The sequence below is a fragment of the Pyrinomonas sp. genome (assembly GCF_040289685.1).
Lineage (GTDB): Bacteria > Acidobacteriota > Blastocatellia > Pyrinomonadales > Pyrinomonadaceae > Pyrinomonas.
This window is the reverse complement of the sequence record NZ_PSLQ01000009.1, coordinates 1-48,923: the sequence shown is the minus strand read 5'-3', so window position 1 is coordinate 48,923 and position 48,923 is coordinate 1. Positions and strand designations below refer to the sequence as shown.

At 60.7% G+C, this 48,923-nt stretch carries 37 protein-coding genes; 13 read left to right on the top strand and 24 right to left on the bottom strand.

From position 1 onward, the window contains the following. Window positions 1-631 (top strand): ROK family protein (locus tag C4334_RS03810; protein WP_352430755.1); only part of this gene is annotated, 631 nt, incomplete at its 5' end. Window positions 632-774: 143 nt separating this feature from the next. Here the strand turns inward: C4334_RS03810 and C4334_RS03805 are convergent. The 5 genes from C4334_RS03805 to C4334_RS03785 form a co-directional block, all read right to left on the bottom strand. Further along, window positions 775-2,091, bottom strand: coding sequence for a vWA domain-containing protein (locus tag C4334_RS03805; RefSeq protein WP_352430754.1), 1,317 nt, complete (start codon window positions 2,089-2,091; stop codon window positions 775-777). 96 nt (window positions 2,092-2,187) lie between these two features. Further along, a complete protein-coding gene (locus C4334_RS03800; RefSeq protein WP_352430753.1) occupies window positions 2,188-3,657 on the bottom strand; it encodes a magnesium chelatase ATPase subunit I in 1,470 nt (489 codons plus the stop codon). An 11-nt stretch (window positions 3,658-3,668) separates the two neighbouring features. Further along, window positions 3,669-5,966, bottom strand: coding sequence for a PAS domain S-box protein (locus C4334_RS03795; protein ID WP_352430752.1), 2,298 nt, complete (start codon window positions 5,964-5,966; stop codon window positions 3,669-3,671). Window positions 5,967-6,027: 61 nt separating this feature from the next. Next, the gene (locus C4334_RS03790) at window positions 6,028-7,641 is read right to left on the bottom strand and encodes an MBL fold metallo-hydrolase (protein ID WP_352430751.1); all 1,614 of its coding nucleotides are present in this window, start codon (window positions 7,639-7,641) and stop codon (window positions 6,028-6,030) included. Between the two features lie 538 nt (window positions 7,642-8,179). Beyond that, window positions 8,180-9,562, bottom strand: coding sequence for an alkaline phosphatase PhoX (locus C4334_RS03785; RefSeq protein WP_352430750.1), 1,383 nt, complete (start codon window positions 9,560-9,562; stop codon window positions 8,180-8,182). A gap of 425 nt (window positions 9,563-9,987) precedes the next feature. Here C4334_RS03785 and C4334_RS03780 point away from each other — a divergent pair, with 425 nt between their 5' ends. Next, on the top strand, window positions 9,988-10,539 hold the full coding sequence (locus C4334_RS03780) for a PEP-CTERM sorting domain-containing protein (RefSeq protein WP_352430749.1): 552 nt from the start codon (window positions 9,988-9,990) through the stop codon (window positions 10,537-10,539). Between the two features lie 190 nt (window positions 10,540-10,729). Here the strand turns inward: C4334_RS03780 and C4334_RS03775 are convergent, their stop codons facing one another. Genes C4334_RS03775 through C4334_RS03765 form a run of 3 tightly spaced genes read right to left on the bottom strand, consistent with a single transcriptional unit; the run spans window position 10,730 to window position 12,697 of the window. Continuing rightward, window positions 10,730-10,912 carry a hypothetical protein gene (locus C4334_RS03775; protein WP_352430748.1) on the bottom strand — a complete coding sequence of 61 codons (183 nt, stop codon included), beginning with the start codon at window positions 10,910-10,912 and terminating at the stop codon, window positions 10,730-10,732. Window positions 10,913-10,953: 41 nt separating this feature from the next. Further along, on the bottom strand, window positions 10,954-12,198 hold the full coding sequence (locus C4334_RS03770; RefSeq protein WP_352430747.1) for an MFS transporter: 1,245 nt from the start codon (window positions 12,196-12,198) through the stop codon (window positions 10,954-10,956). A gap of 52 nt (window positions 12,199-12,250) precedes the next feature. Further along, window positions 12,251-12,697: a DoxX family protein gene (locus C4334_RS03765; RefSeq protein WP_352430746.1), complete on the bottom strand. Its 447-nt coding sequence runs from the start codon at window positions 12,695-12,697 to the stop codon at window positions 12,251-12,253. A gap of 287 nt (window positions 12,698-12,984) precedes the next feature. On the opposite strand from C4334_RS03765, the gene C4334_RS03760 reads away from it, so the two are divergent. The 3 genes from C4334_RS03760 to C4334_RS03750 all read left to right on the top strand — a co-directional run bounded on the left by C4334_RS03760 (window position 12,985) and on the right by C4334_RS03750 (window position 18,838). Beyond that, window positions 12,985-15,396 (top strand): 3-hydroxyacyl-CoA dehydrogenase/enoyl-CoA hydratase family protein, encoded by a 2,412-nt coding sequence (locus tag C4334_RS03760; RefSeq protein WP_352430777.1) that lies wholly within the window; start codon window positions 12,985-12,987, stop codon window positions 15,394-15,396. 325 nt (window positions 15,397-15,721) lie between these two features. Further along, entirely contained in the window at window positions 15,722-16,903 is a 1,182-nt protein-coding gene (locus C4334_RS03755; RefSeq protein WP_352430745.1) for a thiolase family protein, read from the top strand. Window positions 16,904-17,056: 153 nt separating this feature from the next. Continuing rightward, entirely contained in the window at window positions 17,057-18,838 is a 1,782-nt protein-coding gene (locus tag C4334_RS03750) for an acyl-CoA dehydrogenase FadE (RefSeq protein ID WP_352430744.1), read from the top strand. A 109-nt stretch (window positions 18,839-18,947) separates the two neighbouring features. On the opposite strand, the gene C4334_RS03745 is transcribed toward C4334_RS03750, so the two are convergent. Together C4334_RS03745 and C4334_RS03740 are read right to left on the bottom strand one after the other, a co-directional pair. Beyond that, entirely contained in the window at window positions 18,948-19,241 is a 294-nt protein-coding gene (locus C4334_RS03745) for a hypothetical protein (protein WP_352430743.1), read from the bottom strand. A gap of 213 nt (window positions 19,242-19,454) precedes the next feature. Continuing rightward, window positions 19,455-20,084, bottom strand: a complete 630-nt coding sequence (locus C4334_RS03740) for a class I SAM-dependent methyltransferase (protein WP_352430742.1) — start codon at window positions 20,082-20,084, stop codon at window positions 19,455-19,457. 269 nt (window positions 20,085-20,353) lie between these two features. Here C4334_RS03740 and C4334_RS03735 point away from each other — a divergent pair, with 269 nt between their 5' ends. Then, entirely contained in the window at window positions 20,354-21,205 is an 852-nt protein-coding gene (locus tag C4334_RS03735) for a PDZ domain-containing protein (protein ID WP_352430741.1), read from the top strand. A gap of 112 nt (window positions 21,206-21,317) precedes the next feature. Here C4334_RS03735 and C4334_RS03730 read toward each other — a convergent pair whose 3' ends face one another. The 4 genes from C4334_RS03730 to C4334_RS03715 all read right to left on the bottom strand — a co-directional run bounded on the left by C4334_RS03730 (window position 21,318) and on the right by C4334_RS03715 (window position 25,326). Next, window positions 21,318-21,746, bottom strand: a complete 429-nt coding sequence (locus C4334_RS03730) for a hypothetical protein (protein WP_352430740.1) — start codon at window positions 21,744-21,746, stop codon at window positions 21,318-21,320. Next, window positions 21,743-23,137, bottom strand: a complete 1,395-nt coding sequence (locus C4334_RS03725; RefSeq protein ID WP_352430739.1) for a hypothetical protein — start codon at window positions 23,135-23,137, stop codon at window positions 21,743-21,745. The genes C4334_RS03730 and C4334_RS03725 overlap by 4 nt, the downstream gene beginning before the upstream one ends. A 337-nt stretch (window positions 23,138-23,474) precedes the next feature. After that, a complete protein-coding gene (locus C4334_RS03720; RefSeq protein WP_352430738.1) occupies window positions 23,475-24,251 on the bottom strand; it encodes an SDR family NAD(P)-dependent oxidoreductase in 777 nt (258 codons plus the stop codon). A 28-nt stretch (window positions 24,252-24,279) separates the two neighbouring features. Continuing rightward, a complete protein-coding gene (locus C4334_RS03715) occupies window positions 24,280-25,326 on the bottom strand; it encodes a Gfo/Idh/MocA family protein (protein WP_352430737.1) in 1,047 nt (348 codons plus the stop codon). A gap of 318 nt (window positions 25,327-25,644) precedes the next feature. Here C4334_RS03715 and C4334_RS03710 point away from each other — a divergent pair, with 318 nt between their 5' ends. From C4334_RS03710 to C4334_RS03690, 5 genes are all read left to right on the top strand, one after another. Then, a complete protein-coding gene (locus tag C4334_RS03710) occupies window positions 25,645-26,565 on the top strand; it encodes an FAD:protein FMN transferase (RefSeq protein ID WP_352430736.1) in 921 nt (306 codons plus the stop codon). A 311-nt stretch (window positions 26,566-26,876) separates the two neighbouring features. Further along, window positions 26,877-28,109 carry a Gfo/Idh/MocA family protein gene (locus tag C4334_RS03705; RefSeq protein ID WP_352430735.1) on the top strand — a complete coding sequence of 411 codons (1,233 nt, stop codon included), beginning with the start codon at window positions 26,877-26,879 and terminating at the stop codon, window positions 28,107-28,109. 131 nt (window positions 28,110-28,240) lie between these two features. Continuing rightward, window positions 28,241-29,614 (top strand): Gfo/Idh/MocA family protein, encoded by a 1,374-nt coding sequence (locus C4334_RS03700; RefSeq protein ID WP_352430734.1) that lies wholly within the window; start codon window positions 28,241-28,243, stop codon window positions 29,612-29,614. A gap of 22 nt (window positions 29,615-29,636) precedes the next feature. Continuing rightward, window positions 29,637-30,707 carry a DUF6807 domain-containing protein gene (locus tag C4334_RS03695; protein ID WP_352430733.1) on the top strand — a complete coding sequence of 357 codons (1,071 nt, stop codon included), beginning with the start codon at window positions 29,637-29,639 and terminating at the stop codon, window positions 30,705-30,707. Window positions 30,708-30,772: 65 nt separating this feature from the next. Next, complete coding sequence (locus tag C4334_RS03690) at window positions 30,773-32,116, top strand: MFS transporter (protein ID WP_502943393.1); 1,344 nt, start codon at window positions 30,773-30,775, stop codon at window positions 32,114-32,116. Between the two features lie 176 nt (window positions 32,117-32,292). Here C4334_RS03690 and C4334_RS03685 read toward each other — a convergent pair whose 3' ends face one another. The 5 genes from C4334_RS03685 to C4334_RS03665 form a co-directional block, all read right to left on the bottom strand. Then, the gene (locus tag C4334_RS03685) at window positions 32,293-33,309 is read right to left on the bottom strand and encodes a glycosyltransferase family 2 protein (RefSeq protein WP_352430732.1); all 1,017 of its coding nucleotides are present in this window, start codon (window positions 33,307-33,309) and stop codon (window positions 32,293-32,295) included. A gap of 152 nt (window positions 33,310-33,461) precedes the next feature. Next, complete coding sequence (locus C4334_RS03680) at window positions 33,462-34,439, bottom strand: NAD-dependent epimerase/dehydratase family protein (RefSeq protein ID WP_352430731.1); 978 nt, start codon at window positions 34,437-34,439, stop codon at window positions 33,462-33,464. Window positions 34,440-34,690: 251 nt separating this feature from the next. Next, window positions 34,691-35,143, bottom strand: coding sequence for a YbhB/YbcL family Raf kinase inhibitor-like protein (locus C4334_RS03675; RefSeq protein WP_352430730.1), 453 nt, complete (start codon window positions 35,141-35,143; stop codon window positions 34,691-34,693). Between the two features lie 221 nt (window positions 35,144-35,364). After that, window positions 35,365-36,957 (bottom strand): Gfo/Idh/MocA family protein, encoded by a 1,593-nt coding sequence (locus C4334_RS03670; RefSeq protein WP_352430729.1) that lies wholly within the window; start codon window positions 36,955-36,957, stop codon window positions 35,365-35,367. A 167-nt stretch (window positions 36,958-37,124) separates the two neighbouring features. Next, window positions 37,125-38,366 (bottom strand): glycosyltransferase, encoded by a 1,242-nt coding sequence (locus C4334_RS03665; protein ID WP_352430728.1) that lies wholly within the window; start codon window positions 38,364-38,366, stop codon window positions 37,125-37,127. A 371-nt stretch (window positions 38,367-38,737) separates the two neighbouring features. Here C4334_RS03665 and C4334_RS03660 point away from each other — a divergent pair, with 371 nt between their 5' ends. Further along, window positions 38,738-39,700: a glycosyltransferase gene (locus C4334_RS03660; protein ID WP_352430727.1), complete on the top strand. Its 963-nt coding sequence runs from the start codon at window positions 38,738-38,740 to the stop codon at window positions 39,698-39,700. Then, window positions 39,658-40,482, top strand: coding sequence for an FkbM family methyltransferase (locus C4334_RS03655; protein WP_352430726.1), 825 nt, complete (start codon window positions 39,658-39,660; stop codon window positions 40,480-40,482). The genes C4334_RS03660 and C4334_RS03655 overlap by 43 nt, the downstream gene beginning before the upstream one ends. On the opposite strand, the gene C4334_RS03650 is transcribed toward C4334_RS03655, so the two are convergent. The 5 genes from C4334_RS03650 to C4334_RS03630 all read right to left on the bottom strand — a co-directional run bounded on the left by C4334_RS03650 (window position 40,452) and on the right by C4334_RS03630 (window position 48,794). After that, the gene (locus tag C4334_RS03650) at window positions 40,452-41,828 is read right to left on the bottom strand and encodes an oligosaccharide flippase family protein (protein WP_352430725.1); all 1,377 of its coding nucleotides are present in this window, start codon (window positions 41,826-41,828) and stop codon (window positions 40,452-40,454) included. The genes C4334_RS03655 and C4334_RS03650 overlap by 31 nt on opposite strands. Further along, window positions 41,810-43,735: an asparagine synthase (glutamine-hydrolyzing) gene (asnB, locus tag C4334_RS03645; protein WP_352430724.1), complete on the bottom strand. Its 1,926-nt coding sequence runs from the start codon at window positions 43,733-43,735 to the stop codon at window positions 41,810-41,812. The genes C4334_RS03650 and asnB overlap by 19 nt, the downstream gene beginning before the upstream one ends. A gap of 146 nt (window positions 43,736-43,881) precedes the next feature. After that, window positions 43,882-46,005 carry an alginate lyase family protein gene (locus C4334_RS03640; protein ID WP_352430775.1) on the bottom strand — a complete coding sequence of 708 codons (2,124 nt, stop codon included), beginning with the start codon at window positions 46,003-46,005 and terminating at the stop codon, window positions 43,882-43,884. Window positions 46,006-46,325: 320 nt separating this feature from the next. Then, a complete protein-coding gene (wecB, locus tag C4334_RS03635; RefSeq protein WP_352430723.1) occupies window positions 46,326-47,429 on the bottom strand; it encodes a non-hydrolyzing UDP-N-acetylglucosamine 2-epimerase in 1,104 nt (367 codons plus the stop codon). Window positions 47,430-47,456: 27 nt separating this feature from the next. Continuing rightward, window positions 47,457-48,794 (bottom strand): nucleotide sugar dehydrogenase, encoded by a 1,338-nt coding sequence (locus C4334_RS03630; protein WP_502943392.1) that lies wholly within the window; start codon window positions 48,792-48,794, stop codon window positions 47,457-47,459. Window positions 48,795-48,923: the final 129 nt, after the last annotated feature.

Sequence of the window (48,923 nt, the reverse complement as noted above, 5' to 3'; positions counted from 1 at the left end):
GCCGGGGGTCTCCGCGCCGCCGCAATCTGATGATCGGGCGAGGATCTGGCGAGATTTCATCCTCGTGCGCGCCGGAACGGGCATTGGCATCGGCGTGGTGCGCGATGGCGAGATCTATCGCGGGGCGGGGGCGAGTGGGAATCTTGCTGGCGAGTTTGGGCATATGACCATCGTCGCTGGCGGCAAACTTTGCGTCTGCGGCAATCGCGGTTGTTGGGAACGCTACGCTTCTGCTACCAGCGCCGTCATGCTCTATCTTGGCGATCGCGCCCCAACGAGCGGCGCACCGCCCATCCGCTACGCCGAACTCGTGCGCCGTGCTGAGGCTGGGGAGCTGCGCGCACAAGCGGCGCTTCGGCAGACAGGTGAATATCTCGGCATCGGCATTGCTAACGTCATCAGCGGTCTGGGCATGGATCGCGTGGTCGTTTCAGGGCGCATCGTTCTGGGTTGGCAGTTCATCCGCGAGCCGTTGCAGATGGCTGTGCAGCGCGCTTTGGCCGGGAGATTGGTCGAACCGATCATCGAAGCCGGATTGGTGACGGGGTCCGGCTTGGGAGGCGCGCTTGATGTAGCCGTGGATCACTACTTGACAGAAGCCGCCGAACGAACAAAAGTTGCCGATCGTTGAGGTCGTCAAAACGCAACTAGAGAAGGATGCCGCCGTCAAACCTTTCTTCAAACTTTTCTTGAAAAGGCGGCAAGTTGATGATGGCATCCTTATGAGTTGCGTTTCGTTCGCCTTGGCGCGACTTGCGTTTTTGGCCCGCGCGGTTACTTAACGCGGCTTCTCTTGCGTTTCAAGAAGTCTATCAGGACGAACTGCGAGAGGTTGCCGGGCGTCGCAAAATAAGCCTTGCCGTTGGTCATCGCCGTCATCTGTTTGACGAACTCGACCAAGTAATAATCGCTCGCCAGCATGAAAGTGTTGATCATGATGCCGGCTTTGCGGCAGATCTGCACCTGCTTGAAGGTTTCGGCCATCACGACGGGATCGAAGCCCATAGAGTTTTTGTAGAGCCTGCGCCCGGAAGAGGCATCGCGTTCGCGCCGTGCCGGTGTAAGGTTTGCGGTCTCGACGTAGCACGCGGTCGGTTTTCCGTCTGTGATCATGATGATTTGCCGCATCTCTTTGCGTTGCGCGAGAAGCAGCCGACGCGCAAGGCGCAAACCTTCCGCCGTGTTTGTGTGATGGGGACCGACCTGCGTCGTCGCGAGCTTGGCAAGCGGCAGTTCCTCGGCGGAATCGTGAAAGAGGACGACCTTCAGCGAATCGCCCGGGTACTGTGTGCGGATCAGATGCGCAAGCGCGAGCGCGACCTTTTTTGCCGGCGTGAAACGATCTTCGCCGTAAAGGATCATCGAATGGGAGCAATCGAGCATGACGACGGTGGCGCACGAGGACTGGTAGTCGCACTGATGAACGTAAAGGTCTCCGTATTCGAGATCGAGCGGAACCGTCAGCCCTTGACGCTTGATCGCTGAAAGAAGCGTCGCGTTGACATCCAAGTTGATCGTATCGCCGAATTCATACGGCTTGGAACGCTGTGCCGCTTCCACGCCGGTTGCAAGGTGTTCCGTGTCGTGCCGTCCAATGGATGAACGGCCCAAACTGCCGAGCAACTTCTGCAGGGTCTTGTAGCCGAGAAAATCCAGCCCCTTCTCGGTCACCTCGAACTTGATGTTGCGCGGGAGCGGTTCCTCGAAGCGGCCCCTTTGATCTCTCGGACGCGCTTGCTGATTCGGCGCCGAGGCTTCTTCGCGAAGCGTCAGGTATCCTTCCTCGACGAGCCTTTCGATCAATTGATTGAGCAGCTCTTCGAGCTGCGAACCGCGGAACCGACCATCGTTTTCAGCAAGCATCTGTTCGATGTCCTGCGGCGAGAGCTGGCCCATCTCGATCAAAGCTTGAAGCAGCGCTCGGCGGAGCGCGTCGAGCGAGCGGTCGAGCTGGTGCGGCTTTCTGGACCAGTAGTGATCATCGTCGTAGCCCGAATGGAGAAGCTGATCCTGCAGCGCGTCCATCAGGTCGCCCAGATTAATGCCCGAGACATCGAAACCTCTGAACTTGGAGTACCGAATGAACTTCATCTTGCTTTCTCCCCTCGACTTTTCGAGGCGATCTTTTGAACCCGACGCGCTTCGAAGGGCTCAGGATCGGCGCCTTTCGCTCAGGTCGCGACGGCGTTAGCTGTAACGCCCGGTGCCCGTCAGGTCTTCGTAGATCATGCCGCGACGATCCTTGCGGGCTTTGGTTGCTGCCGCGTAGCCGCCCTCTTCGTTGCGCGAGATCTTGTTCTGCGCGTAAAGCCCTTCGAGCGCGAATTCGCATGCGGCGACGGCCAACGCCGTGTCGTCGCGTTTGAGATCGAACGGGATAAGAGCCGTATCGATCAGTTCCGGTACGTCTTCGAGCAACAGCAGGCATTCTTCGGCAGAGGCCGTGTCGCTCAAGCGCAAGGTGTTTCCTTGATCGAACCACTGCACGGTTTTGGCGAAATCTATGCCGACGAAGTAACCCTCGAAGATCTCGCCCGCAGCTCGTTTGATCAAATCTTTGGCGATCTTCACGGCGCCGATCTGCTCGCCTTCGTATTCGAGTTCCATCTTGCCTGTCATCGATGGGATGGCCGCATAGATGTCGGCGATGCGCGCAGCGACTTCCCGTTCGCCAGTGAGAAGCGCGCGCCGCTCGGCATTGGAGACGACCGATTCCATAACGGTGATCGGCATCCGCTGCGAGACGCCGGAGCGCTTATCGATGCGTTGGTCGTCGCGCGCTTCGAAAGCGATCTGTTCGACCGTTTCGCGGATGAAATCGGGAATGACGATCCGTCCTTCGATCCCTTCGCGTGCGGTCCACGCTTCTTGGCGCGTGATCTCGATGGCCTGTTGCAGCTCTTTCGGGTAGTGGGTCATGATCTCAGCGCCGATGCGATCTTTGAGCGGCGTGATGATCTTGCCGCGCGCCGTATAGTCCTCCGGGTTGGCGCTGAAGACGAGCATCACATCGAGCGGCAAGCGAACCGGATAGCCTTTGATCTGCACGTCGCCTTCCTGCATGATGTTGAACAATCCGACCTGTATCTTGCCTGCCAAATCGGGCAACTCGTTGATGGCGAAAATACCGCGGTTGGCGCGCGGCAGCAGGCCGTAGTGGATCGTCATCTCGTCGCTTAGAACATGCCCGCCCTTGGCCGCTTTGATCGGATCGACATCGCCGATGATGTCGGCGATGGTGACATCGGGCGTGGCGAGTTTTTCAACGAACCGCGCATCGCGCTCGATCCATGCGATCGGGGCGTCGTCGCCTAGCGCTTCGACCAAGCGACGTCCATGAGCGCTGATGGGGCGAAGCGGGTCGTCATTGATTTCGGATCCTTCGATGATCGGGATGCGTTCATCGAGCAGCTCGACGAGCTGGCGGATGATGCGACTTTTAGCTTGCCCGCGCAATCCCAAAAGGATGATGTTGTGTTTGGCCAAGATCGCGTTGACGATTTGCGGGATCACCGTTTCGTCGTAGCCGATGATGCCGGGAAAGATCTTCTCGCCCGCGCGCAATTTGCGCACGAGGTTGGCTCGCAGTTCGTCTTTGACCGAACGCGAGCGGTAACCGCTGCGTTTGAGTTCGCCCAGAGTCTTCGGTAATGCCATGTCTCCCTCTTTCACGAAAAACTAAGCGCGTAATCCCCTTTTTTGATGAGCGAAGCGAGCGCTTCGGCCAAAGTCCTTTGCGTACGCAGACCCTCCAGATCGAGGCGCAGCCCGACGAGCGAGCGTGCCGCTTGCGCTCCGACACCCGCCACCACTGCTTCTGCGCCGAGCAGTTCGATGGCGGAGACAAGCGAGTAAAGATTGGCCACGGCTTGCGAATCAGCGATGCGCGCGCCCGTGATGTCTACGATCAACGCGCGCGCGCCCGTGCGCGCCACCTCGTTGAGCGCCGTTTCGATCGCCTTCTTCATCCGCGCGTTGTCGAGCGGGCCGATGAGCGGCATCACCAACACGCCTTGCCACACGGGGACGACGGGCGTTGAAACCTCTTCGAGCAGCATCTCGCGCTCGCGGTAGAGTCGTGCGAGCTTCTCTTCCGCGCGCTTGCGTTCCGAGATGTCGAGCACGAAAGCGACGGCTTGATCCGGCGACCCCTCGATCAGCGTGAAACCGATGAGCACAGGCAGGCGGCTTCCATCCCGACGAAGGTACTCTTTCTCCCAAGGTTTGCTGCGACCAGTGGCGCGCGCCTCGGCGATCTTCTCCTCATCCAAGGGCAAGTATTCCGGCGGCGTCAACTCACGCCAAGTCAGGCGCCCCTCTTCGATTTCTTGGCGCGTGCGCCCGACCATTTGCAAGAATGCATCGTTGGCATCGAGGATGTTGCCGCGTAGATCAGCGAAGATGATGCCGATGATGTCCGATTCGAACAGCGACCGCAACCGCGCTTCGCTTGCGCGCAGGGCACGCAAAGATTCTTCCTTGAGCCGATTCGCTTCCTGCGTCGCGCTATAGAGCAGCGCGTTGTCGAGCGCGATCGCCGCCCGGCGGGCCAAGTGCTCGGCGACGCGCAGATCATCTTGCGTGTAATAGCGGTTGGATTCCGCCGTCGCGAAGCTGATCGCGCCGAGAACGCGCCCGCGCGCAACGAGCGGCAGGATCATCACCGAGCGCAATCCGAGGCGACGCAAGATCCGCAGCTGCTCTTGATCACGGGCCAGCTTCTGCAAGAGATCGTCGGTGATCGTTTGGTAGATGACAGCGCTCTTGGTGCGCAGCGCTTTCGCTATGCCTTCCTCTTCGCTCAAATCGGTTGGGCAGCGTCGTTCGAGTTCGTGCACCAGCTCGACTTTGGTGCGGTCCATGTGCTCGACGGCCAAGCGCTGAAGGCGACCATCTTGCAGTAAATCTATGACGCACCAATCGGCCAAAGACGGGACGCTCAGCCTCGCAAGGTTGGCCAGCATCTTTTCATAATCGAGCGAGCTTGCCAGCAACGCCGTCGCTTCGGCTAGAAACTGCCATGCACGCTCGGAAGCTTCTGCGCGCGCACGCGCGCGTTCGGCCAAGGCGAAGAGGCGCGCGTTGTCAATGGCGATGGCTGCTTGCGCGGCCAATCCGGCGGCGACGCGTTCATCGCGCTCGGTGAAGCGATTCGCTTGCGGGTGACCCAGAACGAGCACGCCGTTGACCTCGCCAGTGCGGGAGCTGACGGGGACGAGCATCAAGCTGACGATGCGCGAACTTTCGAGCAAACGACCGGCGGTCGAATCTTTAAAAAGCGGGCTTCGACGTGCATCGGCAAGGCGCTCGATCTTGGTCTCGTTCTGTCCGAATAGATCTGCCGCGCGAAAGACCGTGATCTGCTGCACATCTTCGGGCGGAATCCCAACGGTCGCGCGAAAACTTTGCGGCGCGCCGCGCTCGTCGGTGAATTCGTAGGTGAAGATGGCGCTTCTTGCGCCGATGGCTTCAGCCGCTGCGCTGGTCACGTTTTGGATGATTCTCGGCAGGTCTAGATCAGAGACCAAAACTTGCCCGACGCGACTGATGACTTCGAGCGTCTCTTTCTGCTCGCGCAATTCGCGCTCGATTCGCTTCGTTTCCGTCACGTCGCGAAAGGCGACCACAGCGCCAACGATCTCACCGTTGGCGATGATCGGCGAAGAGGTGTAAGCGACGGGAAAAGTCTTGCCGTCACGGCGCACGAAGTGATCTTCGTCGCTCGAACGAGCTTCGCCCGTCTGCAAGACTTCGAGCAACGGGCATTCGTCCACCGGAAAGGGTGTGCCATCGGGGCGCTTGTAGTGGATCACCTCGTGCATGTTCTTGCCGAACAGCTCCTTTTCCGTCCATCCAAGTGTGCGCTGCGCGGCGCGATTGAGGAAGATCAGGTTCCCGTGGCGATCGACGGCATAAACTCCTTCGGCCAAGCTCTCATCGATCGCGCGCAGCAGATCGAACGGCACGCTTGCTCTCGACGCGTTCGTTTGATTCGATGTCGCCATTCGCCTTCTCCTGAACACGACATTAAAGAGCGATGAACTCCGCTTCGGCGCACTGCGCGACGAGACCCTCTTCTTCCAGCTTGCGCAGGTGGGCGAGCGCCGAACGCTGGGCTAGATCGTGCGCTGCTGGTGGGATGTCGGTGTAGACGCGAGCGACGATCTCTGCGGGCGTCTTCGCGCCGGCGCGCACAGCATCGAGAACTTGACGTTCGCGTTCGAGCCGGTGCGCGATGTATTCCGCGATCCGCGCGCGCGCGTCAGCCACTGCCGGTCCATGCGAACTCAGAAGAGCCGTTAACCGCGGCAACTGGATCAGCCGTTCGAGCGAACGCAAATAGTCGCGCATATCTCCTTCATCTGGATCGATGAGCACGGTGCCGACGCCGACGATCTGATCCCCGCTCAGCAAGGCTCCCGAACGCTCGTCGTAAAAGCAGAGGTGGCCGCGCGCATGGCCGGGCGTGTGCAGCGCGCGCAACACGATCTTCGGCTCGCCATCCAGCTCGATCCGTTCCTCGTCCTCGATGAAGCGTTCGATCACGATCTTGCCGCGCAACTCATCGGCCGTCAACCGATGCGCCGCAACCGGTACGCTGCCGCCGAGATGTTCCCTCAACGCTTCAACGCCGCCGATGTGGTCCGGATGATGATGCGTCAGGATGATCTCGCGTGCTCTTGCGCCGCGCGCCGAAAGCATCTCGTCCAAGGCGCGGTGCAGCGCGCGTTGTTCCTCTTCTTCAGGGGAGGCTGGATCGATGATGATTAGCTCGCGTTGGCCGACGATGTAACAGTTCGTGTGCGTCGCGGGCGGTTTAGTTGGTGTGCGCAGCGGGAAGCAGATGATGTTCGGGATGAACTCTATGGCGCGTACTGATTCGCCGTGCGCGTAAGGCACGCTCAGAAACCTTTCGACCAGATCATCCGTGATGCCTTCGGCCAGCGTTTTGAGCGCGTGCAACGTGGGCGGCGCAAGCAACGCTTCGCTCCGGCGCCATCTGGCGACCGCTTCTTCGGCTGCGATCCATTCGCCGAAGACCAGTTCGCCGTCGGGGTTGATGATGCGCGGCTGTTGTTTGCGCGGGCAGCGAACGAGAAAGAACCATGTGTCGAAACGTCGCGGACTGAACGGCGGCGTGACCCATCGTCCGACGAAGAGGAAATCGCGCGCATCCAAGTAAAGTCCGAAGTGTCTGAGCAGTTGCGGAAATGACATGCGCCCGCTGCGAAGCTCATCGAAGAGCGAAGCGAGTTGACCGCGCGTCAGTCGTTCGCTGTTGCGCGCGACAAGCAGGCCGAGCTCCTCGAAGAGTTCCCGCGCCGCGCACGCGATCATGCCGGCCATCTCTGGTGTGGTCGCATGTGCTACCGGCGCTTCTATGTCGGTTGCTTCTCGCTGTCCGCCCGGAAAAGCGTAGAAGCCGCCGAGAAAGGCGAGTCGCGCGTTTCGGCGCGCCCAAAAGACCTCGGCTCGTCCGTCGCGCTCGCGCACGAGGACGACCGCGGCGGCGTCTTTGGGCGTTGCCGCACGTGCGGTGGAAGAAACGAGGTTCGTCGCTGTGTCGTCCAAAAGTTTTGCGCTTTGATCCGGTCCGGTCGACTGCAATTCGGTCGCCCTTGCGTATTCGCTCTGCTTCATTAGAAGCGCACCTTCAAGTATAGCACCTTCGGGACTGATCGGACGACACCTCCTCTTCTAGCTTTCGAAAGGCAGCGCGCTGTTGATCAAAAAGGATCCTCCCGGCACGCGCAGCTGTTGCGAGGAAGACAGCATCATCCACGAAGCGCGCGTTGGATCGTCCCCACACGCGGCCGTCGCCACTGGAGCGTCGCATTGGCAAGCGATGCCAAAGAATCGTCCGTGCGCGCGATGCTGTCGCAAGGGCCAACGTCTAGATCGGCCGTCGAAGCGCAGAGGATAAAGTTTCTTGTTTTCGTAACAGTTGCAAAGCGATCACGCTTTTTTCCGCTGAGTCAGCCGAAAAAAGTCCGGCGCCGCGCTTGTGTTTCTCGAACATGTTTGCGCAAAGGGCGTCTCAAAAGCGAAAAAGAAGGATCGAGAGCCTCGTCACCTCCTTCGTTCAGCTTCGGTCTAAAAAGACTCGAGGGCGAAAAAGAGAGATCGAGAAGGACTCGTCCCCTCTCGATCTTCGGCTCGTCGCGCTTTCGCGGAAACTTTAAAGCGCCCCGTCTTCCCAAGAATAGCCGTCGCGCGGCCAGACGGCGAAAGTTTCTCCTGTGCCTTGGTAGTTGAAGAAGAGCGTTTTACCGTCAGGGCTGAAGGTTGCGCCCGCGGCTTCAACCGTTGAGTTGAGGCGGTAAGCGAAGTCAAAGACTTCGCCTTGTCGTGTTAGTCCGCGAACGTAATCGGTGCCGTTGCCGTCTTCGCAAAGGACGATGCCGCCGCGCGGGCTGATGCAGATGTTATCGGGCGATTCGAGCACAGCGGCATCGGTCGATTCGTAAAGAAGAGCGAGCACTCCTTCGTCTGCGCCTGCTGGCGTGTACTGCCAAATTTGCCCCTTGCCGATATTGCCACCGCTCGTCGAAACGAAAAAGATGCTGCCGTCGCCGTACCAACAACCTTCGAGGCGCGCGAAGATGCAGCCGCCGCGCGCGAGACCTTGATTGAAGACCGACGTAGCTCCGGCTTCAAGGTTCGGATCCGGGTCGGAGATATCGACCCAAACGGTTTGCAATTGTCGTCCCATCGTTTGGCCCGTGCGCGTGTCGTAGCGCGGACTATTTTTGATCGCTAACATCTGCAGCGTTCCGCCAGCGGCAAGCTCTGCCGGACGCCCTGGACCGCCCGGACGGTTTGGAACGAAACGATAGAATCCCGCTGGATTAGCATCCTCCGTCTCGTAAACGATGCCCGTCGCCGGATCGACCGCCAACGCTTCATGCGAGAAGCGTCCCATTGCTTTCAACGGGATGGGGCTGACCTCGGCGTACGATGCCGCCGAGACTTCAAAGGCGTAGCCGTGCTTTTGCGTGAAGGCGTTGGTCTGACTCGGCCCGACGATGGTCTCTTCGCAGCTTATCCATGTGCCCCACGGGGTCGGCCCCCCAGCGCAGTTGCGCACCGTCCCGCTCAAGCTGACGAAATCATAGACGAGCGAGCGCGTTATGGGATCGACGACCAGCGTCGTCGTTCCGCCCGCAGCGCGCGGGTCGTAGGGACGATTACCGATGGCTTGGCTAGTCGGGCTGCCGCCGGTCTGTTCGTGATTGCGGACCAGATGGATCATGCCGTTGACCGAAAACGCGGCCATGCCATCATGAAGTCCTGGCGTCAGGCGTCCATCCGCCATGGGTGTGCCGACGCGCCCGAAGACGTTGTACCGAAATCCTTCGGGAAGGGCGAGCAACGTTTCGCCCGTGTTGTTCGATGGTTTCGGCACGAGCGGCCCGTAGCTGCCGTTGGCTGCGCGCGCAATAGCGCGTCCGATGCCGAAGCGGTCCAACATGCCGCGCGCTCGAAACCCTTCGATCGCCAGAAGAGCGCCGCTGGCCACCGCTGTGCTTCGCAGGAAATTGCGCCGATTCAATCTGTTCATCTAAAGCCTCCTTAAACTTCGGTGATCAAGCGGAAACGCGCGCGTTCGACGCAGCGTCGAACGCTTTTTGGTGTGCGTCCCCTTGTACAAGGGCGCGGTTATCGGAGAGTGAAGCCGGGGTAAACGTTCGGTTAAAAGTGCGAAGCTGGACCAGTTCGGGGCGCTCGCTGGCGTGCCTGAGAAGCAGTCGGTTGTAAACGAAGCCTCGGGGAACACATCGCCGGCACGACCCTTCGCCTCGTCGCTGTGCGTGAGGAAAGTTCAGGGAATCTTCCGATCGCGTTAACAGGAAAGTCTCATCGGGAGGAGATCATGCGACCGACGTTTCGCCTCCCGTCCGTTTCGGAAGAGGCTCTCGGTTACCCTTTCGAGCGAGGGCGGGATCGGACTCGTCAGACAAGACTGAATTTCGAAAGGAGGGTTGAATGTTCTCACGTTTGGGTTTCGTCTTGCTGCTCGCTTTGTTTGCTTTCAGCGAAGCGAAAGCAGATTCGATCATTTTGCTCTCTGCCGAATACAACGGTTCTTTCGTCCCTCCGACGGCCACTTTCCCGCGACCGGAAACGACGATCTGGACCTACAACTACACGGTGCCTACCGGACAGGTTGTGACCGGAGCGACTATTCAGGGTTTTTTCGGTAACTCCACATTCAACACGACGGCGCCGGTGGATCTTTACCTCGATGGCGTGCGGATCGCGCAGTGCGTCGCTGGCGCGCCGTGCGCTGGCGCAAACGGTGCCGCCGGGCCAGTGGCGTTCTCTTTCACGTTCGCCGATTTCGCTGTGTTCGCCGATGGCCGGGCGGTGCTCTCCATCGTCCAGACCGGACCGGGTGCCGTGCGTCTCGGACAGACGTCGTTGACGCTGCAAACCAGTTCAGTGCCCGAACCAGCGACGATGTTTCTTCTCGGGACGGGACTGGCAAGCGTAGCGGCCGTGATTCGCCGTCGCCGCAATCGGCGTCGCGCTTCGTGATTTCTTGAGCGGTGGGCGAAGGCGACATGTAAGCGCCGCTTTCGCCCGCTCCCGCTTTTCGGCGATGGCGCTGTCGTGTTGACCATCGAAGCAGACGAAGAAGGGAGTAAAGACGGTCCGCCGCGGTTCCGAATTTTTCGGAAAGGCGGCGAAGAGAAGCGATGCGCGCGAAGCCCTCTGCGCTTCGCCTTCAAGGTTGTCCGTAGCCGAGCACGCGGCCAGTCAGTTTTCCGGGGCGCGGGTTCTGTCGGAAGAAGCCTCCCAAAACTTCCGTCGTGTAGAGCAGCGGCAGGCTGAAGATGAGGCCGTCGCCGATGCCGCGCGTATTCGCGGAGCGATTTTTCGCTCGGGCGGGAACCGGTTCGTGATGCAACCGCCTTGGTCGCCATGATCGTGCGTCACGCGAAAGGGAATTCACCAATTTGTTGTCAGCGCTTCTGCCCGCTCTTTCTCGACGGCGAAGATGCGCGACAACCGCAGCGCGAGCAATAGGCCGAAGGTGGTGATCACTGCACCACCCCAATAGGTCAAACGCAAGCTGTGATCATCCATCTGCTGCGGAGCGGTCGCGCTATAGAGGAGCCACGACCCGATGATGGGGCCGACAACGCGCGCCAAGCTCGCCACGGATTGCGCGACGCCGAGCACCGCTCCTTGTTCATCGGCGCGCGCCGCCTTGGACGTCAAGCTGTTGAGCGTCGGCATCACCAGCGCGTTGCCGATGGCTTGCACGCTGAGGACGAGCAGCAGCGCCTCCAGCCCACCGTGCTGCGGCCCGACCAACGGGATGAAGAACATGCTTGCCGCAAAGAGCGCTTCGCCGATGATGACCAGTGCCGGTTCACCCACGGCTTTGACCGCTCGGCCGAGCAATGCGCCCTGCACGATCACGCCGAGCGCGCCAGTGAAAGCAAATAGGTATCCGTTGTGTTGCGCATCGAAGCCGAAGCGGTACATCGTGTAGAGCGCAAACGTCGTCGTCAGGATCGAGAATGACGTGATGAAGAGGAAATAGGTGGCGAGCGCTAGGGCCAGCGACGGGCGGCGTAGGTATTCGGTTAACTGGCGCCAACCGCCGCGCGCCGCCCGTTGAGGCGTCGTTTTGCGGCCAACCGTTTCGGGGAGGAGAAAATAGAGGAGCGCGGCGTTGGCGAAAGCAAGCGCTGCGGCGAAGAGGAAGGGAACGCTCGTTCCCCAACGGCTTAACACTCCGCCGATCGCCGGCCCGAAAATGAAGCCGAGACCGAAGGCCGCGCCGATCAGCCCCATGCCCTTGGCGCGTTCTTCCGGCGTGGTCACATCGGCGATGTAGGCTTGCGCCGTGGAGATGTTGCCGCCCGTGATGCCATCGAGAATCCGCCCGACGAAAAGCATCCACAGCGCAGTGGCGCTTCCAAGGATGAGAAAAGCGAAGCCCGTCCCGATGAGGCTGAAAAAGAGCACCGGCTTTCGTCCATAATGGTCCGATAGCCTCCCCAAGATGGGCGAGAAGATGAGCTGCATCAGCGAATAAGAGGCGAAGAGCAGGCCGATGGCAATGGGGCTGGCATGAAAGCGCGGACTCGCCGCATAGATGGGCAACACGGGAATGACGATTCCAAAGCCGATCAGATCGATGAAGACGGTGATGAAAATGATCAGCAAAGGAGAACGTTTCATAACGTGGCGCTTCACGAAGTTTCTTCCTGACGGATTCAGTCGAGGTCTGCGGCTAGCGGCGACGCCCGCGTCCGCGCATCAACGATTCGTCCACGGAGAGCTTCCCACCGCCCGCGATCAGCAATGCGAGCGAAGCGCATAGGAGCGAAAAGGCGTACTCGTATCCGCGATTTTGCAGGAAGAAGCCACCGGGCCAGTGGACGCCGAGGACCGCAACCAGCATGACGATGGCGATCATCGCTGCGCCGACGCGCGTCAGTAGCCCGAGAAGCACGAGCGCCCCACCGAGAAGCTCAAAAAGGGCTGCCGATCCCATCCAGAACCAAGCCGGACGCATGAAAGCGAACGGCGGCGGAGTGGCGAGCCACTTGGTCAGTCCCGGACCGCCCCAGAGGCCAAAGACTTTCTGCGCGCCGTGAGCGATGAAGACCGCGCCGAGCGCGATGCGCAACGGGATGGTCGCCCAAGTCGAATAGGTCGCGATCAAACTTTGAAACATTCCGGTCGCTCCTTGAAATCGTTCGCGCGCGCCAGTTGCGGCTTGCTCAAAACGCCTTCGCTGCGCGCCGAAATCTTCGTGGATCTCGGCTAGTTTTACCACACTGTGGGCGCGAAGAGAACCGGAGGTTTCGTCTTTCGTCGTCCTGCTGATCGCCCGAGCGCGCCTTTCGCCGCCGAAATCATCGCGGCCCCGATTTCTGCTCGTCACGCGGAAGTTGCTGAATGAGCATTCATTCAGTATCATATGGCGCGGTGGTCGAACATCACGTCTGCGAGGTTGGTCTCATGCTCCGCATCGAACGCGCTGCCGTTTTGGGCGCTGGCAACATGGGGGCGCAGTTAGCCGCGCATCTAGCGAACGCGCGCATCCCCGTTCTGCTTCTCGACATCGCGCCGCAGGAATTGACTCCTGAAGAAGAGGCCAGAGGGTTGACTTTGGGTTCGCCCGAAGTGCGCAACCGCATTGCGCGACGCGGGTTGGAAATGGCGCTCAAGGCGAAACCGGCGGCCTTTTTCACGCCCGATCTCGCCGCGCTCGTCACCGTCGGCAACTTCGAAGACGATCTGCCGAAGATCAAGGAGTGCGACTTGATCATCGAGGCGGTGGTCGAAAACCTCGAGATCAAAAGGGCGCTTTATGAGCGCGTCGAGCGTTTTCGCCGGCCCGGCTCGGTCGTCGCCACGAACACGAGCGGCATCCCGATTCGCGCGCTGGCTGATGGCTTTTCGGATGATTTCCGCGCCCATTTTTTGGGGACGCACTTCTTCAATCCGCCGCGCTACCTGCACCTTGTCGAGCTGATTCGCACCGAGTGGACCAAACCGGAGGTCGCCTGCGCGATTCATGGGTTTTTGGACCAGCGATTGGGCAAAGGCGTCGTCGTCGCCAAAGACCGTCCGAACTTCATCGCCAACCGCATCGGAACCTATGGTGCGATGGTGACCATCCGGACGATGCTCGAAGACGGTTACTCGATCGAAGAAGTTGATGCGTTGACGGGCCCAGCCGTCGGTCGTCCCAAGACGGGGACTTTTCGCCTCTTCGATCTGGTCGGCGTCGACGTTCTCGTTTACGTCGCGGATAATCTCTATCGAGCGGTGCCGGAAGATGAAGAGCGTGAGGTCTTTCAAGTGCCGCAATTCCTGCGCGAGATGATGGCGCGCAAGCTTCTCGGCAACAAGGCGGGGGCCGGCTTCTACCGCAAACAGAAGGGCGAAGGCGACAGGGATGAGATTTGGGCGCTTGATCTCGCGTCGCTCGAATATCGCCCGTCGCAGAAAGCTCGTTTCCCCTCGCTCGAGATGGCGAAGAACATCGAGGATGTGCGCGAACGCATTCGGACGCTCGTCTGGGGCAAGGAGCGCGCCGCACAATTCCTCTGGAAGACCCTGTCGCGCACGCTGCGCTACGCGGCCAATCGCATCCCGGAGATCGCCGACACCGTCGTCGAGGTGGATCGCGCGATGCGTTGGGGCTTCAACTGGGAGTTGGGCATCTTCGAGACATGGGATGCGATCGGACTCGAAAAATCGGTCGCGCGCATGCGCGAAGAAGGATTGACCGTTCCTCAAAACGTCGAGCGCATGCTTGATGCGGGCGCGCGCAGTTTCTACAAGACCGAGAAGGGCGAAGATTTCTATTTCGATTTCGCCGCGCTCGGTTACAAGCCCGTGCCGAAGCAGCCCGGCGTCATCATACTGAGATCGCTCAAGGACCAGAACCGCGTCATCAAGAAGAACGCTGGCGCCTCTTTGATCGATCTCGGCGATGGCGTCGCCTGCGTCGAGTTCCACTCGAAGATGAATGCGATCGGCGGCGACACGGTGCAAATGATTCGTCACGCGCTCGACGAAGCGGAGCGGAACTTCGTCGGTCTCGTCATCGGCAATCAGGGGCAAAACTTTTCGGTCGGCGCGAACCTGATGCTGCTGCTTTTAGAAGCGCAGGAGGGCAACTGGGAAGAGATCGATCTGATGGTGCGCGCTTTTCAGCAGACCAACATGCGGCTACGTTATTCGCCGAAGCCGGTCGTCGTCGCGCCGCATCAGATGGCGCTGGGTGGCGGATGCGAAGTGACGCTTCATGCCGACCGCGTGCGTGCCGCGGCGGAGACCTACCTCGGTTTGGTCGAGGTCGGCGTCGGGCTCATCCCGGCGGGCGGCGGAACCAAAGAGATGCTCATCCGCGCGCTCGAGGCGATCCCGAAGGGCGTGGAGGATGCTGATCCCTTCCCGTTCGTCAAACGGGCGTTTGAAACCATCGCGCTCGCCAGAGTGGCGACTTCGGCTGAAGAGGCGCGCCAGATGAATTTTCTCAAGCCCTCCGACGCGATCTCGATGAATCCTGACCGGCTCATCGCCGACGCCAAACAGGAGGTGCTCGCGCTCGCACAAACAGGCTACGTGCCGCCGCAGCCGCGCACGGACATCCTCGCGCTGGGCCAGTCGGCGCTGGCGACGCTCAAAGTCGGCATCCACATGATGCGGCGCGGGGGCTACATCTCTGACCACGATGCTCTGATCGGCGAGAAACTGGCGCGCATCTTGACGGGCGGCGATTTGAACCACGCGACGCGAGTATCCGAGCAATACTTGCTCGACCTTGAACGCGAGGCGTTCTTGAGCTTGTGCGGCGAACGCAAAACGCTGGAGCGCATGGCGCATACTTTGAAGACCGGAAAGCCTTTGCGCAATTGACCGAACACTTCAACGGATGCGGAAGGCGTGAAACGCATCATGGTTGCCGAGGGGCGAACGATGCAAGCGCTATTCTACACGCTGCCGCTAGTGCTGGAGCCGCAATCGGAAGGAGGTTATGCGATCACGTGCCCGCTCTCGCCAAGCTCTAAAGAGAGGTCGGATCAGCTTTGTGCCGAGATGGGAAAGTGGAGCTTTGGAACTCGGAACGGTGTGCGCCATCGTCAAGCAGTTGGGCCTAGACCGAGATGAGTTCGAGCTGGCATGAGATCGTCAAAGAGGACGGTTTGGGCAATAGCTCAAGGTTTTACTCGGAGGCACACTTATGAAAGAAGCGGTGATCGTTTCGGCTGTGCGCACAGCCGTCGGCAGAGCTCCCAAGGGAACGCTCAGGCACACGCGGCCCGATGAGATGGGCGCCGTGGTCATCCGCGAGAGCATCGCGCGCGTGCCCAACCTTCAAGCCTCGGACGTCGAGGATGTGATCATGGGGTGCGCGATGCCGGAAGCTGAACAGGGGATGAACGTCGCGCGCGTGGCGGCGATTCGCGCTGGACTCCCTGTGGAAACGAGCGCGATGACGATCAATCGTTTCTGCTCGTCGGGGCTTCAAGCGATCGCCATCGCCGCCGACCGGATCAGAACGGGACAGGCCGAGTGCATCGTTGCGGGCGGGCTGGAAACGATGTCCATGATCCCGATGGGCGGTCACACGATTCGACCCAATCCCTACTTGGTCGAGCACTACCCTGACTTCTACTTGAACATGGGACTGGCGACGGAAAACGTCGCGCGCAAGTACGAGATCGGGCGCGAGGATCAAGACCGTTTCGCGCTCGGCTCGCACCAAAGGGCCGCGCGCGCGCAAGACGAAGGCAAGTTCAAAGACGAGATCGTGCCGCTCAACGTCACGCTCGAAGAGCTGGATGAACGCGGGAAGAAACAGCGGCGCGAAATCATCTTCGACGCCGACGAGGGCGTAAGGCGCGATACGAATTTAGAAGCTTTGGCGAAATTGAAGCCGGCCTTTCACGCAAACGGCACGATCACGGCGGGCAATTCGTCGCAGATGTCCGACGGTGCAGCGGCCGTGGTCGTCATGTCAGCGGAAAAAGCCGAGCAGATCGGCGCGCGCCCCTTGGCGCGTTTCGTCGCTTATGCGGTCGCCGGTTGCCCGCCCGAAGAGATGGGCATCGGTCCGGTCTTCGCCGTACCGAAGGTCCTGAAGCTGGCCGGGTTGACGCTGGACCAGATCGACCTGATCGAGTTGAACGAGGCTTTCGCCGCGCAGAGTCTGGCCGTCATCAAAATGCTCGAACTCGATCCCGAAAAGGTCAACGTCAACGGCGGCGCCATCGCGCTCGGCCATCCGTTGGGTTGCACCGGAGCGAAGCTGACGGCGACGGTCTTACGCGAACTCGAACGGCGCAACGGGCGCTACGCGATGGTGACGATGTGCGTTGGTGGCGGCATGGGTGCCGCGGGGATTTTCGAAAGGATCGAGTAGGGCAGGCCGTCCGGTTGTGTGCTTGCGCTGAACGCGGAGCGAGACTCCGTTTTCGAGAGGATTGAGCAGAACGACCACGTGAATATCGGGCATCGCCCCGATCGGTGGGGCGAAAAAGATCGAGAACTGAATTACTCTGAAAGGAGCGAGCGTATGGCAGCCACAGTTGATCTGAAAGAGTTGGTGATCGGCGGAAGCTTCTTGATTGAGGAGCGGCACCCGGAAGAGGTTTTGACGCCGGAAGATTTCACCGAAGAGCAACGGATGATCGCCGAGACGACGCGCCAGTTCGTTGACACGGAGGTGCGTCCGGCCATTCCGCAGCTAGAAAAACACGATTGGCATCTGGCGCGCACGCTTTTGCGCAAGGCCGGTGAACTCGGTCTGCTCGGCGCCAACGTGCCGGAAGAATACGGCGGACTCGGACTGGACCAAACGAGCGGCACGTTGATCTCCGAGAACGTCGGGCGGTCGGCTTCGTTCGCCGTCACCTTCGGCGCGCAGACGGGGATCGGCATGCTGCCGATCCTCTATTTCGGCACCGAAGAGGCCAAACGCAAATATCTGCCGCGGTTGGTGACCGGCGAACTCGTCGCCGCTTATGCGCTCACCGAAGCCGGATCGGGTTCGGATGCGCTCGCAGCAAAGGCCACGGCGCGCCTGAGCGCTGATGGGCGCCATTACATCTTGAACGGCGAAAAGATGTGGATCAGCAACGGCGGCTTCGCCGACGTCTTCGTCGTCTTCGCCAAGGTGGATGGAGATAAATTCAGCGGCTTCATCGTCGAGCGCGGACCCGGGCTGACAAACGGCGCTGAAGAGCACAAGATGGGGATTAAAGGCTCTTCGACGACGGCGCTCATCCTTTCGGACGTCAAGACGCCGGTGGAGAATCTGCTCGGCGAAGTGGGCAAAGGGCACAAGATCGCCTTCAATATCTTGAACATCGGGCGTTTCAAACTCGGCGCTTCGTGCTTGGGCGGCATGAAGTTGATGTTGCATGAAGCGGTCCGATACGCCAACGAACGGCATCAATTCGGGCAGCCCATTTCGAGCTTCGGCGCGATCAAAGCGAAGATCGCGGAGATGGCGATTCGCACGTGGGTCGGAGAAGCGACCGTCTATCGCACGGTCGGCTTGATCGAAGAAGCGGTCAGGGCTTCCGCCAAAGATGGCGAAGCGAAGTTGCGCGCCATCGAAGAGTACGCCACCGAGTGCTCGATCATCAAGGTCATGCTTTCGGAATACTGCGACTACGTCGCCGATGAGATGGTCCAGATCTACGGCGGGTACGGCTATTCGGCTGACTATCCGGCGGAAAGAGCCTACCGCGATTCGCGCATCAATCGCATCTTCGAAGGGACCAACGAGATCAATCGCATGCTCATCCCCGGCATGTTGATCAAGCGTGCGATGCAAGGTCGGCTCGCGCTCCTTCCGGCAGCGCAACGTTTGATGGATGAAGTGCTGCAACCATCCGCGCCTTCTTTCGACGAAGAAGAGGGTTTGCTCGCCGCTGAACGGAAGCTCGCCGAGAACGCGAAGAAGGTCGCCCTGATGACGCTCGGCACGGCGGCGCAGAAGTTCATGCAAGCGCTCGAAGATGAGCAAGAGGTATTGATGAGCATCGCCGATCAGATCATGGACGCCTACGCGATGGAATCGGCGATCCTGCGCGCGCGCAAAATCGCCGCGCACAGCGGCGAAGAGGCTGCCGCGCGCTACATCGAGATGACGCGCGTCTTCTGCCACGACGCGATCGAGCGCGTCGAAAAGAGCGCCAAGACGGCGCTCGCCGCCGTAAGCGAAGGCGATGAGCTTCGCACGTTGCTCGCAGCCTTGCGACGTTTCACCAAGCACACGCCGATCAATGCGGTCGCCGCGCGTCGCTCGATCGCCGATGCCTTGATCAAGGCGAACCGTTATATTGACTGAGGCGCTGTTTCCCCTCCCACGATACGCGAGCCTGCCTCTTTGTTGGAGCAGGCTCGCCTGTTTTTCGGCCCGTTTCCCTCAAGGGCGCCTCGTCAGACGAAGGTCCGTGTTAGGGTGAGCTGCTGGCTTCGCGTGCTTTTTCCATCTTTTGGGCCGCGTCGTGCAGAGGCTTGCCCGTTTCGATGAGGGGCCTCATGCGCAGCACGCCGTCATCCATCTCGCTCTTCGGATCGACGCCGAGGATCTCGGCGATGATGTGGCCGATGAGTCCGGCGGGCGGATTGAGAGCGTCGAAAGCGATGGCGCGCGGCCTTCGCCTCGAAGCTCGCGAGGGCTGCACAGTGGCGGCTAACAGCGCGATCATCATCACCAATTCGCCGATCAAAGATCTTTCGCCATTCACACCAAGAAGGTGCCCTACCGCACTTATGCTATCGGCATGCGCGCGGCGCGCGGATCAGTGGCGCAGGCGCTCTTGTGGGACACGCTCACGCCTTACCTCAAAGTGTCCGACGCTTGATCGGGGTCCGCCGTCGGGTCAAGTTGGCATCTGGAGGGTATCGGATGTTGCGCGAAGCTTTCGTTCGCGTCTGTCGAAAGGGCTTGAAGTCGGTTGTCAGTTCGGGCTGCGACGCGCCTTCTTGGGATCAGCGCCCTTCAGGACTTCGAACTCGAAATAGATCGTCTTGCCGCGAATGATGAAGCTCAAGTAGGCCTCCCAGAAGCGACGGATGAAGCGGAGCGAAGGGAAGCGATTGCAACTGTTGACCAGTAACTCGAAGCCGAGCCAGCGCCAGAGCTTCAACAGCGTGACGCGGATCTGTCGCGGTCGAAGACGCACGTCGCTGTAGAAGGCGAATTCGGGCCTTTTCTCCTCGGCGAAATAGATGAAGGATTCGCACGTCAGATGATGACGGTGCGTCGGGTCGCGAAAAGAGCTGACGTCCGTGTAGTGAGGCGTGTCGAGCTTGATGATCGCGCCAGGTTTGGCTATGCGGTAGAGTTCAGCCATGACGGCGAGCACGTCCTCGACGTGCTCGATCACCTGATTGCCGACGATGAGATCAAACTCGTCGTCGGGAAAAGGGTAGGGGAAGACGTTCAAATCGTGAATGATGTCGGCATCTGTTCGTGGATTGACGTCCAACCCGATGGCGCCCGGCGTTTTGTGCGTGCCGCACCCGATGTCCAAAATCTTGGGCTTGCGCTCTTCGCCGCTCGCTTTCGATTTTGCTCCTGCTGTCATCCCCTCTCGGTCCTCGCGCGTCAATGGGACGCGCTCGCCGCTTCGAACAGAGCTTGGAGTTTAGCTTTGACGGCAGGCGCAAGACAAGCGGCACATAGAGAACGCACGTGCGCGTGTCTCGGCTGTCAACGCCGCGCGCCGCTTTCGCCATCGAACTTTCGGATGCTTTTCAGGAACGCGCCCGCTTCATGCGGCGTGTACTACTGATGATAAACGGGTTTTTCTTGTCTGCCCGTTGAATCTTCAAATGGAAGGAGGAAGCTTGCGAGATGAGAAATCTCTCGTTTGCTATGCTGAGCGCGCTCTTATGGGCTGCGGTTGCGAGCGCGCAAGGTCCCGAAATTCGCCTCTCGATATTCGGCGAGCATCTCCTCGGCATCGTCGCGCAGGATATTTCGCGCGAGGAAGCCGCTCGATACGGATTGAAGGAGCCAAAAGGGGCGAAGATCACGCGCGTTTTCGCTAACAGTCCGGCCGAGGCAGCCGGTTTGCGCGAAGGCGACATCATCATCGCCTACGACAGCGAACCGATCACCAACTCGCGCAAGCTCGCGCGCTTGATCGAAGAATCGCCTGCGGGTCATCAGGCCCGCGTGCGCATCTTGCGCGATGGCAAAGAACAAGAGTTGACGGCAACTCTTGCTTCGCGCTCGACGACGGTGCCCAACGAGGTCGCACGCTTGCAGAAGATCATCGCCGACATGGGCCGGAATCGGCGCATCGGCATCACGACGCAGCCCTTGACTCAGCAGTTGGCCGATTACTTCGGCGTTGCCGAGGGGCGCGGTCTTCTCGTCGCATCGGTGGAGGCGAACAGCCCTGCTGCCCGCGCTGGCTTGAAAGCGGGGGACGTGATCGTCGAGGCCGATGGAGAGAAGATTGCGACCGCGTTTGCGCTCGCGCGCGCCCTCAACCGTCGAACGGACGGCGACGTGACGTTGACGGTGGTGCGCGACAGGCGGCGGATCACGCTCAAGGTCACGCCCGAAGCGCGCGATGCTTTTCGCGATGGCTTCGGTCCGATGCTGGAGAACCTTTTGCCGGAAGTGCGTTTAAGGACTCAGCGCTTGGCTCCGCAGATGATCCCACCTGTCGTTCGGTCCGGGGCGCGCATCCTTTAGTTTTTAAGCGGACCACGAGCGCACGCTGGCGCACTCATGCGCGCTCGTTCTCGAACGATGGAGCGCACAACACCGGATTGTCTTTGCAGGCCGAGGTGAAGAGCGCGATCGGTCAGGGCGCCGCGCTCTTCTTCTTGGCTAAAAGGTTGTCCCGCGCCGCAAGCGCCTCTTGGTAAGCTCCGCCGACGACTTGACCCAGCTTGATCGCCGCTTCGAATTCGCGCAGGGCTTCCGCGTCGCGTTCAAGAAACGCAAGGATGCGTCCCATTGCCGTGTGCGCGCGCGATAGCAGTGCCGCGTCCCTTTCCGGCAAAGCGCGCTTCACTGCTGAGCGGTAATTTTCAAGGGCGCGGTTGAGCCGTTCGGCGAGCACCTCTTCATCCGTAGCGTCTTTCGCCGATAAACTCGCCGCCTGCGCCAAGGCGAAGTAGATGCGTGGCTCATCAGGATGTTCTTTCAACATCTGTTTGAGGCGCGCTTCGGCGGCCACATAGTTGCGCAGGCGAAGAAGCTCATCTATCTCGGCGAGGTTCTTGATCAACGTCGCGCGCCGGGCCGTTTCTGTCGTCTCTGCGTCGCTGGCGCGCACCGTCTCGGCGCGGCGTGCGGCGACGCGCTCGCGGCACGGTATTCAGCCGGACGGCGCGCTTCGCGTTGCGGATCGAACGACGCGATCATGTCCGAGAAGAAATTGGCGATGTCGAACCCAGAGGTTTCTATGCCGCGCAAGCGCTCCATGAAGTAGAAGGCGAGCACCGCGCCGCGTTCGTAAGCCTCGGCCAGTTGCATTGTGGTCTCGTCTTCAATGGCGGCGCGCCGTCGCTCGGCCTCTTCGCGGATGGTTTGCTGCTCGGCTACCGTGGCTGCGCGTTTGTAACGCTGGCCCAGCTCCTGTTGGAGCGCGGCGAGTTTGAGCAGCTCGCTCATGCGCGCATCGGCGGCGACGACCAATGAACGGGCGACGGCGAAGAACAGATCAGGTGCCGGCGCGTTGTTCGCGTTGGGGCGCGCGTCGACGAGTTGTTTGAGTGCATCACGGCGTGCGGCGATGTCACGGTTGAAGCGGACCACCAACGGGTCGATCACGAACTGAAGGTAAGCGCGCCGCAATTCCGATGATACGGGATCGGTGTTGTACGGAATGATGGCGTAGTAATCGTCGGCGATCACGCGAAAGTTGATCGTTCCCGGCGCCGCCAGTAGGTCTGGGATGACGTGAAAACGGCGCGGACGCGCGCGCAGCGTGAAGGCTGGCCCAGCCCTTTTATCCTTCTCTTTGCCCTCTTTGCCCGGTTGGGGCGAAACGGGGACGCGCTCGACCGTTTCGGTCACGGGACGGGTGTGAAGGTAGGAGAGGATGAACCGGACCATCTCCGCCGTGGAGGGACGCAGTTGGTCCGCCGCTGCGCGATGAGCGCGCAAGTAGTTCGGCATGTTCTCGGCGATGTTAGAACGCTGATAGAACTCGCGTAGCAGCGGCGCGAAATCCAGAATCTCAAGCACTGCCGCGGGGAGATCTTCGGTTCGTTCCGGCGAATCGAAGCCCGGTGGACCACCGAGCACAAGCGCCAACGACACGTAACGCGCCGCTTGTTCGGCGAGCGTTGCTGGCGACGGCAGTTCGTGCCGTTGGTAGAACCGTCGAAGGCGCGCGCGCAGGTCGGGGTCAAGTCCAGCTAAGTCACGGCGCACGGTCGCGCGAAACGGTGCCGGCGCGTTCGGTTCAGGATCGAATCCGGCGGCTTCCAGCGCAGCCATCATGACGATCAAGCGCGCATCGGGTTCGATGACGACGCCGTATTCGCCAAGGTTGAGCTGTCCGGCCTGCCGCGGCGTCACCGTGCGCGAAGCGTCTGGAGATGTTTGCGCCCCGCTCGCGCCTTGAAAAAGCAACAACGCCGCGCAGAAAAAGTTGAGCCAAAAGCTTGCCATAAAAACAATGAAAATAACGAAAAGACTTGCAAGCAGACAAGGATGCCACACCAACGGCAGAAGATGCCAGCTGCGAGCGCGTCTTTATGCACCCATCTGTGCGCAATGTGCGACGAAGAGCCGCCACGCCAGAAGATGCCGGGCGCGCGCACTGGGGCGAGTTCAGTTGCTCACAGGCGGCTGACGAGTATGCGCCCCGGCGCGCACAAGCGTCATCGGAAGCTCTCCGTGCGGATCTCGTCGAACACTCAAGATAATTCGCCTTCAAGCGCGCGTCGGTGGCCGTTCATCTCGCTGCAAGACGAAGGCGATCGTCAACGGATCTTGTGTTCACGCTTCAGTGATTCACTCCCGAAGCGAGAAAACCGCCATCGACGACGATGATCTCGCCCGTGATGTAACTTGCGCTGTCCGAGGCGAGCAGCACCGCTGCGCCAACCAGCTCCTCGACGTGACCGAACCGGCCCAGCGGCGTGCGCAGCAGGAATTCGCGCCCGCGCTCCGTGTTGTCGAGCAGGTGTTCGTTGAGCGGCGTGCGAAAGACTCCGGGCGCGATGGCGTTCACCGTCACGCCGTACCGCGCCCACTCGATAGCCAGCGATTTGGTCAGGCTTCCAACGGCGGCCTTGCTCGCCGAATAGGCGGCCACTTCGTAGAGCGCGACAAAGGTCGAAAGCGACGCGATGTTGATGATCCGTCCGTAGCGGCGTTCGATCATATGACGCCCGAAGATCTGGCACGCGCGCAAGGTCCCCGTCAGGTTCGTGTCGAGGATAGCGTTCCAATCCTCTTCCGCAAAATCTATGGTGGGCGCGCGTTTGGTGCGTCCGGCGCAGTTGACCAGGATATCCACTTGACCGAAGGCGCTCAATGCATCATCCAAGAGCCTTTGCAACGATGCGCGATCGGTGACATCCGAAGTCGCGCGCAAAGTTCGGCGTCCGCGCGCTTCGATCTCGCGCGCCGCATGCTCGACCTGTTCAACGCGACGCGAAGAAGCGATCACGTCCGCTCCGGCTTCGGCCAACCCGCAAGCGAGCGCTAAGCCGATTCCAGAGGTGCCGCCGATGACGACGGCCAACTTGCCCGTAAGATCCAGTTTGCGGTACACCATGAAGTTCGCTCTCTCTTCCAAACCCGATTCAGCTCGCACTGTGTTGAGCGCTCCTGTCGACGAGCGAAACCGGCTGACCGGTACGCGCAGCAAAATAGAGCGCTTCGACCAATTCCAAGCTGCGGCGTCCTTCGCGCCCGTCGCAACAAGGACGCCCGCCTGTCTCCACCGCGCGCAGGAAGTCTTCCAGAACTCTCCGATGGCCGCTCGCATCAGCAACCACCGGCGACGTCGCGCTCCCTGAACTCAGCTCGTTCGCCGCCCAGCTCTGAGAACCGGCGCGCAGATGCGCAGCGGTGACGCTGCTTTGCTCGATGATCACCGTCCCTTGACTGCCTGTGATCTCGACGCGGCGCGGATAACCCGGATAGACCGACGTCGCCGCTTCCAACGTGCCGAGCGCGCCGGAGGCGAACTCCAGCGTGGCGACCAACGTGTCTTCCACCTCGATGTCATGCAGCAGCGTCGCGTGGCGCGCATATACGCGCGCCACTGGACCGACCAACCACAAAAGCAGATCGACCGTGTGAATCGCTTGGTTGATCAAAGCGCCGCCGCCATCCAGCGCCCAAGTGCCGCGCCAACGCGAGTGTGCGTAGTACTCGGGCGGGCGATACCACTTGACGCGACCCGACGCGAGCAGTAGCCTGCCCAATTCGCCTCGTTCGATCATCTCCTTGAGGCGGCAGAAATCCGGCGTCGCGCGGTCTTGAAAAAAGACGCCGAGTTGAACGCCGTTTCGCTCGCACTCGGCGATGAGTTGATCGGCGCGCGCCGTGCTGATGTCGAGCGGCTTTTCGACGAGAACATGGATGCCGCGGCGCGCCGCTTCGATTCCGTGCGTTGCGTGCAAACCCGATGGGCTGCCGATGAGCACCACGTCGAGCTGTTCGCGATCGAAAAAAGCGTTCAAGTCATTGTAAGCGCGGGCGCCGCAACTCTCCGCCAAACGATGCACGCGCTCGCGCGCCTGCCCGTAAATGGCCGCGACCTGCACGTCCGCAACGGTTTGGGCCGCGCGTACGTGCGTTTCGCTGATGTTGCCTCCGCCGATGATCCCGACGCGGTGGACCATTCCTTTCTTTCTCCCGAATGAAACGTCTTCCGCCGTTCTCTGAACTGCTATTCGCTAACGCGGTGGGCCGCTCTCTTCATTCCCGAACTGGGATTTTAACAGACGGGTGGGCGCGCGCCAAACCGATTTGTTCACAAATGACTCAAAATCGGTCGCTCCTCGGCTGAGCATGCTGTCGAGGTTCGGCTCCGCAGCAGGACCGCTTGATGCCCTGCGCCCGACTGGCGCGAAAACAGACTGAGAAGCCTTTCTTGCGCGTCGCCTCTGGCGCTACAATCGACGGCGTTGCGTTGCCTCGCGCCAAGCGCGAAAGAGACGATGGTTGCCGAACTTTATCACGAGTCACGCCCAGGCATGGGCACGATCTTCGACCTTTACCTTTACGCCGAGAGTTCGAGCCAAGCGCGAGATCTTTTCGAACTCGCTTTCGACGAAATCGAACGGCTCGAGGCGACGTTGAGCAATCGAAAGACGACGAGCGAGATCGCACGGCTCAACCGTGAAGCGCGTGCCGTTTGGGTAGTCACTGATCCTGAGACGTTCGCGCTGCTTCGACGCGCGCGTGAATACGGGCGTTTAACCGACGGCGCTTTCGACATCACGGTTGGACGCTTGATGCAGACGTGGGGCTTTTCCCGGCAACAAGGGCGCCTGCCCTCGGCTGAAGAGATCGCCGCGGCACAGGCCGGTTGGGACCTTCTCTTGCTCGATGAGGAGACGCGCGCCGTTGGTTTCGCTTCGCCCGCCGTCGAACTCGATCTCGGCGGCATCGGCAAGGGTTATGCGCTCGATCAAGTGGCTGATCTGTGGCGCGAGCATGGTGTCTCTTCAGCATTGCTCGTTGCCGGACGCAGCAGCATATGTGCTCTTGGCGCGCCTTTAGGCAAAACGGCTTGGACGGTGCGCGTGCCCCATCCGTTCGATGAGAGCACGATCTCGACGATCTCGGTGCGCGATGGCGCTGTGTCGACTTCGGGGAGCTACGAGAAGTTCTTCCGCGCAGAAGGGAAGACCTACTGTCACATCTTGGATCCGCGCACCGGCTGGCCCGTTCAAGGGATGTTGCAGACCACTGTGGTGGCGGCGAACGCGACCGATGCGGAAGCCCTCTCCACAGCGCTCTTTGTTCTCGGGCCGACACACGCGCCCGCATTGCTCGAGATGGCGAGGGCCGCCGCTTTGATAGTCGCTGAGGGAATGGACGTGACGCGGTTTTATTGGCGCGAAGCGAGCGCGTGATGCAAGAAGGAGCATGGCGTTGAGCTTCAATGTCGGACGCTCGACAAAGGGACGCGTTCTTTCATCTGCCGCCTTTGTTGGCGCAAGAGGCGCGATGCGCGACTTAGAGGTGGACGCTTTTGAGAGAGAGGTTCGTAGATCGTATCGTCCAAGCCTGTCACCGTTCGGGGTTGACATTTTGGGAGAACGATGAACAAAATACCTCGCCCGAAGGTCGTTGTTCTTTGGCCGCCTTGGTGGCCGCGTTGCGCGAGGCGCGGCGCGAAGCGATGCCCATCTTCGAAGAGCGAAGCTAGTTCATCTGCACGGAAGTGGACAGAAGAAGTTTCTTCAAAATCGCATCTGCGGGAGCGGTTGGCGCTGGCTCCACCGTCCTGCTTGGGGGGCCAAAGCGTTTGCCGCCCTCGGAACGCATCGGCTTGGCCATCATCGGCGCGGGAAGTCGCGGGCAAGAGTTGATGCGTTACTTTTTGCGTCTGCCGGGCGTCGAAATACGCGCGCTGTGTGACGTTTATGAGCCGCGCTTTGGGCAAGCGCAAAAGATCATCGGGCGCAGCGTGGCGACCTACGGCGATTATCGACGGTTGCTCGATCAGGCGCGCGATGTCGATGCGGTCGTCGTCGCGACGCCGCTTCACCTGCATGCCGAGCATGTGATCGCCGCGCTCGACAGCGGTCGCCACGTCTATGGCGAAAAGACGATGGCCTACGACATCGAACAATCGAACCGCATCGTCGAGACCGTGCGTCACACGGGCAAGCTCTATCAGGTGGGCCACCAGTACCGCTACGCTTCTTGGTATCGCGAAGCGTTGGACAGGATACGCGCGGGCGAGATCGGTCAGCCGACGCATATCTTCGGCTACTGGCATCGCAACAGCACATGGCGCCGGCCTGTGCCCGAGCCGAAGTACGAGCGGTTGATCAACTGGCGTATGTATCGCGCTTATTCGGGTGGCCTGATGGCTGAACTCGGCTCGCACCACGTGGATTTCGCCAACTGGCTCTTCGGCGCGCTCCCAGAAACGGTGGTGGGAAGCGGCGGCATAGATTTCTACAAGGATGGTCGCGAAGTTTGGGACAACATCGAGGTCGTCTTTCGCTATCCGGGCGGTCGCACTTTCACCTTCAGTTCGCTTCTCAACAACCACAAGGTCGGTTACCAGATATGGGTTTACGGCAGCGGCGGGAGCGTCGAACTGACGCTGGAAGATGGCACCTTCTACTACGAACGAAACCGCCCCTTGCCGCCGAATTTGAACTCTTCCGAGGTGGTCGAGCGCGGGGTGCGCACCGGTGCCAGTTACAGCGTTCGCGGCGACATGCCGTATCGCGGACCGGGCGCGCCGATCAAAGTCCCGGAGACCGCCGCGGGCAACCCGAACTTCATGGCTTGCCAAGCTTTCATTGATTCATTGCGTCGGCAGAGCCGTCCGTTCGCCGACGAGCGCGTCGGGTGGGCTTCGTCCATTTGCGTTCATCTGGCGAACGAGGCTATCGAGAAAGGAAAGCGCCTGCGCGTCGCTGATTACGTCAAGGCGTGACGCGACACCGGGCGAGTTGGTCGCTTCAGAGAGTTTGTTCAAAGAAAGAACCAAAACGCTTCACGGGCGAAAGTGGGCCAGAAAGTGGGCCAGTTCGTTGACTTCGATGATCCTTGTAAGGAGGAACCGCCATGAAGGACCAAAGATCGCGTCGAGACTTCATCAAGAGCGCGGCGTTGGGCGCCGCAGGCTTGGCGCTCACTTCAAGCGCCGCCAGCTATGCGCGCATTCTCGGCGCCAACGATCGCGTGCGCGTCGGCATCGTCGGTTTTTCGGACCGCGCCAAAGATGCGCTCATCCCGGCCTTTTTGCAGCACGCCAAGGAACTCAACTTCGATCTGGTCGCCGTCTCCGATATCTGGAATCGGCGGCGCGAAGAGGGCGCCGCTTTCATCGGCGAGCAGCGCGCGCGGGCTGGGCTGCCGCCGTTGGATATTTTTCGCGCGCGCAACAACGATGAACTATACGACCGCAAGGAAGTGGATGCGGTGATCATCGCGACGGCTGACTTTCAACACGCCTTGCACGGCGTGGAAGCGGTGCGCGCCGGACGCGATGCGTACATCGAGAAACCGCTCGCCAACACGATGGAAGATGCGCGGGCGATCTTGCGCGCCGTCGAAGAGACGCGGCGCATCGTGCAGATCGGCACGCAACGGCGTTCGGGCAGCAACTACATGCGCGCCAACGAATTCATCCGTTCGGGCAAGTTCGGTCCCATCGTCATGGTCGAGATGACGTGGAACGTCAATCAGCCCGGCAGATGGCGGCGCCCCAACTTGGTGCAAGCGATCCGACGCGAGGATACGGATTGGGACCGGTTCGTGCTCAATCGCAAAGAGAACGGGCGTAAGCCTACGTGGGATCCGCGTAAGTACATTGAGTTTCGTCTCTTCTGGCCCTACTCATCAGGCATTCCGGATCAGTGGATGGTGCACCAGATCGACACCGTGCATTGGTTTACGGGGCTGTCGCGCCCGCGGTCGGTGGTCGCTAACGGTGGCATCTACATGTGGCGCGATGGGCGCACGAACTTCGACACGATGACGGCGGTCTTCGATTACGGTCCGTTTGATGATCCGTCGAAGGGCTTTCAGGTTGTCTACTCTTCGCGTCAAACCAACTCGGCTGGTGGAACCAAGGAGATCTACTATTCCAATGCCGGCACGCTCAACCTCGACACCAACAAGGTCTCGCCCGAAGGGGGGTTGGAAGAGCGCTACGCGCGCCCAATGGGGATGAAACCAAATCTGCTGCCGGAGATGTCGCTCGTTGAAGAGCGACAAGCGGCGCGCGCCGAGACGGCGGCCAACACGGGGGCCGATTCGCTCACTTCGGCGCACATGCGTAATTGGATGGAATGCGTGCGCAGCAGGAGGACGCCCAACGCCGATATCCACGCTGGCTACAACCATTCGGTCGCGCTCTGCATGACGATCGCCGCGTTGCACACAGGAAAGCGCGTCACCTTCGACGACGGAAAACAAGAGGTCGTCACAGGCTGAAAAGCTTCGGAGAGAGAAGTCGATGTCGGAAAAAGAATTCATTCGAGCGCGTGCGTCGGTCGTGATCGCGTTCGCTTTCTGCGCGAGCTTGATCTTCGCTGCTTCCGCGCAGAGGAAGCCTCGTGTCGTCATCGTGCCGCGCGAGAGCGAGCGGCGCGTGGATGTGCTGATTGATGGGCAGCCCTTCACCTCGTACATCTGGCCCGCGACGCTGCGCAAGCCGGTTCTCTATCCACTGCGCACCGCTTCGGGCACGCTAGTGACGCGCGGCTTTCCGCTCGATCCGCGGCCCGGCGAGCGCGTAGACCATCCGCACCACGTTGGCTTGTGGTTCAACTACGGCGATGTCAACGGTGTGGACTTCTGGAACAACTCGTCGGCCCTTCCGCCAGAGGAGCAGAGGCGAATGGGGAGCATCGTCCACCGGCGCATTGTGCGCGCCGAAAACGGTGTTGGGCGCGGCGAACTCGAAGTCGAAATGGACTGGATCATGCCCGATGGCGCGCCCATCTTGCGCGAACGCACGACGTTCGTCTTCTACGCGGAGCCGCGCTTGCGCACCGTCGAACGGCGGACGACGTTGACGGCGCTCGACCGGCGCGTTCTGTTTCGGGATAACAAAGAAGGATTGCTCGGCATTCGCGTCGCTCGCCAGCTAGAGCAACCGTCGAATGAACCGACGACCTTCACCGATGCGAGCGGTCGAGCGACCACGGTCCCCGCGATGAACAACGCCGGCGTGACCGGCCTCTATCGCAGTAGCGAGGGGTTGGCGGGAGATGCCGTTTGGGGGACGCGCGCGCGTTGGACCATGCTCAGCGGAAAGATCGGCAACGAGGAGGTGACGCTGGCGATTCTGGACCACCCGAAGAACGTCGGCCATCCGACTTACTGGCACGCGCGCGGCTACGGGCTTTTCGCCGCCAACCCGCTCGGGCAAGGAGTCTTCAGCCGAGGGCGCGAAAAGTTGAACTTCGCTCTCGAACCTGGTCAGTCCGTGACCTTTCGCCATCGCGTGCTGATATTTTCCGGTCCCGTCAGCCCGCAACAGGTCGAAGAGCAGTACGGCAAGTTCGTTAGCGAAACGAAATAGAAGCTTGATTTGGAGTTCGAGCTCAGCGGAGAGCGAAAAGCTCAAAGAAGAGGGCGAGAGAGAAGATGGACGGGAAATCGGAACGGGTTGCCGCTATGACGGGCGCTTCTTCAGCGGTGGGCGCCGATGTGGAAAGCACCACGCAAGAGGCGGCGCGTCCGCGCGTTGGGAACTTACGCTGGACCATTTGTGCGCTGCTGTTCTTTGCCGCGACGATCAACTACGTCGACCGCCAAGTGATCGGCATCCTCAAACCCCTGTTGGAAAAGGAGTTTGGTTGGACCGAGATAGACTACAGCAACATCGTCTTCGCGTTTCAACTCGCTTACGCGATCGGGTTGCTCGGCGTCGGGCGGCTAATGGATCGGCTTGGGACGCGGCTTGGTTTCAGTCTGGCTGTCGCCCTGTGGAGCGTAGCGGCGATGGCCCACGCCGCAGCCCGTTCGGTCCTCGGCTTTGGCGCGGCGCGCTTCGCTCTCGGACTTGGCGAAGCGGGCAACTTCCCGGCCTCCATTAAGACCGTAGCCGAGTGGTTCCCGCAACGCGAGCGAGCGCTGGCGACGGGCATCTTCAACGCTGGTACCAACGTCGGCGCGTTGGTCACGCCGCTGGTCGTTCCATGGATCGCTTACAAGTACGGGTGGCAATGGGCTTTCATCCTCACCGGCGCGATCGGGTTCATCTGGCTCGCCTTTTGGTTAGCGCTTTACCGGCGACCTGAAGAACACACTCGTCTATCGGCGACCGAACTCGCTTACATCCGCAGCGACCCGCCCGAACAGCAAGGGCAGGTGCGCTTAGCGCGTCTGCTCCCGCACAGGCAGACGTGGGCTTTTGCCGTCGGCAAATTCATGACCGATCCGATCTGGTGGCTCTATCTCTTCTGGTTGCCGGACTTCTTCCACAAGAATCACGGCCTCGATCTGAAGAGTTTCGGCCCGCCGCTGGCCGCCGTCTACCTGATCGCCGATGCTGGCAGCATCGGCGGCGGTTGGCTCTCTTCGGCGCTGATCAAACGCGGGTGGACGGTGAACGCCGGAAGAAAGATCGCGATGCTCATCTGCGCTTTGTGCGTCGTGCCGGTCGTCTTCGCTTCGCAGGTCGGGAGCCTGTGGGCGGCCGTTGCGCTGGTCGGGCTAGCAGCGGCGGCGCATCAAGGTTGGTCGGCGAACATCTTCACGCTCGCTTCCGACATGTTCCCGCGGCGCGCTGTCGGCACGGTGGTCGGTATTGGCGGGATGGCCGGGGCGGTGGGCGGCATGCTGATCGCCAAGGTCGTCGGCTACATTTTGGAGTGGACCGGAAGCTATCTTCCCATCTTCATCATCGCCGGATCGACCTACTTGATCGCGCTGCTCATCATTCATCTGCTCGTGCCCAAGATGGAACCAGTGCGCCTTGACGATTGAAAGGCGCGCCTTGCTCTCCGCTGCTCTTTTCGGGCGCTTCGCCCTCGGCTTCGCGGCGGACAAGCGCTGACCGAGCGCTCTTGCCGAAAGCTCTTCTTGAAGAGCGTGATCACGACGGCGAACGATCTTCAAGGGGAGTTTGTCGGAACCTTCTTTCGTTTGTTTTGAATCGGCGTTCAACGTCTTTCGAATCCTATTCGCTCGCGCACCGCGTAGATGGGTTTAGCCTGCGATTCGTGATATGTGCGGACGAGCATTTCGGCGAGCAGCCCCATCAACAGGAATTGAACGCCGAGCGCGAACATGACGATGGCGAGCAACGGAAGCGGCGTTCGGATGAAGGAGGTCCCTTCGGTTAACTTCTTGACCACTGCCCAGAGCGCCGCGAGAAGCGAGATGCCGAAAGCGACCAGTCCGCAGGTGCCGAAGACGTAGATCGGCTTGGTTTGATACGAGGCCATGAACTTGATCGTCACTAGGTCCAAGATGACCTTGAGCGTGCGCGAAAGGCCGTATTTCGATTTGCCCATTGTGCGCGGGTGATGCCGAACGGGGATCTCGGTAACGCGCGCGCCGGCCCACGAAGCATAGATCGGAATGAAGCGGTGCATCTCGCCGTAGAGCCGCACATCGGTCAGCGCTTCGCGCCGGTAAGCTTTCAGTGAACAACCGTAATCGTGAAGTTTGACGCCGCTGATCCACGAGACGAGCTTGTTGGCGAGCATCGAAGGGAGGCGGCGCGTAAAAAACTTATCCTTGCGATCTTTGCGCCAGCCTGAGACCACGTCGTAACCCTCTTCGAGCTTTTCGAGCAAGCGCTTGATATCCGCCGGGTCGTTTTGCATGTCTGCATCCATCGGGATGAGGATGCGTCCTCGGGAAGCATCGATGCCGGCGGCCATGGCTGCCGTTTGTCCGTAGTTTCGTTTGAGGACGATGACGCGCACGCGCGGGTCGTCCTCGGCGATTTCGCGCAGCACCCTCAGACTTCCGTCGGTCGAGCCGTCATCGACGTAGATGATCTCCGCCGTGCGCCCCAGTTCCGCCAGCGCCGCATCGAGCTTGGCGTGCAACGGGCGCAGATTCGGTTCTTCGTTGAAGACGGGAAGGAAAACCGATAGATCCGGCTGTCCGGCGGGGCGATCGCTGATCGCATCGATCTGGGTTGCTAGCTCTTCGTATGTCCTCATCATCCACCTGAAAGCTTTTCGCTGCGCGCGGCGACGCGACGGGGAACAGACGAGGCGCCGTCCGTCGCACCGCTGTCGGATCAGTTTCTTTTGTGCGCTCCGCGCGAAAACCGCAAATGATAAGCTTTTTGCGCGCCGATGGCAAAGCTCAAGGGTCAATCCGCGGCAGCACGCGCCTTGCGGAACCACTCGACAAAGCGTCGAATCCCCTCTTCAATCGGCGTCTGTGGGTCGTATTCGAGCAAGCGGCGTGCCTTGGTGATGTCGGCGAAGGTCTGCGGCACGTCGCCCGGTTGCGGTGGTTGCCAGTCGATCAACGCCCGTTTGCCGAGTTCGCGTTCGAGCAGCGCGATCAATTCGCGGAGTTCCACGGTGCGCGCTTCGCCCAAGTTGATGATCTCGTAACGACTCGCGCGGTAATCGATCGCCGCGCGCACGCCCTGCAAGATGTCGTCGATGTAGGTGTAATCGCGCCGCGTCGTGCCATCGCCGAAGACCGGAATGGGCCGCCCTTGGGCGATCAGACGCGCGAACTTGTGGATCGCCAGATCCGGCCTTTGCCGCGCGCCGTAAACGGTGAAAAACCGCAAGCAGAGGCAGCGTATCCCGTAAAGGTGCGAATAGGTGTGGCAAAGAAGCTCGCCCGCCGCCTTGGTCGCCGCGTAGGGCGAGATCGGTTGCCGGACCGGGTCCTCTTCGCTGAAGGGAACCTTGGCGTTGATGCCGTACACCGAAGATGACGAGCCGAAGACGAACTGCTCGATGCCTTGTTCGCGAGCGCATTCGAGCAGGTTGAGCGTGCCGCTGATGTTGGTCTCCGCGTAGAGGAAAGGCTCGCGCAAAGAGGGGCGAACGCCAGCCCGCGCCGCCAAATGCACGATCACATCGTAACGATCACGGGCAAACAGCGCCCTAAGCGCTTCGCGGTCGCGTATATCGCACTCGATCAAGCGAAAGTCATCGCGACCTAAGTGGGCAGCGATGTTGGCACGTTTGATTTGCGGATCGTAGAAGTCGTTGAAATCATCGAGCACGGTGACGTGCCAACCGCCTTCAGCGAGCAGTCGGTCGACGAGATGTGACCCGATGAATCCGGCTCCGCCCGTCACGAGCGCGCGTCGTGAAGATCGCAAAATTCCGTTCTCCTTCAGAGAATTTTTCAACCGGCGAACTCGATCTTTGCCCTTTGACGAAAGGGGCGCCTTCGAAGAACTTCCATTCCGACTTTCCTTCGGCTTCGGCGCGCGCAAGCGCGGATTCAGCCGAAAGGGATTTTGGGCAACGGCTTTTCAAGCCGCGCGGCCATTGCCTGTAATGGCCGCGCGGCTCTTAGGGAGTTCACACGGCTTTGCTGAAAGATCTTCAATCGGTCCAGCATCCCACTTCACCTTCCGTATCGCCCCATCAACTGCGCTTCGGCTAGGACGTATCCGCGCATGGCGTCGAGCAGCTCTTGTTTGGTTTTGCCTGCAGGCAGCCCCAGCTTGCGGTCGAGCGCGTAGAGCTTGAAGAAGTAGCGGTGAGTGCCGCGCGGCGGACACGGACCGCCGTAGCCGATCTTGCCGAAATCGTTGCGTCCTTGCTTTGCTCCATTTGGCAACGTATCAGCAGGCGGCACCCCTTCGGAAAGCTCTCGCGCCTCCGGCGGAAGATCGTAGATCACCCAGTGGACCCACGTGCCGCGTGGCGCATCCGGATCATCGGCGATGAGCGCGATGCTCTGCGTCTCGCGCGGCAGGTCGGCCCACGCGAGCGGTGGAGACAGGTCCTCTCCGTCACAAGTGTACTTTCGCGGGATCAGGCCGCCATCTTGAAAAGCTGCGCTCGTGATCTTCATCGCCACACCTCCTTTCTGCGTCCGTTGCTCGGCATTCTGCGATGAAGCCTGCCGTGCCTCATGGCATGCGCACAAGAGAGCGAGAGGCAATAGAAGCGAAAGTCGCCGTTTGGTCTTTCGATGCTTGGCCGCCATGGAGAACCCGTTTCCCAAATCTCATTCTCGCGCCAACGATGGGCGACATTCAAGCCGCGCGCCGCTGAAAAAGAGACCAACCGCCTTCAGTCGTCGAGGCTCGCGCTTCTTTCCCCCGAAAGAGCCAGTTCGGTCGCGCGAACGACGAGCATGGTCGTCCAGCGCAGGTCGCGCGGCGTGTAGAGCGCGCGTTCTCCCTTTTGCGCGCGCCGAAAGGTTTCGACGTACATAGTGCGATGCCCTTTGTCGCGCCGCGTGCGCCGATGCGCGATGCATCGTCCGTCACAGGTGACTTTCAGCGTGCGATAGTCATCGATCTCGATAGTCATTCGATCGCGGCGTATTTCCAATCGCTCTTGAACGCCAAGCGTTGCATCGCCGCGCGAGGTCGCCGCGATGACGGCGACAGATCCGTCGTCGAAGGCGATGGACAAAGTGCGTTCTTCGTCGGGCTGTTTGGCGACGGGCGGCGAAAGGGCGATCTCGGCGGGACGCGCCCGGTCGCCGATGAAGTGAACCGCGAGGTCTATCCAGTGGCACAGGTTGCCCGTGATGCGCGTCCCTTCTTTGGGCCAGCGATACCAGTGCGCGTCTGGTATTTCCACCTCTTTGACGCGACAAAGGATGGTCAACGGTCCAGCGACTCGCTCGAGCAGACGGCGCGCTTCGCGCGTGAACGGAGCGAAGCGTCGGTTGAAGCCGACCTCGATGAAAGCGTGCGGGTCGCGCATCGCTTCGAGCAACAGACACATGTCATCGCGCGTGACGGCGGGCGGTTTTTCGACCAGCACTTTTTTGCCGAGGCGCACGGCTTCGGCTGCAATCCTCGCGTGCGTGTCGTGGTAAGAAGCGACGACGACGAAATCCGTCTCCGGTTGCGCGATGGCCGCACGCCAGTCGGTCAACGCGCGCGCAAAGCCAAACCGTTCTTTGACGTGTGCGGCGAAAAGCGGTTCCAGATCGACGATGGCGTCAAGAGGCGCCCCGGCCCGCCGAAGCGCCGGAATGATCTGCGTGCGCGTGTAATCGCCGGCGGCGATGATGGCGACGCCGTGCCTTCGGCCCCTGTTTGGTGCGTCGCGGGCGGTCGAGCTTGGCGGCGTGATCGCCTCGATCTGCGGCGAGCGCGGAGCCGCCTGCGCGTCGTCGGCTATGGCCAGCGCGTCGCCGATCGCTCGGAGCAGACGCACTGCTTCTGGCGGCGGCGGTTGATCCGAGTAGAAATTGTAGCCGGCGATCTTCGACAAGGCTTCTTGCGTGGCGGGCACTACTCGTTGAACGGCAACCGTTAGCTCTTCTGGACTGGGCCAGAGGTCGAGCGGCGCGATCAGTTCGCGATGAAAGAGCATGCGTTCGGCGCAGCGCGGATGACGTGTGCCCAAGCAGAGCAAAGGCATCGCCGCGTTTGTCTCGGCGGGTGCGCCTACGGCGACAACGACGTGAAAATCGCCGGTCAAAAGCTCCTGCTCTTTTTTGGAGCGAATCTTCTCCCAAGTCGCGATAGGCCCTTCAGCCAGCACGAAACCCCAAACCTTGCGCCATGAGCGCGTCATCGCGCGTTGATCGTGCGGCACAACGCGCGCGAGCGGTACCGCGAAGCGCACCTCGACCAAGGCGCACGATCTGTAAGGCGCGTAGCAGGGGACATCGCGCCATCGGTCACGAAAAAGGTATTTCATCTTACCTCGCCGCGCTGCTGTTCATCGGATGCGACGCGCTTTTGTCGTCGATCGAGCATGGGGATCATCCTTTGTCGGTCATCTCGTTCAAACGGGCGATCTTGCCTTCAGGTCTTGCACGCGCCGCGGAGTTGACGGGGCATTTGCTGGCCATCGTGCGGCGCTGTTCAGCGCGATGAAGACGAATCTCGTTCGAGTCGCGGTTTGAAGCAGGGCCCCGCTCTGGCCTCGCGTCTTCTGGCGAGCGCCTCTTCGATCAAGTCGCTCACCCATTCAGCGCGCGCATCCCAAGTGCCGCTGGCGACCGCCCGTTGCCTTGCGCGACGAGCTGCGGGGTCGCGTTCGCTGAGCGCTTCATCGACGAGGCGAATGAATTCATCTCGGCTGCGTGCGATGCGCAACACGTCGGCCATCGGTTCGTACTCGGGAAGCGGCGAGATGACGACCGGTAGCCCCGTCGCCAGATACTCGCGAACTTTGATCGCCGATCCATAACTGGTCCAGATGTTTTCGATGTCCCACGGCAAGACGCAAACATCGAACCCAGCGGCGTAGCGCGGCAGCGCTTCATATGAAACCGGCGGCAGAAAGTGGACGTTCGGCAGCCCTTCGATCTCGATTCCGCGCGCGCGGTTCCCGATGAAGACCCAATGCCAAGAAGGGCGCACGCGCGCCGCCAGACGGATCAACTCTTGATCGATCAGCCATGGATCGATGGCGCCGAAATAGCCGAGCCGCGGGCGCGGAATTCGCGCGATCTCGGGCGCGATCTCGACTCGCCCGTTTGTGACCTGCGCGAAGTGGTCGAAGTCCACAGCCTGTTCCAGCAAGTACGACTTTTCGCGCCCGTGTTCCGCTTCAGCGAAGAGCTTGCGCCCCGAGTAGAACACGATGTCGGCCAGTTCGATCGCTCGGTCATGGAGACGGCGGATCTTGGCCGGATCGGTCGCATGATCCATGGTGTTTGCGTCGTATCTGTCGGAAACCTGATAGATGACCAACGATTCATCGAAACGCCCGATCATCTCCGCTGCTGTCGGAATGGCGATCCACAGGATGGGCGCGCGAAGCCCACGACGACGCGCGATGGCCCCGACTTGCGCTTCGAGCAGAAAGCGGTTGAGGGCGCGCGCCAAGGCGTTGCCGAAAAAGGGTACCGTCGGCGGCGAAACGACGGCGATGCCCTCTTCGGTCTCGCGCATGAAGCGCAGGTAGGAGCGAAGTTTGCGCGCGATGCGTGGCAGCAGATCCTTGTGTGTGAGCGCGGGCAGTCCCATCGAGATCGAATTGACGAAAAGGACGCGATTGCCGGCGCGCGCAAATCGCCGCATCAAATGGTTCTTCGAGTGCGGATGGTGATAGAACCAATCCTCGCCGCCGAAGCAGATGATGCTTTCCCCTGAGATCATTCGTCTCGGTCGTTGAAACGCTCGCCCTTGGATCAACGCAGAGCGCCGTTCGACTTTTCGGTCGCAACGAGCGCGTTACAGGTTATTTGAAATCGCACGCGGCCCGCAAGGCGCGTCGTGGCGAGACGCGTGGCCAGCCGAAGTCGTGCGGATACCTGTGCGGTGCCCGACGCGCCTTGAAAGCGCGTTTGATTACGCGCCGGGCTGGCTTGAACCCGCGCGCTGCACTCCTGTCCCGCATTCCATGCAGGCTGCGGAGCGCTTCCTGCAGCGGCCGGCGCGTGGGCTAGAGATTAGCTTGATCCCGTGCGTTCCATTGCGGGCGATGGGGAAGATTGCTGCTAAAATGAGCGTGCGAGGGCGAAAGGTCGGTGAAGATTCTGCTCATCGGGCCGTTGCCGCCGCCGCTTGGAGGCGTCAGCGTCTTTCTGAAACGGCATAAACGCGCGCTGGAAAGCGAGGGGCACGAAGTCGATCTGCTCGACCGAACGAAGCTCGGTCGTTGGCGTTACGTTTGGCACCTCTGTTTCGGGCGATTGAAGGATTACGATCTCATCTCGGTTCACGTGCAATCGCTCTGCGTGCCCTTGATCCTGCTTGCGCGCGGGGCGGCTTCGCGCACGCAAGTGATGGATCACAATTGGCGGCGAATCGAGACGTGGAATCGGTGGCAGCGAAAGGCTTACGGCGCGTTTCTTGCGCGCTGCCGTGAGTTGGTGCTCATCGGTCACGAGATCAAATCCTACTACGAAGAGCATGGCGTCGCGCTTGCGCGGCAGACCGCCATCCGTTCTCCTTTCATTCCGCCGCCCGCAGACGAAGAGCAAGCGATTTGGGAGAGTTATCCATCCGAAGTTCATGCTTTTGTACGCCGTGCCGCGCCGCTTGTGCTCGCCAACGCACCGCGCATCGTCTTTTACCGTGGCGTCGATCTTTACGGTTTGGATATGTGCGTTGATCTCGTCGCCGAACTCAAACGAGACCATCCGCAAATCGGGCTTCTGTTCGCGTTGGCGGAAGTTGGAGATGAAGCTTACCTTCGCGCAATCAAGAAGCGAATCAACGCGGTGGGAATCGAGGAGAACTTCCATTTCATGACCGGCCATCGGGAGATGTGGCCGTTGTTCAAACGCGCGCAACTCTTCGTGCGCCCAACTTGCGCAGACGGTTACGGGATCAGCGTCGCCGAAGCGGTCTACTTCGGCTGTCCGGCAGTCGCCAGCGACGTTTGTACGCGCACGCCGGGAACGATCGTCTTTCGCAATCGGGATCGGGAGGATTTTTGGCGCCGATGCCGTCAAGCGCTCAACAGGCGCTGCTCAATCGCTCGCTGAAGTTGCTCGTGCGCGGCTTCAAATTCAAACGAGGGCGCGAGCGGCTCGTCGCTTTCGCCATGCGACGGGTCGCTGGATGGGAACTCGGGCGTGATCTTTGGGGGAATCTCTTCCTGCTGGACCTTGCAAGCTACATCGATAGCCGACTTTTTCTCGAAGGCTCTTACGAAGCCGAAACGATTCGCGCGCTGCGCTGCGCCATCGAAGAACAAGGCTATACGCACTTCGTCGATGTCGGTGCGAACATCGGCGTTCACACCGTGGCGCTCGGTTCTTGTCCGGCGATCGAACGCGTTTTCGCCTTCGAGCCAGACGCGCGAAGTCGAGCGCAGTTGGTGGCCAACTTGCTGCTCAACGATCTGGACCGAAAGGTGGAGCTGTATGACCTGGCGCTTTCATCAAGCGAAGGAGAGGCTGTGTTGCATCGAAGCGACGAGCCGAAAGATTTCGATGCTGGAAAGCGCAACCTCGGAACCCATTCGCTTCATTTCAACGCCGCTCGCCACGCGACTAGCGCCACAGTCGTCCGAACCAGCAGGCTGGACCGGCTGCTGCCTCTTCGCGGCGAAAGGGTCGTCGTCAAGATAGATGTCGAGGGGCACGAGCTGGAAGTTTTGCGTGGCATGACCGAATTTCTGGAGAGCAACCAGTGTCTGCTGTTGGTCGAGCTCTTCGGCGGCAACGTGGACGTCGCGATCGCGCTGTTGTCGAAACAAGGCTACGTTCTGCGCGAGCGTTTCGCCGAAGCGAACTACGCCTTCGCCAAGGAAAAGAGGCGCTGACGCGCGCTGCCGATCAAACGCACGAGTTCGCGGCGACGCAGCAAGAGGATTTCGCCGAAAGGTAGCCCCGTGTGGCGGTGGAAATAGAGCGCAACGAGAAAGAAGATGAACGCGTAGCTCACGGTCGAAGAAGCGGCTGCGCCCAACGCCCCCCATCGCGGGACGAGCAGCAAATTGAGCGCGAGATTGACGCCGAGCGTGGCGAGCCAGAAGAGCGGAATGGCACGCGGCAGTCCCAGCCCGACGAAATGCTGGACCAGAACCATCTCCAAGCCGAGCAAATAGGCGCCGGGCAACAGCAACCAGAACTGCGCGACCGAAGCGCGAAACTCCGCGCCGTAAGCGTATGGCAGCAACAGGCTGACAGGAACAGAACCGAGGCAAATGATGAACATGATGAACGCGATGTTTCTGCTCGTCGTCGCTGCCATGTGGCCCGATGCATCTTGCGCCGCGGCGATGCGCGGGAAAAGAAGAGAACCGATGACGTTAGGGAGCATGAGCAACAGCAGCGCCATTTGCGAAGCGACCCCATAGATGCCCGCCTCGGCTGCTCCGCGCAGCCAGTTGACGATAAACAGATCGGCGCGCAAGACCAAGGTCGAAGCGATCATCAAGGCATGATATTTCGCCCCGTAGCGTGCCATGCGACCAAGGAGCGCCAGATCAGGCTTCCAGCGCGCGCGTTCATGCCGATCGAGTTGTCGCCAAAGCAGCGCGGCGACGAACAGGGCGGTGGTGACGACGGCCAGCGTGTTCAAAAAGACGAGCGTCATCAACCCTGCTTGGAAGAGCGCCAGCGCCAAGAGCGCGTTGAGGAGAAGGGCGGACTGGCCTAATAAGTCGAGCAGGCTGTAGCGCTCGATGCGTCCGATGGCGAGGAAAAGGTTCAGCGCGAGCAGCGTGAAGATTTGAAACGGGATGGCGATGACGGCCAGGCTCAAGAGCGCAGGCGGAATCGTCCCGAAGAAGCTCGGCGTCGCAATCGCCCAAAGGAGGATGCTTACGGCCAACGCGCCGCCGATGGAGAAAGAGTACAGGATCGCGTTGGCGAAGGTGGGTGCAAGCCACCGACGATCACGCGCGACGTAATAGGTCGCCGCTGCCGCCGGACCGGCGACGCCAAACTGTGCGGCGTTGCTGTTGATGGCGTTGAGCACGGTGTAGATGCCGAGTCCCGCTGGGCCGAGATGGCGGGCGACGATGATGCCGACGAAGAAACTATTGAGCGCCATCGCGAAACGCGTCGCAAAGGTGAGCGCCGCGCCGCGCGCGAAAGTCGTGGGCCGCGCCCCATCGGGCGGCAGCGGATCATCTGCCGCTCGCTCTAGCTCGGCTCGATCCATCGTTCGTACCACAAGCTGAAGTTGAGCAGGCACCAGAGATGGAAACCCCAATCGCGCGCGCCGCGACGATGTTCGTCGATGAGGCGTGCGATGAAGGAATAATCGAATAGCCGCCGTCGGCGCAGTGACGAACCGAGCAGATGTTGGTCCAGCAGTTCGGTCGCATCGTCTCTCAGCCACGTGCTTACCGGTGCACCGAATCCGCGCTTTCGTTGCCAGAGGATCTCTGCCGGCAGGACCTTTTCAAGCGCCCGTTTCAAGATCCATTTGCCGTTTTCGCCGACGATCTTCAAGTTTTGCGGAACGCTCAGCGCGTGTTCGACCAGATGTTGATCGAGAAAAGGAACGCGCGCTTCGACCGAGGTCGCCATCGTGATCTTGTCAACGCGCATCAGGAGCAGTTCGGGCAGCCGCACTTTCAGTTCGAGATAGGTCAAGCGCGCGAGAAAATCCGACTGTGGGCGTTCTTCGGCAATGCGCGTTAAATGCGCGAGCACCGTCCGCCGCGTGCCTCCTTCGCTTGAGGGATGATTTTTGAGCAGCCGCGCTTTGCTCCTTTCGTCAAAGACGACCGCTCCGCCCCAGAACAGGGGATCGCCAGCGCCGAAACGACGGATGATCTCCGCGCCCAATGGATTCACCCCTGTCGCTTCCAACGCCGGAAGCGCCAAAGTCGAGATCGCGCGCTTGATGGCGCGCGGCAACCTTTCGGCGCGCCGCCAGAATCTTTCGTGAATTCGCAGATGGCGACGGTAGTTCGTGTAACCGCAGAAGATTTCGTCCGAGCCTTCGCCGACTTGGACGACCGCGGTGCCCGAAGCGCGCGCAAGTTGCGCGACGTAATAGAGCGGAACGCAAACCGGATCTGCGATCGGCTCATCTTGGTGAAAGACGAGGCGCGGCAGAAACTCAGTCATCTCTTTATAGCCGATGAGGATCTCGTGATGATCCGTGGCGAAAAGTTGCGCGACGTGTCGCGCTTGCGCAAGCTCGTTCAATGCGTCGTCATCGCAAAAGCCGACGGTGAAGGTGCGCACCGGCTGCGTCATCTCTTCAGCCATCAAAGCGACGTTGGCCGATGAGTCGACGCCGCCGGAGAGAAAGACGCCGAAGGGGACATCCGACATCATCCTTTTTTTGATGGATGCGCGCAACAAGCGCAAGATCTCCGCCGCGTGTTCTTCTTCGGTCAACTTCGGCGGCGCGTTCGGTGGAAGGGCGTCCCAGTAACGTTCGATCTTCAAACTTCCATCGCGCGTGCAAAGGAGCATGTGACCTGCGGGCAGTTTGCTTATCCCGGCAAAAAGCGTGCGCGGCGCAGGCACGGCTAAAAAGGTCAAGTATTCTCCGAGCGCTTCGTCGTCCATCTCGGTTGAGACTTTCGGATGGGCCAGAATCGCTTTGATCTCGGAGGCGAAGATGAGGCGTCCATCGCGTTGATGGAAGTAGAGCGGTTTGACGCCCAAGGGGTCGCGCGCCAGCACGAGCCGCTCGCGCTCGCCGTCCCACAGGGCGATGGCGAAATCGCCCTCGATCATACGCGCGAATTCGGTTCCGTGCTCTTCGTAGAGATGAAGTATCGTCTCGGTATCGGTGCGCGAACGGTACCGATGACCATGCGCTTCCAGCGTCGCGCGAAGTTCGGCGTGGTTGTAGATCTCACCGTTGAAGCTGATCCATATGTTGCGATGATCGCAACCGCGCATCGGTTGATGACCAGCGGCGGAAGGGTCGATGATCGATAGCCGTCGGTGGCCCAATCCGAGCCTGCCGTCATCGAGCAAGATGAGGCCGCTCGCGTCTGGCCCGCGATGGCTCATCGCGTCGCGCATTCGTTCGAGCGTGGCCGCCTCCACTTTCGCGCCCGTCGCGCTCGAATACTCCCAGACTCCGCAGATCCCACACATCTTCTAGCGAGACGTCAATCCACTCACGCGCCGACCTGCCGTCGCCGGTTGAAGGGAAAACCCGACCACTGCGGTTTTCGTTCCGCTGGGCCACACGCTTGGCCTTACGCACTACGCGCTCGCACGAAACGCCGCGTGCCCCGCGTTCACTCGACGCGCGGAAGGTCGCGCGCGTTCTCTTCCATTAAGACGGAAAAGCGATCGCGATGCAAGCGCGCGATCAGCTCTTCTGCGGCGCGCCGATCGGCTTCAGCGCAAATGGGGATGAGCGCCCAGGAGAGGAGCAACGGAACGGTGGCCGTATGCGTCCACACAGCCGCTTGCGAGGCGCGACGCTCGCCGTAGTGGCGCGAAGTCCAACGCGATTCGATTGCAGGCGCTTGGCGTAGGTCCAGCGGGACGACGAGCAGCGAAGATCCCCGACGATGATCTCGCGCTTCGACGGCCGCGCCGTCGAACGGTTCGACGGTGAGTCCAGCATCGAAATGGAAGATGATCTTGAAGCGATGTCGTCCTGTGCCAAGAAGCGCGTCTTCGATCAGCCAGAAGAGCTTGCGCTTATCGAAAAAGACAGCGCGCCGATGCGTGACCGGGTGCGGAAGTCGGCAGTATCCGTAGTGCTCGGCGATGAGGTGGTCGGCCTCTGGGCTTGCTTCCCAGCGGAGGAGGCGTGGGCGAGCTTGGTCGCCGATCGCAAAGGGAGCCCGGCGCTCTATTTCGTTCTGCTCTTCGTCGTCCACTTGGACGGTCGAGTGAAAGGCGGTCGAGCGAAACACGTGCCGCGCGTCGAGATCGGCTCCATAGACATAGCTTCCAGGATCGCGCACGAAGACCCTCCCGCAAACGCTGACTTCAATGCTCAACGCATCATTGTGCGCGTGCGATCCGCGTCCGCTCAACCCTGTGCGCGTTGCATTGAAGAGAAGATAGCGGTCCTGCGCCCGTTGAATGTAAACGCCAGCGTCGGGAAAGGCGGCAGAGGCGGGCGGAGAACTCAACGGAAGCGAGCGAAAACGGGCAACCGCTTCTTCGCCGCCGGTCCAAAACAGCTCGCCCGGCGCTTCATCCGACAGTTTGAGACCCGGCGCATCGAACGCCACTGCGCCGATGGCGAGAAGGTATGCGTGGTCGTCCGCTTCGCGGTCCAGAAAGGGGAGGAACTGCCCGCCGTCGGTGTCGCCGATGAGCGGCGCGCGGCCATCGGGACGCAAGTAAGCGCGGACGTAGGCGAGCATGGCGCGCAACTTCGTTTCAAATCTTTCGCCCAAATCGATGCGGTTGGCGCGACAGAGCAGCAGCGTATAGAGGAGCATTTCGAGCACGAAGCGGTGATAACCTGTAGACGATTCATCGTCGGCCCCATCGTTGAGAATCTGCTTGTCGAGTTCGATTGGCAGTTCCCGCAAGGCCAGATCGCGCCAATCGCGCGCCGCGCTCAATTCCGGTAAAAGCGTGCCAAGCCACAATAGCCCGACCAGATCGGCAAGGTAGTGGTTGCTCGTCGCCAGATACGAAAACTCAAGATTTCGCCTGATATATGCGCCGTGTTCATCGAAGAGGGCGAGCATCATTTTCAATCTTTCGAGCGTCATGCTCGGCGCGCGGCGCAGCAGTTCAAAGACGGCGAGCAGATTGACGGCACGCAGCGCCACTTCCATCGCACAGGTCCAGTTCGGCCCGTATCCCATCGGATTGGCCGCACGCCAACCGGTTATCTGCCGCCAGCATTCTTCGCTCCACCTTTGGTCGAGCGAGACGCCCCACGCACAAGCGAGCTTCAGCAGGTGGCCCAGACGGTTTAGTTCCCAAAGGACGCGAATGTCGGCCCCATCGCTGCGCACCCATTCGACATCTGCGTGGAAAAGGAGCGGCCACGACGCTTTCGATACGGGGCAGCGCCGCCAATCTACTTCGCGCTCTAATTGCACGCTGCCGAAGCCGAGAAGCGGCCAGCGGTGTTCTTCCGCGATTCTCCGCGCTGCGGCGATCAGCTCTTTCGCTTCTCGAGGGAAAAGCCGCGCATAGGCGTGAGGGGCCACGGCGATGCCGGGAAGCGAAGCGGGGGCGCGCCGCGCGCGGAAGTATTCAAGCAGCGCGCCGTCCGAAAGGCGCCGAAACTCCGGCGCGAGGCGGGCTTCGCGTTCGCGCCGACGCGCCAGTTCAATGCGCTCCAACTGCAGGAACGCGCGCGCCTTCGCCCGCCGCCAAGCTTCGAGCGCAAACGCCTGCCACGGCACGTCGCCGCGCACGGCCCGTCGAATTCGCCGCATCAAACTCACACTGAGAATCTTCCCGTTGGTTGCGTGAAGAAGCAAGCCGTCACGCGCAATCAAGCGATGGGCGAATTACGGTGCGGGCCGCACGCAATCGGGCTGCGTGCGGATATGACCGGAGAGCTACTGAAAACCTCGGGCGGGACATGGCGAGGACAATGTCGAGCCTCGTTCAAATGACGTGCGCGCCGCCACGTGGCGCGCGCGATGAAGTTTGAGTTCGGTTCAGATGTGGCCTTTGGCGAACGATTCTTCATCGTCTTCGACGAAGGGACTCGCGGCTCAAATCCGATCTTCCCCGGCGGGTCGAGTCGAGCTTAAGGCGTGATCTTGGATGCTTCAAGCAAAGCATCGAGGATGCGCTCCGCTGCTCGTCCGTCCCACAACGGCGGCAGAGAGCGCGCCACGTGGCGGCGCGCCTCGAGCGCGCGCAGAGCTTCGACGATGATGCGCGTGCCATCCGTTCCAACCACTTTGTTGGTGCCCATCTCGACAGTGATCGGACGTTCCGTGTTCTCGCGCAAGGTCAAACAAGGGATGCCGAGAGCCGTGGTCTCTTCTTGAATGCCGCCAGAATCCGTGAGGACCAAGCGCGCGCCGCTCAGCAGATGAAGAAAATCCAGGTAGCCGAGCGGCGGGATGACGCGCACACGGTTGACGTCGAACGCGGCGTTCAAACCGAACTCGGCAAGACGCGCGTTGGTGCGCGGGTGGACCGGGAAGACGACGGGCACTCTTCTTCCGATCTCGTCGAACGCGGCGAGCAGACGGGCGAGCGTCGGCGGATCATCAACGTTGGACGGGCGATGCAACGTCGCCACCGCGTAATCGCGCAATCCGAGACGTTGGCGGATGTCGGAAGAAGCGGCTCGTTCTAGATTATCCAGCAGCGAGTCGATCATCACGTTGCCGACGAATCTGATCTTTTCCGGTGCGATGCCTTCGCGTCGTAAGTTCTCATCGGCATCGGGCGAAGGGGTCAAAAGCAGATCGGCGATCTGATCGGTCAGCAGGCGATTGATCTCCTCCGGCATGGTCCGGTCGTGGCTCCGAAGGCCGGCTTCGACGTGCGCGACGCGGACGCAGAGTTTGGCGCAAACGAGCGCGCATGCGAGCGTGGAGTTGACATCGCCGACGACGATGACCCAATCGGGGCGTTCGCGCACGACGACCGGCTCGAAGCGCACCATGATGGCCGCTGTCTGTTCGGCGTGCGTGCCCGATCCGACGCCGAGGTAGATGTCCGGTTCAGGAAGCTTTAGATCGCGCCAGAAAGCGTCCGACATCTGCGCGTCGTAGTGTTGCCCGGTGTGGACCAGCAACGAAGAGAATTCATGCGCGCGGCGTCGCATCGCGCGCACGATGGGCGCCACTTTCATGAAGTTCGGACGCGCGCCAGCGACGACGATCGTTTTGAGCATGAGGGCCGAAAATCCCACTCGAGACGATCACAAACGGATGACGCGCGCTTTAGCCTTCTGGCGCAGATCGCCGTTAAGCGCGTTTCGCGTGTCGACGATCAAGCGCGCATTTTCGACGACCATCTTGTAATCCACCTTGCTGTGATCGGTAACGATGACGACGCAATCGGCGGCTGCCAGTTCTTCTGACGTCAGCGCCACCGAGCGCAGCGGATCCCCGCCCGCTTGCGTGTGCGCGTCATCGAAACGGACCTCTTCGACGTGTGGATCGTGGTAGCGGACCTCGGCGCCCTTGGCGCGCAGCCGATCGATGATCGAAAGGGCGGGGCTTTCGCGCACGTCGTCGACATCTTTCTTGTAAGCGACGCCGAGAAGAAGGATGCGCGCTCCCTTCAGCGCTTTGCGGTCATCGTTCAACCCGTCGATGACGAGCTGGACCACGTGCTCCGGCATGCGGGAGTTGACCTCTTCGGCCAGCGAGATGAAGCGCGACTCGAACCCGTGTTGCCGCGCTTTCCATGAAAGGTAATGCGGATCCAAAGGTATGCAGTGCCCTCCTATTCCCGGTCCGGGGTAGAACGGCATGAAGCCGAAGGGTTTGGTCGCGGCAGCGCGAATCACTTCCCATGTGTCGATGCCAAGTGCGTAACAGAGGCGCGCCATCTCATTGGCCATGCCGATGTTGACAGCGCGGAAAGTGTTTTCGAGGAGCTTGGCCGCTTCCGCTACGCGCGCCGAGCTGACGGGATGAACTTCGTTGACGATCTGGCTGTAAAGCGCTGCGGCCGCTTCAGTCGAATCTGGGCTGACGCCACCGACCACCTTCGGGATGTTGTGCGTTTGATATTTTGGATTGCCTGGATCGACTCTTTCAGGACTGAAGGCGAGCAGGAAATCTCGATCGAGCTTTAGGCCGGTCTCCTCGAAAGCCGGAAGCAAGACCTCGTCGGTCGTGCCCGGATAGGTCGTCGATTCGAGGATGATCAGTTGTCCGCGGTGCAAATTGCGCTTGATCTCTTCGCTCGCGGCGAGGATGTAGGAGATATCCGGCTCTTTGGTCTTTCTGAGCGGCGTCGGCACGCAGATGATGATGCAATCGCAATCGCGCAGTTGATTGAAGTCGGTCGTCGCATCCAGATGACCGGCCTCGACGACTTCCCTTAAGATCGCTGACGGCACATCGCCGATGTATGAATCGCCGGCCTTGATGCGTTCGACTTTGCGGCGGTCAACCTCAAAGCCAAGCGCGTGAATGCCTTTGCGCGCGAACTCTACGGCCAGCGGCAAGCCGACGTAGCCGAGGCCGATGACCCCAACGCGCGCGCTCTTTTTTTCGATCGCAGCTATCAACTTCTCTTTGATCATGATGAATTGTTTCAAAATGGAATTCGCAAGGGCGATGTCTGGTCAACAACCCCCGAATAAATTCGGGGGCTTGCACCTAACCGCCAGCGGTTGATGCTTCGAGGCTGGTTGACGGCAGCCCATCCGCCA

What these genes read in the sequence shown, in the direction of transcription:
- C4334_RS03805 (WP_352430754.1), bottom strand. Translation starts at nt 2,091, where the DNA reads ATGAAGTTCATTCGGTACTCCAAGTTCAGAGGTTTCGATGTCTCGGGC.
- C4334_RS03800 (WP_352430753.1), bottom strand. Translation starts at nt 3,657, where the DNA reads ATGGCATTACCGAAGACTCTGGGCGAACTCAAACGCAGCGGTTACCGC.
- C4334_RS03790 (WP_352430751.1), bottom strand. Translation starts at nt 7,641, where the DNA reads ATGAAGCAGAGCGAATACGCAAGGGCGACCGAATTGCAGTCGACCGGA.
- C4334_RS03785 (WP_352430750.1), bottom strand. Translation starts at nt 9,562, where the DNA reads ATGAACAGATTGAATCGGCGCAATTTCCTGCGAAGCACAGCGGTGGCC.
- C4334_RS03780 (WP_352430749.1), top strand. Translation starts at nt 9,988, where the DNA reads ATGTTCTCACGTTTGGGTTTCGTCTTGCTGCTCGCTTTGTTTGCTTTC.
- C4334_RS03770 (WP_352430747.1), bottom strand. Translation starts at nt 12,198, where the DNA reads ATGAAACGTTCTCCTTTGCTGATCATTTTCATCACCGTCTTCATCGAT.
- C4334_RS03765 (WP_352430746.1), bottom strand. Translation starts at nt 12,697, where the DNA reads ATGTTTCAAAGTTTGATCGCGACCTATTCGACTTGGGCGACCATCCCG.
- C4334_RS03760 (WP_352430777.1), top strand. Translation starts at nt 12,985, where the DNA reads ATGCTCCGCATCGAACGCGCTGCCGTTTTGGGCGCTGGCAACATGGGG.
- C4334_RS03755 (WP_352430745.1), top strand. Translation starts at nt 15,722, where the DNA reads ATGAAAGAAGCGGTGATCGTTTCGGCTGTGCGCACAGCCGTCGGCAGA.
- C4334_RS03750 (WP_352430744.1), top strand. Translation starts at nt 17,057, where the DNA reads ATGGCAGCCACAGTTGATCTGAAAGAGTTGGTGATCGGCGGAAGCTTC.
- C4334_RS03740 (WP_352430742.1), bottom strand. Translation starts at nt 20,084, where the DNA reads ATGACAGCAGGAGCAAAATCGAAAGCGAGCGGCGAAGAGCGCAAGCCC.
- C4334_RS03735 (WP_352430741.1), top strand. Translation starts at nt 20,354, where the DNA reads ATGAGAAATCTCTCGTTTGCTATGCTGAGCGCGCTCTTATGGGCTGCG.
- C4334_RS03725 (WP_352430739.1), bottom strand. Translation starts at nt 23,137, where the DNA reads ATGGCAAGCTTTTGGCTCAACTTTTTCTGCGCGGCGTTGTTGCTTTTT.
- C4334_RS03720 (WP_352430738.1), bottom strand. Translation starts at nt 24,251, where the DNA reads ATGGTGTACCGCAAACTGGATCTTACGGGCAAGTTGGCCGTCGTCATC.
- C4334_RS03715 (WP_352430737.1), bottom strand. Translation starts at nt 25,326, where the DNA reads ATGGTCCACCGCGTCGGGATCATCGGCGGAGGCAACATCAGCGAAACG.
- C4334_RS03710 (WP_352430736.1), top strand. Translation starts at nt 25,645, where the DNA reads ATGGTTGCCGAACTTTATCACGAGTCACGCCCAGGCATGGGCACGATC.
- C4334_RS03700 (WP_352430734.1), top strand. Translation starts at nt 28,241, where the DNA reads ATGAAGGACCAAAGATCGCGTCGAGACTTCATCAAGAGCGCGGCGTTG.
- C4334_RS03695 (WP_352430733.1), top strand. Translation starts at nt 29,637, where the DNA reads ATGTCGGAAAAAGAATTCATTCGAGCGCGTGCGTCGGTCGTGATCGCG.
- C4334_RS03690 (WP_502943393.1), top strand. Translation starts at nt 30,773, where the DNA reads ATGGACGGGAAATCGGAACGGGTTGCCGCTATGACGGGCGCTTCTTCA.
- C4334_RS03685 (WP_352430732.1), bottom strand. Translation starts at nt 33,309, where the DNA reads ATGATGAGGACATACGAAGAGCTAGCAACCCAGATCGATGCGATCAGC.
- C4334_RS03675 (WP_352430730.1), bottom strand. Translation starts at nt 35,143, where the DNA reads ATGAAGATCACGAGCGCAGCTTTTCAAGATGGCGGCCTGATCCCGCGA.
- C4334_RS03670 (WP_352430729.1), bottom strand. Translation starts at nt 36,957, where the DNA reads ATGAAATACCTTTTTCGTGACCGATGGCGCGATGTCCCCTGCTACGCG.
- C4334_RS03665 (WP_352430728.1), bottom strand. Translation starts at nt 38,366, where the DNA reads ATGATCTCAGGGGAAAGCATCATCTGCTTCGGCGGCGAGGATTGGTTC.
- C4334_RS03655 (WP_352430726.1), top strand. Translation starts at nt 39,658, where the DNA reads ATGCCGTCAAGCGCTCAACAGGCGCTGCTCAATCGCTCGCTGAAGTTG.
- C4334_RS03650 (WP_352430725.1), bottom strand. Translation starts at nt 41,828, where the DNA reads ATGGATCGAGCCGAGCTAGAGCGAGCGGCAGATGATCCGCTGCCGCCC.
- asnB (WP_352430724.1), bottom strand. Translation starts at nt 43,735, where the DNA reads ATGTGTGGGATCTGCGGAGTCTGGGAGTATTCGAGCGCGACGGGCGCG.
- C4334_RS03640 (WP_352430775.1), bottom strand. Translation starts at nt 46,005, where the DNA reads ATGCGGCGAATTCGACGGGCCGTGCGCGGCGACGTGCCGTGGCAGGCG.
- wecB (WP_352430723.1), bottom strand. Translation starts at nt 47,429, where the DNA reads ATGCTCAAAACGATCGTCGTCGCTGGCGCGCGTCCGAACTTCATGAAA.
- C4334_RS03630 (WP_502943392.1), bottom strand. Translation starts at nt 48,794, where the DNA reads ATGATCAAAGAGAAGTTGATAGCTGCGATCGAAAAAAAGAGCGCGCGC.